The following is a 40,859-nucleotide window of genomic DNA, read 5'->3' as shown; positions in this document are numbered from 1 at the left end:
CATGATCACGCCAAGGCCGTCTCCATGTCCCGCGAACGCCCCAAACCTCCACCCAGCTCAACGACCGGCCGGTGGGAGAGGTTAAAGATCAAGCTAAGGGTCTGATGCTCGTCACGGATGTCGGTTTCTTGGTCTATTTCGCCATCACCGGTCTCGGGCTGATCCCGCTGGAATGGGCATTCGCTGACTACGCCAACCCGTTGATGATCGACTGGAACTGGTCGTTCCTCTGGATCGATCTGCTGGCCAGCACCACCGGGCTGACCAGCCTGTGGCTCCTGCGCCGCGGCAGGGTGAGCGGTCCGCCGCTGATGCTGGTCTCGCTGGTGCTGACCATGGCCTCCGGGCTGATGGCGATCGCGTTCTGGACGTTGCGGGGAGACTTCTCACTCACCTGGTGGATACCGAACCTCTACCTCATGCTCTTCCCCGTTCCCGGGATCATCTGTCTGACGAGTCGACCCGTTGGGAGCCGCGCATGATCTTCAACAGGCTCCTGACGAAAGGTCTGGCAGACAAGACCGGGGACTGCGACATGATCAGCGTGGCGCGGCTTGTCGACGGTGGTCCGGGGTGGGTCGGCGGGCTCAAGGGTTGGGGTCGGGCATCAGGGTGACCTGGTGTTCGGCCAGTTCGGTGATGAGGGCGGATCGGCGCCGACGTCGTCACCCTCACCGGCGCCGCCCATGGGTGGATGTTCGGGGCTTCCGGCCAGGCGGCCGACGCGCTCGTGTCCTTCTGGGCGAAACACGCGCCCCGTTGACCTCTTGCGCGTCAGTCCGGCAGCCAGTGCAACTCGCGCGCCAGAGTTTTGGCGACGGAACGGATGCGGCGGTGAAGCGGCAACGGCTCGCGTGGGAGGACCAGATGGATCGTCAGGCTGGGCGCGCCACGCAGCGGTCGCCAGGTGAGACCGGCCGGTTGTGTCGTGACCGCGGCTTCTCCGGCCGGGGCGAGGGTGACCCCGTCGCGCAGGTCGCGCTGAGACATGTCGAAGGAGACCGCGGGCGTACGGAATCGAGGGTGTGGCCGGGTGTCTCGGAACAGTGCGGACAGCTGATCGTGGATCACGGGGTTGGCCGCACGGTCCGGGAGTCGCAGCGGGTACGCGGCCGCGTCGGCGATCTCGATCTCCGGGTGTTCGGCCAGTGGATGGTGCTGCGCCAGCTGGACCCCGACGCGCATACGCCGCAGCAGGAACCGGCGCACGCCACGGCCCGGCTGTTCACCGCGGGTGACCCCGGCATCGATGCGGCCGTCGGCGACCGCGGGGGAGATCTCCGGTGTCGCCATCGGAACCGCGCTCACCTCGAGTCCGCTGTTGCCGCGAGTCAGCCTGTCGACCAGAGCCGGTACGGTCTCGGCCCCGGCGCTGAGGCTGTGTCCGATGCGCAGCGTGCCCAGTTCGCCGGCCGCCGCGCTCCGGGCGGTGTCCCATGCCCGGTCCAGCGCCGCCAGTGCGGGCGGCGCGGACTCCGCCAGAGCCGCACCGGCCGTGGTCAGTACGACGCTACGCGTGTTGCGGACCAGCAGGGCCGTACCGAGTTCCGCCTCCAACCGGCGCATCCGGGCGCTGAGTGCGGGCTGTGCGATCCCGATCCGTGCGGCCGCGCGGGTGAAGTTCAGCTCTTGCGCCAGCACCAGGAAGTACCGCAGGCTCACCGTGTCCGGCGCCACGTGCCCTCCCTGCCGATTGATAACGATCCGTTCTGAGTCTAGCCCGAACCGGTCTTTCCCTCGGCCGCACATCAAGCCCTAACCTGCGCATATGACGACTCGACCGGCCGCAGTACCGGTCGCCGGGATCGATCGATCTGAGCGTCCATTCGAAGCCGGACGTGTCCGGCCCGACACAGGAGGTTTCCATGGCCAAGGGCTACTGGGTCAGTGTCTACCCCGCCAATTCCGACCCTGAGAGGCTGACCGCCTACGACAAGCTCGCCGGTCCGGCTGTCCAGGCCGGGGGCGGGCGCACCCTGTCTCTCCTCCCGTCCCGTGGCGGTCGGGTCGTCGCCCACGAGGCCGGAAGCACGCAACGCGTCGTTCTGATCGAGTTCGACAGCTTTGACCAGGCCGTCGCGGCATACGAGAGCGAGGCGTACCAGAAGGCGCTGGTGGCCCTCCCCGACGGCGTCCAGCGTGACTTCCGCATCGTCGAAGGCATCGACTGACGGCCTCGGTGAAAGGCGGTGCGGGTGCGGCCGCCGAGCCCATCAGCCCAGCCCTGATCCGGCGGGAGTCCGAGTTCGGCCCACGTCCGGCTACATGCCGGAGGCGGGCAGGCCATGAAGGCGCAGGGCGAGGCGGGTCCGGTCACGGACGTCGAACTTGCGCAGCAGAGCGGACACGTGGTTGCGCACCGTGCCCTCACTGATGAGCAGCCGAGCCGCGATCTCCCGGTTCGTGGCGCCTGCGGCGACCATCCTGGCCACCTCGTACTCCCTGACGGACAGACGCCCGGGTCCTTGCTCCGGGCTCGGCGTGGCGGGAGTCCGCCGGATCTCGGCGACCAGGCGTTCGGCGATGGGAGAGGCCAGCACCGTCTCTCCGCGCCCCGCCCGGTGGATGGCGTCGACGAGTTGCTCCGGGGTGCAGTCCTTGAGCAGGTAGCCGACAGCTCCGCCACGCAGCGCACCGAAGATGTAGTCGTCCTCGTCAAAGGTGCTGAGCACGATCGCGGCGACCCCGGGATGAAGGACCGACAGCCGTGAGATGAGCTCGACGCCGTCCATCCTGGGCATCCTCGCGTCCACCAGCGCCACGTCCGGCCGGCACTCCCCCGTCGCGCGCAGAGCCTCCTCGCCGTCGCACGCCTCGCCGACCACCTCGATTCCGTCCTCGATCTCCAGCATCCTGCGCAGCCCCTGCCGGATCAGCTCCTGGTCATCGGCCAGCAGGACCCTGACCGTCCTCATGACGCCACCCCCACCCGTACGGGGAGCTCCGCGCGTACTTCGAAGCCGCCGCCCTGCCGGTCGCCCGCGATGAGGGTGCCGCCCACGGCACGGGCACGTTCGGCCAGTGAGCGCAGCCCGAAGCCGCCGGCCGCGCCGTCGTCGCGGCCCCTGCCGTCGTCGGTGATCACCAGCTTCACGTGCCCGCCGTCGAAGGTCAGCCTTCCGCGTACGTGGCGGGCGCCGGCGTGCCGGACGGCGTTGGTCAGCCCCTCTTGCAGGACGCGGTAGAGCACCAGCTCCACATCGGGCTCCAGGTGCACCTCACCGCCCACCACCTCGAAAGACACCGCCAGCCCCGTACCGTCGAACGACGCCGCCAGCCGCTGCAGCGCCGCGCTGCCGACGCGGCCCTCGAGCGCGAGCGGGCGCAGCGCGCGGACCCATCGGCGGGCGTCGGCCAGCGCCTCCACGGTCAGCTCCTTCGCCTGCCGCACGTCGTCCCAGGCGGCCTCGGGCCGGCGGGTGCGGAACCGTTCGGCGTTCTCCAGGCTCATTTTGATCACCGTCAGGTGGTGGCCGATGGAGTCGTGCATCTCCGCGCCCATCCGCGCCCGCTCCTGAGCCACCGTGAGCTCCCTGACGCGGGCCAGCAGCCGCTGCGCGTCCGCCCGCGCGCTCCGCGCCTCCAGCACCGCCGACGTCATGCCGAGCACGAACGCGGAGAACACGACGAACGCGGCCGTCTGCGCGACGGCTTCGGCCACCCCGCGCCCGAACCACATCACGACGGAGACGAACAGGGCGGCGCTCGTCCACCCGATGATGACGAAGGCGGTCCGCATGCCGTAGACGAAGGCGATGTTGGCGATGGCGATGAGCGTCAGGAGCTGGTGGACCTCCGCCGAGCCTGCGGGCCCCAGCGTGAGCGTCGCGAGCAGGAACACCACCGCCACGTGCCGCCGCCATCCGCCGTCCCGCCGCCACGGCAGCACGAGCCACAACGCGGTCACGAGAGCCAGGTTGACGCCGAACGCCACGGCCATGCCGCTCGTCTCCCGGTGGGACACGTGCGCGATCCCCGTGGCCGCGAGCATCGCCCAGAACACGACGCTGAACAGGACAGGCCGGTCGGCATCGCGCAGCCAGAGCGGGCGTGACAGCAGCATGCCTCCGAGCGTAGTGATCCGCGCAGGAGGAGGGATCCTCCTGGCGACCCATGATCCTGGTCATGCCCGGAATCAGCCCACGGTTCGATGCGCGGCCGGCCCCGGCTTCCTAGCGTGGGCTTCCATGAGAATCACCCACCCCGTCTGGGTCGTGCTGGTCGCGGTCGCCGTCATGTTCGCCCAGGTGATCGGCGGTTCCGCACCCGTGACTCTGCTGCTGGACCCCGGTCACCCCCTCTACCGGCCGCTCGGCACGGCCGGGATCACGCTGGCCTCGCTCGGGCTGATCTATCTGGTACGCCGCTTCCTCTACCACCGCCCGTGGCGCGATGTGGGGCTCGCGCGATCGCGGCAGGCGGTGCCGCACCTTCTGGCGGGCCTCCTGGCAGGCGCGGCCGCGGTGGCCGCTTCCAGTGCGGTATCGGTGATGCTCGGCGTGGCCACCTGGGTGCCGTGGGATCAACTGGGCCCTGGGCTGCCCTATCTGCCGCTCGCGATCGCCTTGGCCCTGCTCGGCCAGGCGTTTCCGGAAGAGCTGCTGTGGCGGGGGCACCTGTTCGACACGCTGGCGGATCGGTTGTCGCCGAGGGCCGTGCTGCTGGTGACGTCCGTGGTGTTCGGCGCGTTGCACATCATCTCGCAGAGCGCGGCGGACACTCTCGCCGAACGCCTGCTCTACGTGGTCCAGGCGATCGCGCTCGGCTTCGCCTGCGGGGCGGCGCGGGTCCGTACGGGGACGGTGTGGATGGCGGTCGGCGTGCATGTCGGACTCCACACCGGCAACATGCTGCTGCCGACCCAGGACATCCGCTACGGCCTCCAGCTCGTCACCCTCGTCTGCACGCTCTCCGTCACCGCGCTGCTCTTGCTGAGAGGGCGTAGGAAGAGCGAGGTTCGCGGCGCCGATCATGCCAGGGGGATGCGGTGAGTCTCAGGGAGGGTTCGGGGAGATGCCGGAGGTGAGATGGCGCATGCGCGGTCGTCATGATCATGCACGATCCGGAGGCGGCGGCCCAGGCCGACAGCGTACGGTGAGCTCATGGAGGTCTTCTCCGTCGTCCGCGCCACCGTCTACCGGATGCTGAAGCGGACTCGGGGCACGAGCAGATGAGCTTCGGCAACTTCGCCCGCAAGGTGCGTGATCCCGCCCTGCCCCACCGGCGGCGGATATCTGCGCTGCGCTCGTGCGTACAGCTCTATCGGCCGATCGGCTTCGAGGCGACCCTGAGTTTCCTGCACGCCGAAGCCGGGCCGTTCCGCACCGATGAGGCCGCCCTGCTGCGGGCCCTGGCGATGCTGGAGGACAGCCGCTCGGCCTGGCAGGAGGCCAAGCGTGCCTACGCGGCCGCCCGACGAGAGGCCAAGCGGCGCGGTCAGCGAAGCCCCCACCCCTGCGACGTCAATCCGTACACCCCGACGCACTGGTACGGAGCGCGCCGGGAGGCGGCGCTGCATGCCGTGCTCTTCTGGCACCGGCGACGGCTGCCGAGCCTGCTCACCGACGATGACAAGCCCGCACACGACCTCCGTGCATGCGTGCAGACCTGCCTCGAAACGGACGGTCATCCACCCCCTGGGCAGCGACGGCTGCTGGCCGGCTGCATCGACCAGCTCGATGCCCGTCTTCAACCCGCGCTCCACCACGACGACCCGGTGGAATACTTCCGCACTCGCGACCTGCTGACCGTGGCCCGGCACCTTCAGGTAGCCACGACGTCGCCTCTGTTAGGAAGCTTATGAGCCACGAACCCGACCCGGCCGTCCTCTATCCGGACGTGGCCGCCCACGGCAGCCTCGCCGCGGCGCTCCACGCCGCAGCCGCCGACCAGGGCCTGTTCCTGCCCCTGGCCGTCACTTCCTCTGATCCGCTCCGCCATGCCACGATCGCCGGCGTCGTCCCGCATCGCCACTCGTCCTACGTCACGGCGTGGCATCACGAACGGCGCTGGACCATCTGGGGTTCGTCCAACGGCAGACTCATGATCTGCGGTGACACCGAGGACATGCGTGAGCTTCCCGAAGTGATTCGTGGCTGGGCCGAAGGAGCCGGTCTCGACGAGATCGACCAGGCTGCGCCCTTCGACCTCCTGACCGGACGTTTCGAGGTCCCCGACAACAACCCCGCCGCCGTCATCGCCTCAGAGTGGCAGTACCTGCTCAAACACTCCCGCGACGCCGACTGGCCCGCGTACCGAGCACTCATCGAGGCCGCCTACGCCGAACCCGCGCTGCGACGGCTCTACCCCTACACCAGCCACTGGACACTGGGCTTCTCCAGCACCCCCGACTACCCGTTCTCCCGGCCCTTCGCCTGGATCGACGCACCACGAGGAGCCGGTGGCTACACCATCCGCGGCGAGCGCGACGACTCCGACCCGATGCAGATCCCCACACCCGCCGAAGCGGTCTCCATCGCCGTCGGCAGAATCCCCGCGGACCTCCTGCAGACCTCCCTTGAAGACCCCGCGCAGGACTCCTGACATCAACCGGCACCGACACGTCATCGCGTCCCAACGGTTCACCGCTCCGGCTGGCGCGCGAGATGCTCCTGCAGTTCGACGTGCCGGAACTGGTAGTACGGTCCCTCGGTACGCAGCAGGCCGAGGCGGTGGGCGTCGTCGAGGAAGTCCATGGCCCGCAGAGGCAGCCGGCCCTTGGTGGCCAGGCGGGGAATCGTCAGTATGTAGGCCAGCCAGGCGTGGTGCTTGCCGAGCAGGAGCCCGATCAGGAGGCCCAGCACCAGCCCTGCTGCGATCACCAGACTCCAGAGCTGTTTTGCCATCAGCCCGACGACGCTGAGCGCGAGCCCCGCACCGAGGCCGGCGAGGATCCGGATGAAGGTCAGGTTCCGGTCGGCCCGCCAGGTCGATTGCGGAGACCTGGCGGTCGTGCCGGTGGTGGGGCGTTCGACCCAGCGGATCAGACCGTACACGAGGAGGTAGCCGACCCCGGCCAGCACAGCGTATGCCCACGCTCCCATCAGCGCGGCTTTCAGATCGGGCCTTATCGCGAAGGTCGTCAGAGCGCTGACCAGGCCCGCGAGGGTCGCGATGATCAGCGCGTCCCTGCCGATGCTGAGCAGCTCCGGGAGCCTGCCGCGGAGGTGGAAGTCCGCATGACCCGGCGGCTCGGTGAACCAGGATCCGATCCAGATGGCGACCCCGAGCGCGAACAGCACTCCGATCGACGCGCCGGCGTGGAGCAGCTTGGTCAGCAGCAGGGCGCCCGTCCCGGCCAGGATCCCGATCACGACGCCGGCTCCCACCTGAACGGGTCGGCTCGAGGTGTAGCGGGCCACGTGCCACCAGGCCATGTCCCGCTGGTCGCTGGGATCGCGGCTGAGCTGGCGGGACAGGTAGGTCAGCCAGTGGCCGACCTGCTCCGGGGACCAGGCGTGCTGCGGGCGGAAGGGCTGGACCGGGCCGTCGGCCGGCGGCAGCGTGCTCACCAGGGCGGGGATGAGCTGATCGCAGAGGTGGTCGTAGAGCTCTGCTGTGCCGCCGCGCCCGAGCTCCAGCAGCCGCGACGGGTCCACTCCGGGTGCGATGTAGGTGGCCCGCACCAGCCACAGTCCCAGCGGTGTGGAGGTGATCTGCGCCAGGGCGGGGGCAGTGCCGGAACGCAACGCCTCCAGGATCGGCGGCCAGGCGGGACGTGGCACCGGTGGAAGGCATGCTTCCAGATAGTCGGCCGCCACAGCGGGCGACATGACGTGAGGTTCGATCACGGCCGCCGCCGTGAGCACGTCCCCGATCTTGTCTACCGCGGCGGCGAACTGCGTCGTACGGCAGGTGAGGATGAGCTGGTGCTTGTCGCACATCGACCGGTTCAGCGCGGTCAGCATGTCCGCGCGGGCCTGGTCGGGCAGTTCGTCCAAACCGTCGAGGACGGGCAGCACCTCGCCGCGGGCCACGAGCGTCTCCGGAATGTCCGGGCCCAGGCCTTCGGCGAGCAGCGCGGGATAGTTCATGGCCAGGCTGGCGGTCAGCCACTCCTGCAGCCGCGGGTGCCTCTGGCTGTCCCAGCGGGCGGCCGACAGCAGCACGGGCACGGGCTCATCCGGTCGCCGGGTGCGCAGCAGCTCGAGCATCATCTGCACGGCCAGGGTCGTCTTGCCGGTGCCCGGATCGCCGAGGATGACCAGGCGGCGGCAGCGCAGGGCACGGAAGTTGCGTGCCAGGTCCGCGATGTGCACCGCCAACCCCGGAAAGGCCACGGTTCCCCTGGCGATGATCTCGGGGTGGTCGGCCAGTTCGCGCCGCTCGGTCGAGCTCCAGGGCACGGGCATCGGGGCGGGATCGCCCAGCGAACGCAGCGCCATTTCCTCGAACCACTGCTGGGCCACCAGCCCGGCCAGGATGTCCTTGGCGGTTCTTACCTCGTCGGACGTCGGCCCGCGAGACGGCGCCCCACGTTTACGCCACCAGACGAACAGCGGCCACAGTTTCTCGCCCGCCATCCAGGCACCGCCTATCAAGGCCACGATAACGCCACCTGCGGCCTCCTTGCTGAGATCGGCCTGCTTTACCTGATACGCGCCGACGCCTGCCAGGACCAGGAGAACAACGCCCCATCTCAGTGCGCGATGACTGGCATTGGGATGTCGCCAATAACGTGCTGCCATAACTCCAGTATGGGGATTTTCGACGACGGAGTGGGGCTGATAATGCCACACCCGAGGTCGATAAAATCCGAAAAACCGGCCCCGCCGTAAAGGAATTGCAAATCGATCGGCGATTATTCGGAAATCCGATCGGGCGGCCGGAAAAGCATTCGCCCCCTTCCGACGCTCGCCGCACACACCGGCGCCGGGACGCTCTGCCGTTGCACGCCATGGCCACCCTCGTCAGCATCGGGTTAGAGGTCTGATGGCCGCGAGTGGGAACCGTCCCGGTCGGCGATGCTGGCGCCATGAGCACAGCGGACATGACAACGGATCAGGCCGGCGGACCGAGGGCAGATGAGCGGTCGCCGGCCGATGCTTGGGCGGTGATGCGGAAGTTCTACGAGGCCGAGGCCGCGTATGTGGCCGCAGGCGGATTCGGCAAGGCGAGCTACGACCAGGTCGCCGCTCACCTGGACCCAGAGGTGATCTTGCATCAGGCCCCCGGACTGCCTTTCACCGGCACCGGTACCTGGCGCGGTCACGACGGCATGGAGCGCTTTCTGGCCCGGTTCAGTGAGGTGTGGGAGTCGATGGAGTTCTTGGAGCAGGAGCATTGGGGTGACGAGGACACCGTGGTCGTGCGGAACCGGGTGCGCTTTCGCGCCCGTGCCACCGGCCAGGAAGTCGACACGTTGATCGTGCAACTGATCACGGTAAGGAACGGATGCATGCTCGAATGCCGCCCCTTCTATTGGGACCCCCACGGCATCGCCGACGCCTGCCGACCACGTGACGCTGATACGCGTGCTCCCGGTCGCGAGTGATGACCTGTTCGTAGCGCTCCTGGCCTGATGTGCCGATCATGGTCGGCATGGACGTTTCCCTCAGCGCCTACGAACGGTCGCAACACCTGTTCCCCGGCCACGGCTGCCTGACCTGGATCAGGACCGGTGCGACGGACGACGCCTTCGCCGGCCTGGTCCGCGGTATCGGCGGCGGCCCGGCCACCGCCCGTCCTGCCACGTGGGAGGACGCCGAAGGTGAGGCTTACGACGACCTGGCCGACGACATCCTGCTGGCTGGGCGGCACGGGTTCGGCGCGGCGCCGGCCGTCGGCGGGGAACTGTCCGGAGTGCGGGTGGACGGCTCCTGGCTGCGGCGGGAGCACTTGTGCGTCCAGCTGCGTCCGCTGCCGCCCCGTCCCGTGACGCCTGAGGACCTGCTGGACGCCGACATGCGCGCCGTCGCCGGCCGCGATCCCCGCATCGCGGCGATCGCCGCCGACCCGGTCCCCGGCAGGCTGCCAGCCGGGCCCGAACCGGCGGGTGGTGGCCCATCCCGCCATCAGCCTGCTGGCTGACGCCGACGGCGTCCGCCTGCACCAAGCTGCGCCTGTTTCCGCACCAGCACGGGCAGGCCTACGTGCTGCGCATGCGTTCCTCCTTACAGAACCCTTGTTGACAGCCGCTCCAAGCCCTTGACTTTCCGGCATTGGCGTTAGCCCTCGTCATCGCATGCAGTGTGGCAGACGTACCTCGATGCGGGTCCCCTGCCCGTCTGGGCTGTCGATGTGGACGCGGCCGCGGTGCGCATCGGCGATGGCCGCCACGATGGCCAAGCCGAGCCCGCTGCCGCCGCTCGCCCGGCTGCGGCTCTTGTCGGCCCGGTAGAAGCGGTCGAACACGTGCGGCAGGGCTTCATCAGGAATGCCCGGCCCTTGATCGGTCACTCGTAGCACCACCTCATCGCCTTCCAGGGCCAGGTCGAGGTGGCAGGAGACGCCGGGGGGCGTGTGCATGCGTACGTTGCCGAGCAGGTTGCCGACGAGTTGGCTGAGCTGCTCCTCGTCGCCTACGAGTGTGATGCGTTCGTGGATGTCCCAGGTCAGCGGCCGCCCGGGCTCGACCGCGGCGGCGTCGCGACAGCAGTCCAGGACGACGCTGGTCAGGTCGAAGGCCTGGAAGTCGGTCTCGTGCTCTTGGTCGAAGCGGGCGAGTTGTAGCAGCGACTGCACCAGCCTGGCCATGCGCCGCGCCTCGGCGTGCATCCGCTCGACCGCCTCACGCTCGGCGGCGGCGTCCGGCAGAGCGTCGCTGAGGTAGAGCTCTGCGTAGGCGCGAATGGACTGGAGCGGAGTGCGCAGTTCGTGGGAGGCGTCGGCGACGAACTGCCGCAGCCTGCCTTCGGAGGTGTCGCGCGCCTCGAAAGCGGCCTGGATCTGGTCGAGCATACGGTCCAGGGCGGCGGCCAGGCGGCCGACCTCGGTGCGGGTGCTCAGCGGTGGTTCGCCGGACCGGCTCAGACGATGGGTGAGGTCTCCGGCGGCGATGAGGTCCGCCGTACGCGCCGAGCTCTCCAGCGGACGCAGCTCGCGGCGCACGATCCAGGCGCTGAGCAGGCCCAGGATCGCGACTCCGAGCACTTCGACGATGACGACGACGGCGACCATGGCATGGACGGCGTCCTCGGTCTCGTCCAGGCTCAGCCCGATCACCCCCACGTGCCCGCCGGCGAGCAGGGTGGTCATCACCCGGTAGCTGCGCGCCGCGCCCGGACCGGTGCCTGGCACGGTCACCAGTTCTCCCGGGACGGGAAGCGGCAGGGCGAGCGCCGGGCCGGGGCCGCGGGGAGTTCTGCCCGGCTCCAGGACGGCGAGGTAGAGACTGCCGAAGGAGGTGCGCTCGGGAGGGATCAGCCGGCCGGGAAGGTCGTGCTCGATGGTGGCCAGCGCGCGCAGGCCGGAGACGGTGGTGGCAAGCTGGGCGTCCACCCGCTGGTGCAGTGAGCCGATCAGGACGACGAGTGTGGCCGATCCGGTCACCGCGAGCACCAGCACGCACAGGCCGACCACGAGTACGGTCAGGCGGAGCCGCAACGGTTGCCGGGCAGGACGGCTCATGACGCGGCGGACCGCAGGCAGTAGCCGACGCCTCTCCGCGTGTGGATCAGCGGCGGCCCCAACGTGTCGATCTTGCGGCGTAGATAGCTGATGTAGGTGGCCACCACGGTGTCGTCGCCGCCGAAGTCGTAACTCCAGACGTGCTCCAGGAGTTGTGCCCGGGTCAGTACCCGTCCGGCGTGCAGCATCAGGTAGCGCAGCAGCCGGTATTCGGTGGGCGACAGCTCGATCGGCACATCGCCGCGCCGCACCGTGTAGCTCCTGGTGTCCAGCGTCAGGTCGTCCACCCGGAGCACGTGGTCGTCGGGCTGCCGTCCCCGCGTGCGGCGCAGCACCGCGTCCACCCGGGCGGTGACCTCGTCCAGGCCGAACGGCTTGGCGATGTAGTCGTCACCGCCCGCGGCCAGCCCGGCGACCACGTCCTTGCGGCTGCCCCGGGCGGTCAGGAACACCACCGCGACCTCGAGTTCGTCGGCGCGGATACGGCGCAGCACTTCGAAGCCGTCCAGGTCGGGCAGCATCACGTCGAGCAGGATCAGCTCCGGCATGAACGTGCGGGCCGCGGTGAGCGCCTGCAGCGCGGTGGTGGCGGTGCGCACCTCGTGCCCGATGTGGCGGAGGTAGCGGGAGACGGCGTCCAGGATGGCGGGTTCGTCGTCCGCCACGAGCAGCTTGGCCGCTCTGACCGGCGGGTTGGCTGGTTCGAGAATGATGCTTCTCCTCGCAGTTGGGGGATCCTCGCGCAGCGGCGTGCCTTCATGGGAGTTGCGTGTGAAAGGTCCGCCGCGAAGGCCGCCGGGCGCCGGGCGGCCTCATGCTTGGAACGGGCGCGGCCCCAGCCCGGCCGCCTGCCTCTGATCCAGTCTTTCGCCTTGGAGCTTATCTTGTCCACGTTGCTGTCGCCTGGGGCGGTTCGCCTGCTGGCGCGTACGGCGCATCTCCGGCGCCTGGGTACTCGTCCTGGGCAGGTGCCGCAGATCGCCCGGGCGCTGACAGGAGATCACAGATGACCAGCCGCGCCGACGCGCAATCCTTCGACCGGGTCGCTCAGGAGTACGAGCGTCTGCACGAGCTTCAGGGCGACAACCTGAGGAAGTGGCTGCCGGAAGTCCTGCCGGCCGGCGGCCGGCGGGCGCTGGACCTGGGCTGCGGCACCGGCAAGCACACGGTGGGTCTCGCTGAGCGGTTCGCGCACGTCGACGCCGTCGACCTTTCCGGTCCGACGATCGACCTGGCCCAGGCCAAACGCGCCCGGGACAACATCACTTACCGGCAAGCAGATCTTCTCGACGTCGGGGGCATGGGCCGTTACGACCTCGTGCTCAGTGTCGCGACCTTGCACCATGTTCCTGACCTACGGGCCGCCTTGCACCACATCAAAACGCTGGTCGCACCCGGCGGGCGGGCCGTGCTCGTCGACACCGTCTCGCCGCGACCCGCCAACCCGCGTTGGTGGCTCTACGGAGGCGCGGTACGCAAGCTCCTCCGCAACCTCGTCCGGCGGGACCCGGCGCAGGCGTGGGAGATCTTCCTGCTGTCCACCGGAGCATGGCTGGATCATCGGGTCAGCGACCGCTACCTCAGCCGGGAACAGTTCGAGCGGATCTACCGGGAGGTCTTCCCCACCGCCCGCTTCCGTAATGTGGGCCCGCACGCCATGATCTGGGACGCGCCCGCGACCGCGGATCCGCCTCCACGTTCATGATCACGTGAGAGGTCGCCGGGCGGACAGGCCCGCCACGCGACCACCTGGAATGGGTGCGTGGGCGCAACGGTTACCGGCCGTTGATCACTTTGGAGGTGCAAGTGGATATGCGGGTTCTATGCGTGCATGCGCATCCGGACGACGAGGCGATCTGGACCGGTGGAACCCTGGCCAAGTACGCCGACGAGGGCGCCAGGACCGCCGTCGTCACGTGTACGTGGACCCAGGGAACCCAGCGGGCCGCAGAGCTGGAGCGTTCTCTGGACATCCTCGGCGCCGGCAGACCGAGGTTGCTCGGCTACGCCGACGCCCGCAAGCCGGAATCCGCGCCCGGCAGCCCACGTTTTCTGGACGTGCCATTCGACGAGGCGGTCAGACGGGTCGTCGAGCACATCAGGGAGTTCAGGCCCGATGTCGTGCTCACCTATGACGGCTACGGCTCGTACGGAAATCCGGATCATGTGCAGGTACACCGGGTGACCATGGCCGCGGTCGAAGCGGCGGGGTATGACCAGCTCTACCCGGACGTGGGCGATCCCTGGAGGCCACGCGCCCTCTACCTGGCGACCATCCCGCGGTCCGTCGTGGTGTCACAATGGCAGGCAGTGTTCGGAACGCTTCCTGAACCGGAGCAGAAGCTGCCAGGCGTCCCCGACGAGCAGGTCACCACCCACCTCGATGTCGGGCAGTGGGCCGAGCGCAAGTGGTCGGCGATGCATGCGCACGAGTCCGAGGTCGGGCGTGGTGCGTCGATGACCTTGCTCACGTCACTGCCGGAGCAGGCCCGCGCTCAGATGCTGGCGAACGAGTGGTATCGACGCGTCTCCTACACCGGCACCTCGCAGACCACCCTTTCAGAACCTTGATCTTGAGCGCTTGAGGCGACCACACCCGAACACGGAACTCACCCGAACACCGGACAGTCCTCAGGCACGCCTGCTCAGGCCGCGGGGGCGTAATCCTGGCTGCAGACGAGCTTGACGAAGGCTTCTCGCTGTTCGAGCCTGGACATCCAGGCCCAGTTCTCGTCGACCACCTCCGCGGCGACCCGTTCCTGGTGAGCGAACGCGGAGCGCAGGCTCGTCTCGAAGTCCGCGCGGCGCATCAGCTTCACCACGGCCTCCCCCACCACCGGCACGCCGAACACCGCCGTCTGCGAGGCGAGTTCCTTGTTCAGGCCGGGCGAGTCCAGGAGCACGAGCTTGTCGACCCGCTCCGGGTGGCGCTCGGCGAAGGAGAGGGTCCAGGCGTCGCCCCACGAGTGACCGACCAGCGACGCCTTCGTCAAGCCCATCGCGTCGAGGAAGGCTCTGATGGCCTCCGCCATGGCCGGGATCGTGTACGTGAAGTTCCGCGCCGCGCGGGTGGAGCCCTGGCTCGGCAGGTCGACGGCGTAGACCGTGTGGTTCCTGGCCAGGGCGGGGATGGCATCGCGATAGGAGTACTGCCACTGGGCGCCGCCCGCGATCAGCACCACCGGTGCGCCTCGTCCGGTTCTGGTGTAGTGGAAGCGAGCCACGGAGGTGTCGGCGTACAGGGAGTGGACGCGGCTCAGGTACGGCGAGCGGTATCCCCGTACGGCGGGCGGCTGCCACACGTACGCGATCACCTGAACCCCGGCCACCAGCAGCGCGACCAGGCCCGCGAGCCATCGCGGCCAGCGCCGCCGGCGGGATGAGGGATCCATGGGCGTCAGTCCTCGGCGCCGTGGCCCCGCTGAGGAAGCAGAGCCGCCGCGGCCGCCCAGGCTCGGGCGAGCCCGAACTCCGCCACGCCGCGGATCAGGTCACGGAAGGTCTCCTCGGTGGCCCGTCCGCCCGCGCCAAGGCGGCGTGCAGGCGCATCGACCGGCCCAGCGTCTGGTAGAAGACGTCCACGGTCAGGCAGGCGATCGCCCGTTCGCGAAGGCCGAGGTGCGGATCCTGGTCGTCGACGAGTTCGACAGCATGAGCCTGGAGACGATCAAAGAGCTCCTCGACCCCGGTGATCCGGTCGGCAGCCTGCTCCAGGCCATCCGCGCGTACGAAGCCATGTCAGAGGGCGCATCCGAGCCCTCTGTACAGAACGGCCCCTGGCGCAGGGTTCCTTACTTCTTCGCCGAGCCGTCGGTGCGCATGGCCGTCTGCGCCACGCTCGACCGGGCGGGCGGGCGGATCGCACCGCTGCTCGCCGAGACCTGCGGTCTGAGCCCGACGCAGGCCCGGGTGCTCGCGAACGCCCTCGCCTTCGGCTACTTCGCCGCGCTCGAGCAGTGGCATCTCGACGGCGGCACCGGCTCCATCGCCGACTACGTCGAGGAGGGCATGCGACCGCTACGCGATGTCTGGAGCGCGACGCGTCCGCCCTCGGCTCACGGCCCGGCGGACCTGAGTTGAGTACGCCCTACTCAAGCGGCGCCGCCGGTGATCCCTGACGCTGTTGACCATGACAAAGCTCGTGGCACTGTTTCTAGTGTTCTGGGGTCCTCTGTACCACCCGACCTACCTCGCCTCGATGTCAGGGACGTACGAGAACGGCGTGGTCAGCGGGGAGATCTGGGCCTACGCCGGCCAGTGCGCCAGGGCCTTCATCGAGACCAGCTACCAGCCTGCGGGCGCCGGGTATTACATCACGCAGTGGTCGTACTCGGAGCCTGCCTGCTCGCCGGCGGCGTTGGAGACTACGACACCGTTCCGGACGTACCTTGACAGGCCGGTCGAGGAGATCACTCACATCGGCGCGTCTGTCTGCCGGTGGACGGCGTGGGAGTCCATGACCTGCGGCCCTGCCCAGACCATCTTCGCTCGCTGACTCCGCCTGCCCCGTGCCCGCTTCTCTGCCGTACCCCAGAAGCGTCATCACCCCGGCGGACTGCCGACGCCGCACACGCGACAATAGTGCGAGAGGACGACAGTTCGCGGCGAGTCACGCGGTGCCGGCAGCGTCCGGCGCCATCAGCGGCCCGATCGACGTACCCGCCCGCGCCCGTGCGGCCTCTGAGCGGGCGCTGGGCGCCGGCCACCCCGGCGCCCTCCTGGCCGCCATCCCGCTAGCCGACCCTGCTGACGTGCCAGCTCTGGTTCTCCCCGCCCCAGCACCGGGCCTGGACCACCCTGGCGCCGTCGGCGGGGTCCACGTTGGCCACGTCCAGGCACAGACCGCTGTGCTTGGCGATGACCCGCTTGGTGCCGTCGGCGTTGGTCTTGATCCGCCACCGCTGGTTGTTCGTGAAGCGGCAGGTCGCCTGGACCACGGCTGCCGCGTTCGCGGTGCTCGCATAGGCGACGTCCAGGCACTTGCCGCTGTGCCTGGCGATGAACACGTACGCCCCGTCGTCGAACCTGCGGGCCTCCCACTGCTGGCTGAGCACTTGGCCCAGGCACCGCCACTGATGTGTCGGGCTGGCGTGCCGGGTGCTCCCCCCCCAGTACATCGAGGCACTTGCCGCTGTGCTCCGCGACGAACTTGTAGTACGCGGGTGCGGCGTGAGCGGGGACCGCCGTCGCCGCGAGGGCTCCGGTCATCGCGCACAGCACGGTCAGCGAGGCGGTCAGGCGGATTCTGCGCATGGGAGTGTCCTTCCGGGGTTGTGGCCGCCGGCTGGCGGGTGCTCTCAGAGTCGCGATCCCGGCGTCCCAGCGCCCAGAGGCGAGATGTCCCTTCCGCAACCAGGGACGAATGCCCCTCATGGGACATGACGTCCCTGATCCCGCTGGGACCTGACGTCTCTGGAACCAGGGACGGCGGGAACGCGACATTGAGGCTCCCGCCGGAACAAGGGAGAGCCCTATGGAAACCCTCGCCCCCTCACGAACCACTCGATCGAGCCGCACCGGCGTCGTCGCCGTGCTGCTCTGCGCCGGCGCCGTCACGGCCGCGGCCGATCTCCTCCTGCGCCCGGTCCCGGCGCTCGACTTCGGCACGTTCGCCACGATGCGGGCCGAGCGCGACGCCGTGTGGCTGTTCAGCCTGCTGGGAGGGGTGGGAACGGCCGTCGCCCACATCGCCGCCGGCCTCGCCGCCTGCCTGCTCGTCCGTCACAGGGGCGCGGCCCTCGCAACGGTCGCCGCCGTGCTCACCGGCCTGGCCGGGGTGCTGTTCTGCGCCGGTTTCTTCGCCATCGGCGCCGTCGACTGGTATCTGACGTCCGACGCGACCGCCGGCCGTGCGCTGTTCGACGCCTTCCAGTCCGACTCGGGACGGGTCTTCGGCATCCAGGCGATCGGATTCCTGCTGTCCGTGGTGGGCTTCGCCGTGCTCGGGGCCGCTCTGTGGCGCTCTCGCGCGGTGCCTCGGTGGCTGGCGGCCGCGGTGCCGCTGAGCCAGATCGCGATGATCGCCGCCGGCGCGGGTGTCGTTTACGATGTCGTCCACGCGGTCTTCATGGCGACACTGGTCACGATCGCCTGGTTCGCCTGGCGTGGCCGCATCGAGTAAGGGGCTGCACCGGTGTATGGCAGGTGCCTTGCGGCCGACGCGCGACGTGTCGGCCGCGCCGTCGTGCTCATGCTCACGGGCCTCGTGCTCGTCATGTACGCCGCCGGGCTGGTGATGTGGATCGTCGAGGCGGCCCGGCTGCCGGAGGTCGCATTCGCACCGTGGTCCACACCGCGGGGGCGCGCGGTCCTCGACGCGTGGGGCATGCCGATCGAGTCGTGGGCCGCCCTGGTGGCCCTGCCCGGGGTCATCGTGACGGCCGCCGCCGTGACGTCCGCGACGTTGATCCTGCGCCACGGGACGTCGTGGTTCGGCCTCTATCTGGGCTTCACGCTCGTCCTGTTCGCGACGGGGGGCAGCGAGGCGCCGCTGGTCGTGGCCGCTTTACATCCCGAACTCGATGGTGTGGCCCGTGGCGTGCAGGGCCTGGCCTGGATCGCGTTGTTCCCTGTGGCGTACGTCTTCCCCGACGGTCGCTTCGTCCCCGCCTGGAGCCGCTGGCCGGCTGCGGCGTGGGCCGTCTACCTGGCGCTGGGTCTGGCCGGGGTCGGAGGAGGATCGCAGGCGGTGGACGCCTTCATCGTCCTGGTCCTGGTCGGGACCTGCGTCGCCGCCCAGCTCCACCGCTATCTCCGGGTTTCCGGACCGGTCGAGAGACAGCAGGCCAAGTGGCTGATGATGGCGATCGCCCTGTGGTTCCTGTTCGCGCTCACGCTCAACGTGAGTCCCCTGGGCGCCCTGTACTACGAGGCCAGCGCCCGCGGGCTGATCGCGTTCGTCCTCATCGGTCTGCTCACGGCCGCGCTGATGGCGCTGATCCCCACGGCGGTGGCGATCGCGGTGCTGCGTCACCGGCTGTTCGACCTGGACGTCTGGATCAATCGGGCGCTGGTCTACGGCGTCCTGACCGCCTTTGTGGTGGCCGCTTACGCGGCGGTCGTCGGCGGCATCGGCGCGCTGTGGGCCGATGGCACCGGCGGGTTGCTGACGGTCGTCGCGGCAGCCGCGGTGGCGCTGGCCTTCAGTCCCCTGCGCGAGCGGGTCCAGCGGCACGTCAACCGCTTGGTGTACGGCGAGCGCGGCGATCCGTACGTCGTGCTCAGCAGGCTGGGGCAGCAGCTCGGCAGCCTTGCCCGGCCCGAGGAGATCGCCCCCGCCATCGTCGAGACCGTCGCCCGCACGCTCAAGGCCCCCTACACGGCCCTCGAACTCGACCACGAGATCGTCGCCAGCACCGGGAGACCCGCGGGCGCCACGGAGAGTTTCGAGATCGGCCACCGGGGCGCATCGTTCGGCCGGCTCGTCGTCGCCACCCCCGGCGACAACCTGTCCGCCAGGGACCTGCGGCTGCTCGCCGACCTCGCCCGCCACTGCGGCGCGGCGGTGTTCGCCGCCCAGGAATCCCTGCGCATCCGCCGGCTCGCCACCGACCTGCAGAAGACCCGCGAGAACCTCGTCCTCGCGCGAGAGGAGGAGCGCCGCAGGATCCGCCGCGACCTGCACGACTCCCTCGGCCCCGCGTTGAGCGGTCTCGCGCTGACCGTCGACGCCGCCCACGCCGTCATGGCCACCGACGCCGCCGCCGCGGACAAACTGATGCGCGCGTTGAAGGATCAGAGCAGGCAGACATTGGAGGAGGTACGCCGCCTGGCGCGCATGCTCCGTCCCCCCGCCCTGGACGAGCTCGGCCTCGCCGGCGCCCTGGCCCACCTGGCGGAGGGTGCCGAGCAGGCGGGCCTGGCCACCACCGTGCGCGTCCCGGAACCGCCGGCGATGCCCGCCGCCGTCGAGGTCGCCGTCTACCGGATCGCGCAGGAAGCCGTCACCAACGTCATCCGGCACTCCGGCGCCGGCTCGTGCCTGATCGAACTGAACGCCGCCGAGCACGCCGCCGAACTCCTGGTGGCCGACGACGGCACCGGCATCAACCCCTCCAGCCGCCCCGGTGTCGGCACCGCGTCGATGCGCGAACGCGCCGAAGAACTCGGCGGCGTCATCACCGTCACCAGCGACGCCGGCGGCACCCGGGTCGCCGCTCGCCTGCCGCTGGCCGAGGAGAGCACATGATCCGGATCCTGCTCGCCGACGATCACCCGATCTTCCGGTACGGACTACGCGCCGTCCTCGCCTCCGACCCGGAGACCGAGCTGGTCGGCGAGGCCGGCTCCGGGGAGGAGGCCGTCGAACTGACCCGCCGGCTGCGACCCGACGTGGTTCTCATGGACATCACCATGCCCGGCCTGAACGGCGTCGAGGCGACCCGCCGCATCCTCGCCGAACTTCCCGGCACCAACATCCTCATCGTCACGATGTACGACGACAGCGCCTCGGTGCTCGCGGCGCTCAGAGCCGGAGCCCGCGGCTACCTCATCAAGGGCACGGATCGCGAGGAGCTGCTGCGCGCCGTACGAGCCGCCGCCGCCGGCCACGCCATCCTCAGCCCTGTGGCGGCCCAGTACCTGACCAGCCAGATCGCCCGCCCGCGATCCGGGCGGCAGCCCTTCCCCGAACTGACCCCACGCGAACACGACATCCTGGAGCTTGTGGCGGCGGGGTACACCAATCCCGCCATCGCCGAGCGCGCCGGACTGACCGCCAAGACCGTGCGCAACTACATCTCCACCATCCTCGCCAAGCTCAACGCCACCTCCCGCGCCGAAGCCATCGACCGCGCCCGCGCCGCCGGTCTGGGTGACTCGCAACGGTGACGACGAACCGGCCCAGCTCCTCGGTGATCACTTCACCCGCCCGGAAGGCGATGCCTCGGGCCGGCAGGGAGGTCTTCACCGTGACCAAGTTCGCCCGGTTCGCCCGCCATATGGCCGAGGCCAACCGGATCTTACATGCAGCGCAGGTCCAGCCCGCCGTTCAGCGTGCCGTCCAGGTCGATGATCAAGGAGGACGGGGCGGAGTCCTCCGCTGCCTCACCGCCCGGCTCGTTCACCAGGGCCCAGGCCGAGACCTCGTAGTCGCCGAGTCTTCCGTCGGGGTCCTCGATCTTCGCCTGGCGGTAGTGGTTCAGCACCTGCTCCACCGGCAGGTCCACGTCGAGGCCGAAGCGGATGGTGTACCGGCAGTCGCCGGAGTCGCCGCCGCGTACCTTCGTCTGCGGGCCGAAGTCGCCGAGGGTCGTTCCGGGCGGCCGCGGGTACGCCTTGACACGGTCGGCCATCCGGGCGAGTTCGAAGTCGTTGATCCACTCGGGCGTCTTGGCCAGCGCCCAGAGCAGCACGAACGGCATCAGCAGCCAGGCCAGGCAACCGAGCCTTCGGGTGATGCGCGATCGTCCGGATGAGGTGGACGCGGGGGGCGGCATGAGGTCCATGATCGCCTATCGCGGCGCATGGCCGTCGCCCCTCGTGCGGAGACCAGGGTCGCGGATCCGGGGTGGCCCCGGCGCGGACGCCGGGGCCGCGGTGAAGGTCAGTTCGTGCCTGGGGCGGTGGGCTTGTCGTTCGTCCAGCCGGCCTTGATCGTCTGTACGCCGGACTTGCCGAGCATCGGCTTGCCGCCGTGCTTGAGGTCGGTGTACTCGGCCAGCAGGATCATGGTCTTGGTGTCCACGACGTACTGCTGCTTGAGCACCGACTTCTCGTTGACCGGGACGGGCAGGGCGAACTTCTGGCCGGGGCGGCCCAGCGGGTCCTTGGCCCGGCCGAGGTCGGTGACGCCTTGGTGGTCTTGAGCACCTGGTACGCGGCGGCCCTGGCCTTGTCGGGCACCGGGACCGTGTACAGGAGATCGATCGCCCTCCCGGCGACATACCGGTCGAAGTTGACCAGCCACTCGTTCTTCGTGGCCTTCGGAGTGGTGGTCTTGGCCTCTTCTGCGGCTTCGTCGATCCAGGCGCTGACCTCGGCGGCCAGCTGCTTCCTGAGCGCCTCGGCATCCGTCTGCAGCGTCTGGAGCTGCTCGTACGTGACGTTCTTCTCGCCCAGCCGGAACGCGGGCACATCCTCCTCCACCGGGTGCAGAGTGCCCTTGCCCGGACGGGTGGACAGGCGGATCTTCATGCCTTCCGTGCGGTAGGCCCACGTGGCCGGAGAGCCGTCGGCACGCCAGGCCGCCTCGTCCTTCAGGGCGCGGGCCTGGACGGCACCGTCCCGGTGACGCTGGAGCTGTCGGTGGAGGGCCAGGGCGAGGCGCGGCCGTTCACGGTGAGTCCGGCGACGGTGACGGCGCCCGCGGGCGGACAGGCCGTCGTCTCGGTCACCGCCGCCACCGCGGCGGCGGCGGGCTACCTCGGCGGGCACCTCGTCGCCGCCGGTGGCGACGTCCGGGTGAGCACGCCGCTGGCGGTGGAGAACGAGCGGGAGGCGTACGCGCTGACCCTCATGCACACCGGCCGCGACGGCCGCCCGAGCGCCGGCCACCTCACCACGCTGCACCGGACGGACTCCGCAGGCCTGATCACGGAGCTCACCGCGTACGACCCCGTCGACCCGCGCCTCGACCGCCTGGACGTTCCGCTCCGAGCGCACCGGGGACGGCCGGCCGCTGCTGGTCTCCGTCGTCCGCTTCTCCCCCGCGCTGGACGCCCGCAACACCGCGCCCAGCGGCGAGACGTACGCGGTTCCGGTGTGCGTGGAGCGGCAGCGGGGCTCGGCCGCCGGCGCGGTACGCGACCTGGCCGCAGAGATCTCCTTCGACGACGGCGCCACCTGGAGACCGGCCCCGATCCGCAAGGGCCAGGTCGTGGTGAACCATCCGGCCATGGAGGGATTCGTCTCGTTGCGCGCCAAGGCCGTCGACACCGCGGGCAACACCGTCGAGCAGACCGTCATCCGGGCGTACCGCATCGCACCCCGGACCTGATCGCGGGGCCGGCCGATCAGGGCCGCTTCCTCTCGTGGCGAACTCATGCCGGCACGTCCGGCACCGGCCGTCCCGCGCCGGTACGGCCGCAGGTTGCGGGTCACCGGCCGATGGTTGTCTCCCGGTGTGGGGGCCGGCCGGTCGCCAGGGCGGCTCGTACGAGGCCCCGCGCGAGAGCGGTGCTTTCTGGGAGGGTGTCGAGAGGGAGCGGCTGGGTCGCGAGCGCGCCTTCGTGCAGCACGAGCAGCCGGGTGGCGAGCACGGCCGGGTCCTGGCAGCCCGCCGCGGCGGCGAGTTCCTCGAAGAGGTGCAGCAGCCAGAGCTTCTGCTCCGCGGCGACGCGGTGGGCGGGATGCGCGGGGTCCGGCAGTTCGGCCAGGGCATTCATGAACGCGCAGCCGCGGTCGTTGCTCTCGCTCCAGCTCCGCAGCGCGTCGAAGGGCGCGGTGACCGCCTCGACCGGATCGGCGCACGCGCCGACGGCCGAGGAGACGAGGGATCGCCAGCGCCGGTCGCGCCCGGCGAGGTAGGCCGCGACGAGGTCGTCCTTCGAGCCGAACTGGTTGTAGAGGGTCCGCTTGGTCACGTCGGCCCGCTCAGCGATCAGGTCCACTCCCACGGGCGTGATCCCGTTGTTGTAGAAGAGCTCCTCGGCCGCGGCCACGATGCGCCGGCCGTATCACGGCCGTCGGGCCGCGGGCGGACGAGGCGCTGATCGGCCGCCGCGTCGTCGTCGACCCGGCCATCTACGACGCCGAAACCCGGGACGCCAACCCCGTGGGCCTGATGGGCAGCGAACGCGACGGCGGCTACGCCGAGTACGTGGTCGCCCCGGCGCCACGCGTGCACGACGTGACCGGCTCACCCCTCACCGACGACCAGCTCGCGGCCCTGCCCACCGCCTACGGGACCGCGCTCGGGATGATCGAGAGGGGCCGGCCTCCAGCGGGGGCAGACCGTCCTGGTCTCGGGGGCCTCAGGAGGCGTGGGGCTGGCCGCGGTGCAGCTCGCCCGTGCGCCGCGGCCCAGCGGGAACTTTCACGGCGCCGGCACGTCGGCAAGATCGTCCTGCACCCGCCGGCGGCCTGACGCGCCGGCCTCGTCCACGCCGTCCCCTCACACCGTCGCCAGGCGCAGGCCGGGCGGAGCCGAAATTGGCGCGCGCGGGCTCGCGGCCGGAGGTTAGCCTGATCGTGCGGCCGGCTGGGAGCCATCGTGCGGCCGATGGGGGCCTGGGCGCCCGCGAGCACCGCGGGCTTTCGTCCTGGGAGGAAAGCGGTGCCGTCCGTCTCCGTTCTTCAGCTCGACGACGTGCCGGTGCGCGAGCGGTTCGACTTCTGGTGGCAGGCCGTCGCGGAGTCGGTGGTGTCGGTGGACGCCACCAGCGATCGGGCCGAGGACTTCTGGGCCGAGATGCGCGGCCTCGATCTCGGCCTGGCCCAGCTGTCCCAGGTGCGCTGCGTGTCCTTCGACGCGCGCAGGGGCGCGAGCCACATCCGGCGCTCCGACGCCGACCTCTACCAGCTGGCCGTGACCGTACGGGGCCGGTCGGGCGTGTGGCAGAACCGGCGCGACACCCGCCTGGAGCCCGGCGAGCTGGTGCTCTACGACACCTCCCGCAGCTTTCTCGCCTGGACGGTGAGCCAAGGCCCCGCCCCGTCGCACGAGCATCGCGGCGAGGTGGCCGAGGGGATGATCCTGCGCTTTCCGCACCAGGCGCTGCCACTGCCCGCCGCCATGGTCGAACCCCTGCTCGCGGTGCCTTTACCGGGGCACGAGGGCGTCGGCCCGCTGCTCGCCGGGCTGCTGCGCCGCCTCATCGCCCAGCCCGAGTGGCCGGCCCGCGACCTGGCCCGGCTCTCGTCCATCGTGCTGGACCTGGTCGCGGCCCTGCTGGGCCAGCGGCTCGGCCGGGACGCCTCCGCCTACCAGGCCGACCCCGGCGAGGTGCTCCTGCTGCGCGTCAAGTCCTTCGTCGAGGAGCGGCTGGGCGACCCCGGGCTGACGCCCTCGGTCATCGCCGCCGGCCACTACATCTCGGTGCGTCACCTGCACAAGCTCTTCCAGAACGCGGGGCTCACCGTCGGCGGCTGGATCCGCGAACGCCGGCTCGAACGCTGCCGCCGCGACCTGGCCGACCCCCTCCTGCGGCACCTTGCCGTCCAGGCCGTCGCCGCCCGCTGGGGATTCACCAGCCCGTCCCACTTCAACCGCGTCTTCCAGCGCGCCTACGACGTCTCCCCCGCGGCCTACCGGCGGCTGGTCCGCGAGCATGAGGCCGTGGCGCGCTGAGTGCTGCGCTCTGAGGCAAGGCCCGTGCGCTCGCGGGCAAGTGCGCGCCGGCCGCTCCTGCGAAGGTCGAGCCATGAATCTCCGTGAAACCCTCAAGATCGCCGGGGTCGGCGCGCTGATGGCCGCGGCGCTGATCGCGCCCGCGAGCGCCGCGCACGCGGCCCCCTCGGGCTGCAGCGACCTGTATCGGGACAACGCCTACTGGTACAACTGCACCAAGGGATCGGGATCGTTCCGGGCCGTGGTGCGCTGCTACCGGATCGGCCATTCGACGTACGTGACCAGATACGGCGTCTGGGAGCGGGTCGGCGAGGGCCCGTCCCGAGCCCAGTGCCTGTCCAGCGAGGAGACCTCGGACGGCCGCGGGGAGCACAGGAACTAGCCCGCGGCGTCACAGGGCCGTGGCCATGGCCAGGTCCGCCTCCAGCCGGCGGGCGGCGGCCTGGAGGGTCGCCACGAGGGCGGGCAGGTCGGTGTGCTGGTAGCGGACGCTCGGCATCGAGATCGACAGGCCCGCCACCGCCACCCCCTGATCGTCGCGCACGGGGACGCCGACGGCGACGACGCCGTGCTCGGAGCGGCCCTGGTTGACCACGAACCCGGCCCGCCTGATGCGGGTGAGCTCGCTCTTGAGCCGGGTCAGGTCGGGGCGGGCGGACGGCTGCTCGGCGTACCGGTCGGGGGCGTAGACGGCGTCGACCTCCTCGGCGCCGAGCTCGGCCAGCAGCAGCAGGCCCGCCGTGGTCTGGTGGGCGGGGAAGACCATGCCCTCCCGGTTGCCGACGCGCAGCGCCTGATCGCATTCGACGCTGGCGATGAACCGGGCCGTGTCGCCGGTGCGGATGGTCAGGTTGGCCGACTCCCGCACGGCGTCGACCAGGCGGCGCAGGTGCGGCAGGGCGGTCGCGCGCAGCTGCGAGGTGCGCGAGCGCGAGTGCTCGGCGAGCTGGAGCACGGGGCCGGCGTGGTAGCGGTGCCGTTCGTCCTGGACGGCGAAGTCGCGGTAGACGAGCATCTGCAGCAGCCGGTGCGCGGTCGAGCGGGCCACGCCGAGCCGCCCGGCCGCCTCCGAGACGGTCAGGGCGCCTTCGAGCTGCAGCATCGTCGCGATTCTCAGCGCGTGGTCGACGCTGGCGACCGCGTACGCCGGTGGGGTCTTCAGCGGCTTGTCCACCGGATCTCCGTTCTGCACAGAAGAATATGTTGTTCTATATGGTGGGATATCCAGCACTCTCTCACATATGAGCACGATACGAACCCCGGTCCGGCTGCAGGCCGTCTCGGCCCCCGACCAGCCCGACGTCACGCCCGCCCTGCAAGAGCTCTACCGCGGTTTCGAGGAGGAACTGCTGGTCCCGCTGTGGACGGAGATCGGCGACCTGATGCCGGCCCACCCGCGCTCGCGGGCGGTGGCGCACCTGTGGCACTGGGACACCCTGCTCAAGCTCGCGGCCCGCGCCGGCGAGATCGTGCCGGTCGGCCGCGGCGGCGAGCGCCGCGCGATCGCCCTGGCCAACCCGTCGCTGGGAGGCCGCCCGTTCGCCACGCCGACGCTGTGGGCCGCGATCCAGTACCTGATGCCCGGCGAGGACGCCCCCGAGCACCGCCACACCCAGCACGCCTTCCGGTTCGTGGTCGAGGGCTCGGGCGTGTGGACGGTGGTCGACGGCGACCCCGTGCCGATGAACCGGGGCGACTTCCTGCCGCAGGCGGGCTGGAACTGGCACGCCCACCACAACGCCACCACCGAGCCCATGGCCTGGCTCGACGGCCTGGACATCCCGTTCCAGTACGTCACCGAGGCGCAGTTCTTCGAGTTCGGCCGCGACGAGCTGCCCGGCGCCGAACGCACCACCCCCGAGCGGAGCCGTTCTGAGCGCCTGTGGGGCCACCCCGGCCTGCGCCCGCTCTCGGCGACGCCGGCCCCCGCCGGGGACTCGCCGCTGCTGGCCTACAAGTGGGAGTTCACCGACGCCGCGCTCGCCGACCAGCTCACTCTTGAGGCCGAGGGGTACGGCGGGACGGTCGAGCCGGGCCACGCCGCGGTCCGCTTCGCCAACCCCGCGACGGGCGGCGACGTGCTGTCCACCATCCGCGCCGAGATGCACCGCGTCGTGCGCGGCGCCGAGACCGCCCCGGTCCGGGAGACCGGATCGAGCGTCTACCAGGTCTTCAACGGAGCGGGAACGGTCACCGTCGGCGAGACGACCTGGTCGGTCACCCGCGGCGACCTGTTCGTGGTGCCCTCCTGGGAGCCGTTCTCCGTACGGTCGGAGGCGGGGTCCGCCGATTCGGACTCCGGCGCGATGGACCTGTTCCGCTTCTCCGACTCGCCCGTCTTCGAGGCGCTGCGGCTCGACCGGAGGGGGAACGCCTGATGAGGCTGGCCACCATCCGCACCCCCGGCGGCACCCGCGCCGTGAAGCTCGACGGCGGCACGCTGGTCGACCTCGGCGCCGAGGATCTCGGCGCCTTCCTGGCCGCTCCCGGCTGGGAGCGGGCCGCCGCGGCCGCGACCGGCCTCGCCTACGACGCCGAAGGCGCCGACTTCGCGCCCGTGGTGCCGCGCCCGTCGAAGGTGATCTGCGTCGGCCACAACTACACCGGGCACATCAAGGAGATGGGCCGCGAGCTGCCGGCGTACCCGACGCTGTTCCCCAAGTTCGCCGACTCCCTGATCGGCGCGCGCGACGACATCGTCAAGCCTCCCGAGACCGACGCGCTCGACTGGGAGGTCGAGCTCGCCGTGGTGATCGGCCGGCCCGTGCGCCGCGCCGGCGAGCAGGAGGCCGCCGCGGCCATCGCCGGATTCACCGTCATGAACGACGTGTCGGTACGCGACTGGCAGTTCCGCACCGTCGAGTGGACCCAGGGCAAGATCTGGGACTCCTCCACCCCGGTGGGCCCGTACGTCGTGACCCCCGACGAGCTCCCCGGCGGCGTCCGCCCGGCACTGACGGTGCGCACCACCGTCGGCGGCCGCCTCATGCAGGAGGACGACACCGCCACGCTGCTCTTCGACCCCGTGCACCTGGTGCGTTACGTCTCCACCGTCGTACGGCTCAACCCCGGCGACCTGATCGCCACCGGCACCCCCGCCGGCGTCGGCCATGCCCGCGACCCGAAGGTGTACCTCACCGGAGGCGAGAGCGTCGTGACGGAGGTCGAGGGCATCGGCGCCTGCGTCAACCAGGTGGTGGTGCGGCCGTGAGGCGGAGTTTCGCCGACGCCCGGCGCTGGGCGGACGACGGCACCAAGCTGCTCCTCGGCACGGTGGCCGGGCTGGACGAGGCACAGTACGCGCGACCCAGCCTGCTGCCGGGCTGGACCCGCGGGCACGTGCTCGCCCACGTCGCCGCCAACGCCGACGCCCTCCGCAACCTCGTGCGCTGGGCGGCCACCGGCGAGCCCACGCCGATGTACGCCTCCCCCGCCGAGCGCGCCGCCGGGATCGAACGCGGCGTGCGGATGCCGGCCGCCGGCCTGGAGACCTGGCTGCGCCGCTCCGCGACCGCCCTGGCCGAGGCGTCGGCGGCGCTGAGCGAGCGGCAGTGGGCGGCCGAGGTCGTCACCGCGCAGGGCCGTACCGTGCCGGCCACCGAAGTGCCGTGGCTGCGCGCCCGCGAGGTCTACGTGCACACCGTCGATCTCGGTCTCGGCGTCGCCTTCGCCGACCTGCCGCCCGCCTACCTGGAGGCGCTGTGCGCCGACGTCGCCGCCCAGCGCGGCGGCGTGCCGCCCGTCGAAGGACCTCTGGCCGAACGCGCCGCCTGGCTGACCGGACGCCCGCACCGGCTGACCGGCGCGCCCGAGCTGGGAGCGTGGCTGTGAGCAGCGACCCGGCCGGTATCGGGGCCGGTGAGGTGGATGTGCTGGTCGTCGGCGGCGGCATCGGCGGGCTGTCCACGGCCTACGCCCTGACCCGCAAGGGCCTCAAGGTCCGCGTGCTGGAGCAGGCGAAGGAGTTCGGCGAGGTCGGCGCGGGCATCCAGATCGCGCCCAACTGCACCCGGATCCTGGCCGAGTACGGCCTGCTGGAGGAGGCCAAGTCACTCGGCCTCCTGCCGACCGGCATGGTCATGCGCGACGCCCTGGACGGCAGCGAGCTCACCCGGCTCGACCTGACCGACCTCGAACGCGCCTACGGCTCCCCGTACATGGTGATCCACCGCAGCGACCTGCACGGCCTGTTCCTGCGCGCCTGCCGGCGCGCCGGCGTGGACCTGCTCACCGACCACCGCGTCGACGGCTACGCCAACACCACCGCACCCTGCGGAAGGCAGGGCGCGGAGGTGAAACTCGCCGACGGCCGCGTCATGCGGGCGCCGGTCGTGATCGCCGCCGACGGCCTGCACTCGGTCGCCCGCAAACTGCTCGTCGACGACGAACCGGTCAGCTCCGCCTACGTCGCCTACCGCGCCACCGTCCCGATGGAGGAGATGTCGCCCGGCGACGTCAACCTGTCCGAGGTCGTCGTGTACGTCGGTCCCGGCTGCCACTTCGTCCGCTACGGGCTGCGCGGCGGCGACCTGCTCAACCAGGTCGCCGTCTTCCGCTCACCCAAAGCGCTGGCCGGCGAACAGGAGTGGGGCACGCCGGACGAACTGGACGCCGCGTTCGCCGCCACCGCCCCCGTGGTGCGCTCGGGGATCCCGCTGATGTGGCGGGACCGCTGGTGGCGCATGTACGACCGCGACCCGATCATGACCTGGGTTCACGGCCGCATCGCGCTGCTCGGCGACGCGGCCCACCCGCCGCTGCAGTACATGGCACAGGGCGCGATCATGGCGATCGAGGACGGCTGGGTGCTCGCCGAGCACGTCGCCCGCCAACGGGACGCGACGGGCCGGGTCGACTGGGCCGCCGCGCTGGCCGCCTACGAGGCCGTACGGCCCGAGCACTGCCGCCGCGTCGTGCTCACCGCGCGCGCCTGGGGCGACCTGTGGCACCTCGACGGCGAGCCCCGCCTGCGCCGCAACACGATCCTGCGGGCCCGCCGGCCGCACGACTACACCTACACCGACTGGATCTACGGGCCGACCGCGCTCGTCCCCGAGGAGGAACCGCCGATGTACCCGGTGATCCCGCTGTCGTCCGTGACACTCGCGCAGACCTGACGGGAGGCCGGCGGCGAGCTGAGCCGGCGCTCTGACGGGCGTTTGCGCCCCCGTTCACCGGGCCGGTAGCGTTCGTCCACATGACGGGAGCGGACAGGGAACGGCCCGCACCGCCGTATCCCATCGCATCGGTGGACCGCGCGCTCAGCCTCATCCAGATGCTCGCCGAGAGCCCCGAGGTGAAGCTGTCGGAGGTCAGGGCCCGGCTCGACGTCGGCCAGTCCACCGCCCACCGCCTGCTCGCGATGTTCGTCTACCGCGGGTTCGCGGTGCAAGACCCCCGCACCCGCAGCTACCGGGCCGGCCCCTACCTCCTCGACCTGCGCCGCGACACCGGCATCCGCTTCGACGTCGCCCGCGAGATCCGCCCCACCCTCGCCCACCTGGCCAAGGAGAGCGGCGAGACGGCGCACTTCGCCGTCCTCGACGGCACCGACGTGCGCTACATCGACGTCGTGGAGAGCACCCGCGCGCTGCGGGTCACCGGCCGGCAGGGCCGCACCATGCCCGCCCGCGACACCAGCATCGGCCGCGCCATGCTCGCCGCCGAGAGCGACGAGTGGGTCAGCGCCCGCTACGGCGCCCCCGCCCAGCTCGGCGACCACGACGCGACCGCCCACGAAACCCTCCTGCGCGAGCTGGCCAGGACCCGGGCCCGCGGCTACGCCCGCAACCGGGGCGAGGTCGAGCTGGGCGTCTGCTCCGTCGGCGTCGCCGTCGTCGACCCCGGCGGCGACCTGCTCGGCGGCCTGAGCATCGCCGCACCCGACTCCCGCTGGAGCCCGGCCCTGGAGAAGGCCCACGTCCAGCGGCTGCACGCCGCCGCCGCCCGCCTGGCCGGACGCGGATAACCACACCACACCCGCACCGCCCCCGCCGGGCGGACGTGTGCCACGCCCGAAATACCCTGGAAACTTTCTGCTATGCAGAACGCGGAGTATCGACAGCAGACTGCACCGGCGCCTACAGTCCAGTGACCGGGCCGGGCGACCGCTGGACGCGAGACATCTGCCGGGCTCAAGCCGCGGGAGCAGCCCGGTCGTCGGGGGGCGAAATCCCGAGGGCTGGAATCCTCAACCAGCCGTGATGAACGGATCCAACTCATGCAAGTCCATCTGCTCGCCATCGGAGTGCTCGCACTCGCGTTCCTCCTCGGCGCACTGCGCGGCATCAACCTCGGCGCCGTCGCCCTCGTCGGCGGCGGGGCCATGGTCCTGCTCGTCACCGGAAAAGGCGTCGACGAGCTCTACGCCGCCTTCCCCGCCGACCTGTTCGTGCTGCTGATCGGGGTCACGTTCCTGTTCGGCATCGCCGCCGTCAACGGCACCATCGAATGGGTCGTCGACGTCCTCAGCCGATCCGTACGCGGCCGCGCGTCCGTCATGCCCTGGCTGCTGTTCCTCATCGCCGGAGTCGTCACCAGCCTGGGCGCGCTCGCCCCCGTCGTCGTCGGCCTGGTCGCCCCCATCGGGATGCGGCTGGCCAAAAAACACGGGATCAGCCCCAGTCTGGCCGGCCTGATGATCCTGCACGGCGCCTGCTGCGGCAACTTCTCACCCGTCAACCTGCTCGGCGCCACCGTCAACACCACCATCGAACGGGCCGGGCTCGACCCCAACCCCATCGCGCTGTTCCTGGCCAACATCGGCTACAACGTCATGCTCGGCGTCGTCATCTACTGCTTCTTCGGCGGCCTGAAGCTGTGGCGCGCCGAACGCGGCACCGCCGCCCTCCCCGTCACCGCTCTCGCCGAGCCGGTCACCGCCGGCGTCACCGCGGCCGCGACCTCGGCGCGGGTGGCCCCCACACCCCCAGCGGCATCCGGAACGCCGGCGGCCGACCCGGCCGACACGCCCGACGCGCAGCCCCTGACCTTCGACCGGATCAAGGGCCTGACCCTCGCCGTCATCGTCGCCGTCGGCGTGATCGCCATGGTCGGCAAGGTCGACCTCGGCATCCTGGCCCTGTCCGCATCCGTGCTCCTCATGGTCGTCGCCCCGAAGAGCTCGACCGGCGCCGCCAAGCGCATCGCCTGGGACGTCGTCCTGCTCATCTGCGGCGTCGTCACCTACGTCGGCCTGCTCAACGAGATCGGCACCATCAAGTTCGTCGGCGACGCCGCCAACAGCCTCGGCTCGCCGCTCGCCACCGCGTTCCTCATCTGCCTGATCGGCGCGGTCGTCTCGGCCTTCGCCTCCAGCGCCGGCATCATCGCCGTCCTCATCCCGCTCGCGATGCCGTTCCTGCTCAGCGGCCAGATCTCGGTGACCGGCATGGCCATCGCCGTCGCGATCAGCGCCACCGTCGTCGACTCCACCCCGTTCTCGACGATCGGCGCGGTCGTGCTGTCCAACGCCGACTCCGAGGACCGCGACTACACCTACCGCGGCTTCCTGTCCTGGGGCGCCCTCATGGTGGTGACCGCGCCGGTCCTCACCATGGCCTTCGTCCTTCCCGGACTGCTCTGATGGAAGCCACGCGCACCACTCCGAAAGTCTGAAAGGCGATCGATGACCACCACCGACGACGTACGCGCGGACGCCGCACCACCGACCGGCCACACCCCGCAATGGGGCAGCGACGCCATCGTCGACCTGCTGCAGCACGCCGGCATCCGGCACATCGCGCTCAACCCGGGCGCCAGCTTCCGCGGCCTGCACGACAGCCTCGTCAACTACGCCGGCGACGCGGGCCCGCACCTGCTGCTGTGCCTGCACGAGGAGCACGCCGTCGCCATCGCCCACGGCTGGGCCAAGGTCACCGGCGAGCCGATGGCCGTGGCCCTGCACAGCAACGTCGGCCTCATGCACGCCACCATGGCCCTCTACAACGCCTGGTGCGACCGCGTCCCCATGCTCGTCATCGGCGCCACCGGACCCCTCGACGCGGCCAAACGCCGGCCCTGGATCGACTGGATCCACACCTCCGCCGACCAACCGGCACTCGTCCGCAACTTCGTCAAATGGGACGACACCCCGACCTCGGTCCCCGCCTCGCTGGAGTCCCTCGCCCGCGCCTGGGACATCACCCGCACCGCACCGACCGCGCCCACGTACGTCGTCCTCGACAGCGCGGTCCAGGAGCAGCAGCTCACCAACCCGCCCCAACCCCCCACCATCAGCAAGGGACGCGCCGCCGACCAGCCGACCGCGTCGGCGGACTCGATCGCCAGAGCCGCGGCCGTCCTGGCCGGGGCCACCTCGCCCGTCATCCTCCTCGGCCCCGGCCGGCGCGACGAAACCGCCTGGACCAACCGCATCAAACTGGCCGAAGCGCTCGGCGCCCGCGTCATCACCGACCTCAAAGCCGGCTCCACTTTCCCCAGCCGCCACGCCGCCCACGTCCCAGGACCCGGCTTCTTCCTCGGCCGGCCCGCCCAGGAAGCCCTGCGCGGCGCCGACGCCGTCCTCGCCCTGGGCTGGATCGACCTCGCCGGCACCCTGGCCCAGGCCGCCGTGCCCGGCTCCACCGCCGTCGTCTCCGCGACCCTGGAACCGCTGCTGGCCAACGGCTGGAGCAAAGACCACCAAGGCCGCGCTTCCATCGACGTGTGGCTCCCCGCCGAACCCGACACGGCCGTGGCCGACCTGCTCACCCACCTGACCCCCGGCCCCAGCACGTCGTGGACCCCCCGCCCGGCACCCGTACCGGACGCCGGCACCGGACCCATCGACCTGCCACGCCTCAGCGCCACCCTGCGCTCCGTCCTGGACGGCGCCGACACGACCCTCGTCCGCCTCCCCCTCGGATGGGACGGAGACAGCTGGGACTTCGAGCACCCGCTCGACTACCTCGGCTACGACGGCGGCGGCGGAATCGGCTCAGGACCGGGCATGACCGTCGGCGCCGCCCTCGCCCTGCGCGACAGCGGACGACTGCCCGTCGCCGTCCTCGGCGACGGCGACTATCTCATGGGAGTCCAGGCCATCTGGACCGCCGTCAACCAGCACATTCCCGCCCTCATCATCGTCGCCAACAACCGCTCCTACTTCAACGACGAAGTCCACCAGGAGAAGGTCGCCCTCGTACGCGACCGCGACGTCACCCGCAAATGGGTCGGCCAGCGCATCGCCGACCCCGCCCCCGACCTCGCCGCACTCGCCCGCGCCCAGGGCGCCACCGGCTACGGGCCCATCACCGACCAGACGGACCTCGCCGACACCCTGCGCACCGCCGTCCAGGACGCCCGCGCCGGCGCCACCGTCATCGTGGACGTGGTCGTCGAAACCGGCTACGCCCCCGCCATGGCCGCCGCACTCACCCGCGAAGACCAAGCCGACGAGGCTGGAAGGACACCATGACCCACCCGCACCCGACCGGCGCCGACCTGCGCGACGCCCTCACCGCCGCCAACCACATCCTGGTACGCGAAGGAGTCCTCGACGCCTTCGGCCACGTCAGCGCCCGCACCGCACCCGGCGCCGACACCTTCCTGCTCTCACGCAACCTCGCACCGGGATCCGTGACACCGTCCGACCTGCTCGTCCACCACCTCGACGGCCAGAGCGAAGACCCCCGCACCCCCTACCTCGAACGCTTCATCCACGCCGAGATCTACCGGCACCGCCCCGACGTCCTCGCCGTCGTGCACAGCCACTCACCCTCGGTCATCCCGTTCGGCGTCAGCGACACCCCCCTGCGCCCGCTCGTCCACATGGCCGGATTCCTCGCCGCAGAACGCACCCCCATCTACGAGATCAGCGACCACGCCGGCGACGCCAGCGACCTCCTCATCACCTCACCCCGACTCGGCGCCTCCCTCGCGACCACCCTCGGCGGCGGCGCCGTCGCCCTGATGCGCGGCCACGGCTCCGTGACCGCAGGCCCCACCCTCATGGACGTCGTCTACCGCGCCGTCTACACCGAGGTCAACGCCCGCATCCAGCTCCAGGCCCTGACCCTGGGCACCCCGCGCTACCTCAGCGCCGGCGAGGCCAAGGCCGCCGACCAGACCGTCGGCGCCCAGGCCCGCCGCGCCTGGGACGTCTGGTACCGCCAGGTCACACAGGACGGGAACCACACCCGATGACCACCCAGCACATCACCGGACGCCGGCAGGAACGCCGCCACGAGATCGACCGCCTGCTCCGGCGGCCCTTCCTCATGCTGATCGGCGGCCGGCTGACCGCCGCCACAGGCGGGGCCACGTTCACCACCACCGACCCCTACACCGGCAACGCGCTCACCACGGTCCCCGACGCCCAGCCGGCCGACGTGGACGCCGCCGCCGAAGCCGCCGAACAGGCACGCGCCGGCTGGCGCTCCACCCCGGTCGCCGAACGCGCCCGCCGCATCCTCGCCCTCGCCGACGCCGTCGAGGAGCACGCCGAAGAACTCGCGCTCCTGGACACTCTCGACGTCGGCTCCCCCATCACCAACGCCCGCACCGACGTCCGCATCGCCGTCGAGCAGATGCGCATGTACGCCGGGCTCGCCCTGGAGCTGAAAGGCCAGACCATCCCCGGCTCCGGAGCCGTGCACCTGACCCTGCGCGAACCCGTCGGCGTCGTGGCCAAGATCTTCCCGTTCAACCACCCGCTGATGTTCGCCTGCCGCGTCGCGGCACCCCTCATCGCCGGAAACCCGTGCGTCATCAAGCCGCCCGAAGCAGGACCCCTGTCGACGCTGCGGCTCGGCGAACTGGCCCGCGACCTCCTCCCGCCAGGCGTGCTCAACATCGTCGTCGGCGACGGACCCGCCGTCCCCGACCGGATCGTGCGCCACCCCGCCGTCCGCCGCATCGGATTCATCGGATCCGAGCCCACCGGCCGCGCCATCCAGCGCGCCGCGGCCGAATCCGGCGTCAAACACGTCACCCTGGAACTGGGCGGCAAGAACGCGATGATCGTCTTCGACGACGCCCCCGTCACCGAAGCCGCGCGCAGCGCCGTCGCGGGCATGAACTTCATGTGGGCCGGCCAGTCCTGCGGCTCCACCTCGCGCCTGCTCATCCACGACAGCGTGTACGACGACGTCCTCGCCGAAGTCACCCGCGCCGTCGACGAGATCCGCCTCGGCGACCCCCTCGACCCCACCACCACCCAGGGCACCATGGTCGACCGGCGCGCCCAGGCCAAAGCCCTCGACCACGTCAAGATCGCCCTCGACGACGGCGCCCGGCTCATCCGCGGCGGCACAGCCCCACCAGCCGCCGAACCGGCCGCCTTCGTCGCACCGACCATCCTGGCCGACGTCACCCCCGCCGCCCGCGTCGCCCAGGAAGAGATCTTCGGCCCCGTCCTGTCCGTCCTGCGCTTCCACACCGAACAGGAAGCCGTCCAGATCGCCAACGACGTCCGCTACGGCCTCACCGGAGCGGTCTGGACCAACGACCTCGACCGCGCCTTCCGCGTCGCCGAAGCGATGGAAGCCGGCTTCACCTGGATCAACGGATCCGGAGCACACTTCCCCAACGTGCCCTACGGCGGCGTCAAAGCCTCCGGCGTCGGCGCCAAGGAAGAATGCCTCGAAGAACTCCTCTCCTACACCACGGAGAAAGTCATCAACATCATGATCCGACGCTAGGACGTGACAGCACACCGACCGGCTCACTCCACTGGGCGAGCAACCGCAACGCCATCTCCGACGGGCTCCCCGGCTCGACGTCATAGACGAACAATGTCTGATCGGGATCATCGGCCAGAATCAACGCCTGATACGTGACCGTGAGATCACCGACCAGGGGATGGTGATACTCCTTGCTCCCCGTGGTGCGCTGATACACCTTGTTGTCCGACCAGTAACGCCGGAACGCCTCACTCCGGACGGACAGATCACCGACCAGCGCACTCAGCGCCGGGTCCTCCGGATGACGGCCGGCATCACGGCGGAGCATGGCGGCCGTGTCGGCCGCGACGGCCGCCCAGTTCGCGTACAACTCCCGCGCGTGCGGATCAAGAAAGACGAAACGCGCCTGATTCCGCTCAGCCGCCGGCAACGCCCGGAAATCGGCGATCAGCCGCCCGGCCAGCCGGTTGTGCGCCAGCACATCCAACCGGCGCCCCAGAACGAAAGCCGGCCGCCGCGCCCCCTCGAAAACCTCCAGCAACCGCCAGGTAGCGGGATGAACCCGCTGCGGACGCGGACGCCGACGACGCCGCGCAGGCGCAGGACGCGCGAGAACATGCAGATGCTCACGCTCGGCGTCGTCCAGGCGCAGCGCCGTGGCCAGCGCGTCCAGCACCTCAGGCGAAGCACTCCGGCTACGACCCTGCTCCAGACGGGTGTAGTAATCCACGCTCACCCCGGCAAGCCGCGCCAGCTCCTCACGACGCAACCCCGACACCCGGCGCCGCCCCAGCACCGGCTCCTCGATCCCCGCCTCCTCCGGGCCGAGCCGGGAACGGGCCGAACGCAGGAACTGGGCGAGCGGGCTGTGGTCACGGTCCATACCCCCAGTGTCACCCCTTCGCGCGAGCCGGCGCTCCGCCAGGGTGGCCCAAACTGTCCCCCGATCCCCTGGGCCAGGATGAGGACCGTTTTCGCAGCTCAGGGCTGGTTCAGTGGAAGCCGGGCAGGAGACGGGAAACGACCCGCCCCAGCCCGTTCCACTCATCGGCACGAAGGAGCCACGCACATGTCCACCTGGTTCATCACCGGCGCCTCCCGAGGCCTCGGCCTGCACCTCGCCCGCACCGCCCTCACCCACGGCGACACCGTGGTGGCCGCCGTCCGCGACCCCGCCCGCCTGCCCGACGACCTCCAGCAGTCCGACCGGGTGCTCGGCGTCCGCCTCGACGTCACCCGCGACGACGAGATCACCCAAGCCGTCAAAACGGCCGTCCAGCGCTACGGCACCATCGACGTCCTCGTCAACAACGCCGGCCGCGGCCTGCTCGGCGCACTGGAGGAGATCACCGACGCCGAAGCCCGCTCCCTGTTCGACCTCAACGTCTTCGCCCTCATCAACCTCACCCGCGCCGTCCTGCCCGGCATGCGCGCCGCGGGCGGCGGAAAGATCGTCAACATCGGATCCCGGTCCGGCTTCGAAGGCGAACCAGGCGTGAGCATGTACTCCGCCTCGAAATTCGCCGTCGCCGGCCTCAGCGAAGCACTCTCAGCCGAACTGGCGCCGTTCGGCATCCAGTGCATGGTCGTCGAACCCGGCGTCCTGCGTACCGACTTCCTCGACACCAACTCCCTGTCCACCGCCGCACACCGCATCGACGCCTACGACGGCACCCCCGCCCACGTCACCCTCGACTGGGCCGGCACCGCCAACCACACCCAGCTCGGCGACCCGATCAAAAGCGCCGCCCTGATCTACGAGGTCACCAGCCACGACGAACTCCCAGGACACCTGTACCTCGGACCCGACACCCTCGAACGACTCCAGGTCACCCTCGACCGGATCGACCAGGACGTGGCCCCTTGGCGTGACAAGTCCGCCGCCACCGCGTACGACGCCGCCTGACCCGCACTTTCGAGACGACGCGCCCGGCTCCCGTACAGCCGGACGCGCAGCCTCAGGAAATGCTCAACGTGCCGTCCGCGTTACGGGCACACCCGACCACCGCACGCGGCGCCGCGGCGAAAGCACCGGCCAGACACTGACCGAGCACCGCATGACCCGCGGCGTTAGGGTGCCACGACTCCTGACACGTCTGGAAATAGGTGACACATGTATTCGCCGCCCGCTGGATACCGATCTTGTCCCAGCCGGACAGACTCGTGATGAACGAACCGGACGGCCCATCCTGCACCCGCACCGGCGTCGCCAGCGCACCCCCCGGACTACCCGGATTCTCACACAACCTGGCCCCGTCGAAAGCCCGCTGAACATCCAGCACCCGCACATCAGCCGCCGGACGCTCAGCCACCAGCACGGCCTGCGCATTCCGTACCAGAGACCCCAGACTCTCCGAGAACACCTGCCCAGGACCAAGACTCGCCCGATGAATCGGACACCCAGCCGCATACCGCTCCGCACCCAGAGCACGGAACTTGTCACGAGTATCGGAACGGTTGTCCTCCTCGTGATACTGCGCGGCGAGCTCCGGCGGCAACGGATTCGTATACGTCTGCAGAATCACCTGATGACTGCCATCAGCATCAACCTGCGCCAGAGTATCCAGAATCAACCGCAAAGCCGCCGTCGTCTCAGCCGTAGCGGCATCGACCTCAGCGCCGGTGGCCAGATCCGCAGCCGTACAGGGCCGCTGCGGCACCTCACCCTTCAGATAGGCCCAGAACTCCCACCACCCCGTCCAGGCATCCGCGATGAACCGATTGGCACACAACGTGGCCACATCACCAAAGGTGAACTGCGTGTTGTTCGACCCGAGACCGACCAGAACCACATCGACATCATGCGTCCGCGCGACGGCACGCAACTGATCGAGCTGCGAAGCAACCGCCCGCCCCTCAGCCCGAGCACTCGACGGAGCCGCGATGTCAGCCGGCTGAGCACCGGAGCACGCCAGGTTGAAACGCTGCTGAATCCCAGGAAGCGCCGCCGCGAACACCGACGCGTTCGCCGACCGATGACAGAAATAGGCGTTGCCGTTGGCCGCCGACCACCCAGGGAAACCCTGCGCCGTACCCGAGGCATCGACGACGGGCTGATAGCTCCCCGCACCCTCGCCACTGACGAAACTGTCGCCGAGCGCGACAGCGGCGGTAGGCAGAGCCGCCTGCGCCGGCCCGCCCTGCACCACCTGGACACCCGCCACACTCACCAGCAGCGCGACAACCGCGGCGGCACGCTGAAATAACCCCATAACCACCCTATTTCCTACTAAACGAGTACGAAATACGCATGAGTGGATCACAACACGCCACACCCACCCCGTCAACACACCACCCCCACCTCACTGATCGTCGAAAAAAACCTCCTCGATCCTCAGCGCGAACACCCTGGCGAGACGGAAAGCCACAGGAAGACTCGGATCGAACTTCTCCGTCTCGATGGCATTGATCGTCTGCCTCGACACACTGATCCGCCGAGCCAGATCAGCCTGCGTCCAGCCACGCTCGGCCCGCAGCTCCGTAATACGATTCTTCATCGGTACCTGATCTTGCCCACGACGAAGGCGACCATGTAAACGGCCCCCAGAAGCGCGGGAAAGACCGCGATATCGACGTCATACGCAACGAGACCGGCGGCGTCCGCGACGACGTACGAGAACCCGCCGACCCACCCCACCCCAAGAGTGATCACCAACGCGTCCTGCACGATCTTCCGCTGCAACTCATCGATCCCCCGGAAGAAGCGTGCGAAGGCGACGATCCATCCGATGCCGACGACCAGGTTGACCGCGACCGCGGCCCAGCTCGCCACCGGCCGCCCCGAGCCCCACGCGAGTCCGGGACCGAATTTCGACAAGGCCAGGGTCGCCGCCCAGGCGAACGTCCAGAGCACGAGTCGAACGGACGCCCTGGCCGACTCCCTGTAGCCCCCGGCCGCGTTGTGTGCTTGCACGAATGGCCCTCCCGCCGGCGAGATGTCAAGTACACTTGACACGGTAGGAGGCGCTCGTTCCGATGTCAAGCGTACTTGACATCGGAACGAGCCGACCCGGCATCCTGTTTGTGGGAGGCGGACGGGCGTAGCCCGTGCCCTTGTGGGGTGTATGTGAGGTTTTTGCTCTAGCCCAGCGCCTTTACAATGTAGATTTCTAACGACTCTCGCCGTCGAGACCGCCGAACTGGTCGAACGCGCCCTCCCCGAGACCGGCAGCACGCTGTCGGCCACCGAATGCGCCACCCAGGTGGGCATCCCCCGGGTCAGCGCCCGCCGCTACCTCGAACGCCTCACCGCCATCGGCGCCGCCGAGGTCTCCCTGCGCTACGGCGGCACCGGCCGCCCGGAACGCCGCTACCGGTGGCATCACCCCTCCTAGACTGCCGGCCTCCGCTCAGCTCTTCCGCTCACCCAGGACGCAGAACTCGTTGCCCTCCGGGTCGAGGAGGGTCACCCAGTGCTGCTCGTCCTGCACGGTGTCGAC

General features: G+C 70.4%; 44 protein-coding genes and 1 pseudogene. 28 read left to right on the top strand and 17 right to left on the bottom strand.

The window, feature by feature from the left end; all coding sequences use genetic code 11:
• Positions 1 to 104 precede the first annotated feature (104 nt).
• Positions 105 to 482, top strand: a complete 378-nt coding sequence (locus AB0C28_RS54795) for a DUF5360 family protein (RefSeq protein ID WP_358085218.1) — start codon at positions 105 to 107, stop codon at positions 480 to 482.
• Between the two features lie 292 nt (positions 483 to 774).
• Here the strand turns inward: AB0C28_RS54795 and AB0C28_RS54790 are convergent, their stop codons facing one another.
• Positions 775 to 1,677 (bottom strand): LysR family transcriptional regulator, encoded by a 903-nt coding sequence (locus AB0C28_RS54790; protein WP_358085215.1) that lies wholly within the window; start codon positions 1,675 to 1,677, stop codon positions 775 to 777.
• A gap of 188 nt (positions 1,678 to 1,865) precedes the next feature.
• On the opposite strand from AB0C28_RS54790, the gene AB0C28_RS54785 reads away from it, so the two are divergent.
• Positions 1,866 to 2,171: a DUF1330 domain-containing protein gene (locus AB0C28_RS54785; protein ID WP_358085212.1), complete on the top strand. Its 306-nt coding sequence runs from the start codon at positions 1,866 to 1,868 to the stop codon at positions 2,169 to 2,171.
• A gap of 90 nt (positions 2,172 to 2,261) precedes the next feature.
• On the opposite strand, the gene AB0C28_RS54780 is transcribed toward AB0C28_RS54785, so the two are convergent.
• Both AB0C28_RS54780 and AB0C28_RS54775 read right to left on the bottom strand, forming a co-directional pair.
• Positions 2,262 to 2,915: a response regulator transcription factor gene (locus AB0C28_RS54780; protein WP_358085209.1), complete on the bottom strand. Its 654-nt coding sequence runs from the start codon at positions 2,913 to 2,915 to the stop codon at positions 2,262 to 2,264.
• Entirely contained in the window at positions 2,912 to 4,063 is a 1,152-nt protein-coding gene (locus AB0C28_RS54775) for a sensor histidine kinase (protein ID WP_358085207.1), read from the bottom strand. Before AB0C28_RS54775 ends, AB0C28_RS54780 begins: the two co-directional genes overlap by 4 nt.
• Positions 4,064 to 4,187: 124 nt before the next feature.
• Between AB0C28_RS54775 and AB0C28_RS54770 the strand changes: the two genes are divergently transcribed.
• The 3 genes from AB0C28_RS54770 (at position 4,188) to AB0C28_RS54760 (ending at position 6,543) form a co-directional block, all read left to right on the top strand.
• Positions 4,188 to 4,991 carry a CPBP family intramembrane glutamic endopeptidase gene (locus tag AB0C28_RS54770; protein WP_358085205.1) on the top strand — a complete coding sequence of 268 codons (804 nt, stop codon included), beginning with the start codon at positions 4,188 to 4,190 and terminating at the stop codon, positions 4,989 to 4,991.
• A 179-nt stretch (positions 4,992 to 5,170) separates the two neighbouring features.
• Positions 5,171 to 5,803, top strand: coding sequence for a hypothetical protein (locus AB0C28_RS54765; protein ID WP_358085203.1), 633 nt, complete (start codon positions 5,171 to 5,173; stop codon positions 5,801 to 5,803).
• Positions 5,800 to 6,543, top strand: coding sequence for a DUF6193 family natural product biosynthesis protein (locus tag AB0C28_RS54760; RefSeq protein WP_358085200.1), 744 nt, complete (start codon positions 5,800 to 5,802; stop codon positions 6,541 to 6,543). The genes AB0C28_RS54765 and AB0C28_RS54760 overlap by 4 nt, the downstream gene beginning before the upstream one ends.
• A gap of 38 nt (positions 6,544 to 6,581) precedes the next feature.
• Here the strand turns inward: AB0C28_RS54760 and AB0C28_RS54755 are convergent, their stop codons facing one another.
• On the bottom strand, positions 6,582 to 8,522 hold the full coding sequence (locus tag AB0C28_RS54755; RefSeq protein WP_358085197.1) for an NACHT domain-containing protein: 1,941 nt from the start codon (positions 8,520 to 8,522) through the stop codon (positions 6,582 to 6,584).
• A gap of 452 nt (positions 8,523 to 8,974) precedes the next feature.
• Between AB0C28_RS54755 and AB0C28_RS54750 the strand changes: the two genes are divergently transcribed.
• Positions 8,975 to 9,493 carry a nuclear transport factor 2 family protein gene (locus AB0C28_RS54750; protein WP_358085194.1) on the top strand — a complete coding sequence of 173 codons (519 nt, stop codon included), beginning with the start codon at positions 8,975 to 8,977 and terminating at the stop codon, positions 9,491 to 9,493.
• A gap of 47 nt (positions 9,494 to 9,540) precedes the next feature.
• Positions 9,541 to 10,029, top strand: coding sequence for a hypothetical protein (locus AB0C28_RS54745; protein ID WP_358085191.1), 489 nt, complete (start codon positions 9,541 to 9,543; stop codon positions 10,027 to 10,029).
• 147 nt (positions 10,030 to 10,176) lie between these two features.
• Here AB0C28_RS54745 and AB0C28_RS54740 read toward each other — a convergent pair whose 3' ends face one another.
• Entirely contained in the window at positions 10,177 to 11,568 is a 1,392-nt protein-coding gene (locus tag AB0C28_RS54740; protein ID WP_357856836.1) for a HAMP domain-containing sensor histidine kinase, read from the bottom strand.
• Positions 11,565 to 12,233, bottom strand: a complete 669-nt coding sequence (locus tag AB0C28_RS54735; RefSeq protein WP_357856834.1) for a response regulator transcription factor — start codon at positions 12,231 to 12,233, stop codon at positions 11,565 to 11,567. The genes AB0C28_RS54740 and AB0C28_RS54735 overlap by 4 nt, the downstream gene beginning before the upstream one ends.
• Positions 12,234 to 12,574: 341 nt before the next feature.
• Between AB0C28_RS54735 and AB0C28_RS54730 the strand changes: the two genes are divergently transcribed.
• Both AB0C28_RS54730 and AB0C28_RS54725 read left to right on the top strand, forming a co-directional pair.
• A complete protein-coding gene (locus AB0C28_RS54730) occupies positions 12,575 to 13,273 on the top strand; it encodes a methyltransferase domain-containing protein (protein WP_358085188.1) in 699 nt (232 codons plus the stop codon).
• An 80-nt stretch (positions 13,274 to 13,353) separates the two neighbouring features.
• A complete protein-coding gene (locus AB0C28_RS54725; RefSeq protein ID WP_358085185.1) occupies positions 13,354 to 14,139 on the top strand; it encodes a PIG-L family deacetylase in 786 nt (261 codons plus the stop codon).
• Between the two features lie 74 nt (positions 14,140 to 14,213).
• Here the strand turns inward: AB0C28_RS54725 and AB0C28_RS54720 are convergent, their stop codons facing one another.
• Positions 14,214 to 14,960, bottom strand: a complete 747-nt coding sequence (locus AB0C28_RS54720; RefSeq protein WP_357856827.1) for an alpha/beta fold hydrolase — start codon at positions 14,958 to 14,960, stop codon at positions 14,214 to 14,216.
• Between the two features lie 145 nt (positions 14,961 to 15,105).
• On the opposite strand from AB0C28_RS54720, the gene AB0C28_RS54715 reads away from it, so the two are divergent.
• A complete protein-coding gene (locus AB0C28_RS54715; RefSeq protein WP_357856824.1) occupies positions 15,106 to 15,648 on the top strand; it encodes a hypothetical protein in 543 nt (180 codons plus the stop codon).
• Between the two features lie 49 nt (positions 15,649 to 15,697).
• Positions 15,698 to 16,063, top strand: coding sequence for a hypothetical protein (locus AB0C28_RS54710; RefSeq protein WP_358085182.1), 366 nt, complete (start codon positions 15,698 to 15,700; stop codon positions 16,061 to 16,063).
• Between the two features lie 238 nt (positions 16,064 to 16,301).
• Here AB0C28_RS54710 and AB0C28_RS54705 read toward each other — a convergent pair whose 3' ends face one another.
• Positions 16,302 to 16,685, bottom strand: a complete 384-nt coding sequence (locus AB0C28_RS54705) for an RICIN domain-containing protein (protein ID WP_358085179.1) — start codon at positions 16,683 to 16,685, stop codon at positions 16,302 to 16,304.
• Positions 16,686 to 17,041: 356 nt separating this feature from the next.
• Here AB0C28_RS54705 and AB0C28_RS54700 point away from each other — a divergent pair, with 356 nt between their 5' ends.
• The 3 genes from AB0C28_RS54700 (at position 17,042) to AB0C28_RS54690 (ending at position 20,397) form a co-directional block, all read left to right on the top strand.
• Complete coding sequence (locus AB0C28_RS54700; protein ID WP_357856816.1) at positions 17,042 to 17,689, top strand: hypothetical protein; 648 nt, start codon at positions 17,042 to 17,044, stop codon at positions 17,687 to 17,689.
• 69 nt (positions 17,690 to 17,758) lie between these two features.
• Positions 17,759 to 19,756 carry a histidine kinase gene (locus AB0C28_RS54695; protein ID WP_358085176.1) on the top strand — a complete coding sequence of 666 codons (1,998 nt, stop codon included), beginning with the start codon at positions 17,759 to 17,761 and terminating at the stop codon, positions 19,754 to 19,756.
• Positions 19,753 to 20,397 carry a response regulator transcription factor gene (locus AB0C28_RS54690; RefSeq protein ID WP_358085173.1) on the top strand — a complete coding sequence of 215 codons (645 nt, stop codon included), beginning with the start codon at positions 19,753 to 19,755 and terminating at the stop codon, positions 20,395 to 20,397. The genes AB0C28_RS54695 and AB0C28_RS54690 overlap by 4 nt, the downstream gene beginning before the upstream one ends.
• A gap of 131 nt (positions 20,398 to 20,528) precedes the next feature.
• On the opposite strand, the gene AB0C28_RS54685 is transcribed toward AB0C28_RS54690, so the two are convergent.
• The 4 genes from AB0C28_RS54685 to AB0C28_RS54670 form a co-directional block, all read right to left on the bottom strand.
• Positions 20,529 to 21,005: a hypothetical protein gene (locus AB0C28_RS54685; protein ID WP_358085170.1), complete on the bottom strand. Its 477-nt coding sequence runs from the start codon at positions 21,003 to 21,005 to the stop codon at positions 20,529 to 20,531.
• 107 nt (positions 21,006 to 21,112) lie between these two features.
• Positions 21,113 to 21,274, bottom strand: coding sequence for a hypothetical protein (locus AB0C28_RS54680; protein ID WP_358085167.1), 162 nt, complete (start codon positions 21,272 to 21,274; stop codon positions 21,113 to 21,115).
• Entirely contained in the window at positions 21,235 to 22,404 is a 1,170-nt protein-coding gene (locus AB0C28_RS54675; protein WP_358085164.1) for a hypothetical protein, read from the bottom strand. Before AB0C28_RS54675 ends, AB0C28_RS54680 begins: the two co-directional genes overlap by 40 nt.
• A gap of 200 nt (positions 22,405 to 22,604) precedes the next feature.
• Positions 22,605 to 23,168 carry a TetR/AcrR family transcriptional regulator gene (locus tag AB0C28_RS54670; RefSeq protein ID WP_358085161.1) on the bottom strand — a complete coding sequence of 188 codons (564 nt, stop codon included), beginning with the start codon at positions 23,166 to 23,168 and terminating at the stop codon, positions 22,605 to 22,607.
• 5 nt (positions 23,169 to 23,173) lie between these two features.
• Between AB0C28_RS54670 and AB0C28_RS54665 the strand changes: the two are divergent.
• The 3 genes and pseudogenes from AB0C28_RS54665 to AB0C28_RS54655 all read left to right on the top strand — a co-directional run.
• Positions 23,174 to 23,522: pseudogene (locus AB0C28_RS54665) on the top strand (alcohol dehydrogenase catalytic domain-containing protein); the annotation flags it as partial.
• Between the two features lie 260 nt (positions 23,523 to 23,782).
• Positions 23,783 to 24,796 carry a helix-turn-helix domain-containing protein gene (locus AB0C28_RS54660; protein WP_357856794.1) on the top strand — a complete coding sequence of 338 codons (1,014 nt, stop codon included), beginning with the start codon at positions 23,783 to 23,785 and terminating at the stop codon, positions 24,794 to 24,796.
• Between the two features lie 73 nt (positions 24,797 to 24,869).
• Complete coding sequence (locus AB0C28_RS54655; RefSeq protein ID WP_357856791.1) at positions 24,870 to 25,178, top strand: hypothetical protein; 309 nt, start codon at positions 24,870 to 24,872, stop codon at positions 25,176 to 25,178.
• A gap of 9 nt (positions 25,179 to 25,187) precedes the next feature.
• On the opposite strand, the gene AB0C28_RS54650 is transcribed toward AB0C28_RS54655, so the two are convergent.
• Positions 25,188 to 25,970, bottom strand: a complete 783-nt coding sequence (locus AB0C28_RS54650; RefSeq protein WP_358085158.1) for an IclR family transcriptional regulator — start codon at positions 25,968 to 25,970, stop codon at positions 25,188 to 25,190.
• Positions 25,971 to 26,037: 67 nt separating this feature from the next.
• On the opposite strand from AB0C28_RS54650, the gene AB0C28_RS54645 reads away from it, so the two are divergent.
• From AB0C28_RS54645 to AB0C28_RS54605, 9 genes are all read left to right on the top strand, one after another.
• Positions 26,038 to 27,174 (top strand): cupin domain-containing protein, encoded by a 1,137-nt coding sequence (locus AB0C28_RS54645; RefSeq protein ID WP_357856785.1) that lies wholly within the window; start codon positions 26,038 to 26,040, stop codon positions 27,172 to 27,174.
• Positions 27,174 to 28,007, top strand: coding sequence for a fumarylacetoacetate hydrolase family protein (locus AB0C28_RS54640; RefSeq protein ID WP_358085157.1), 834 nt, complete (start codon positions 27,174 to 27,176; stop codon positions 28,005 to 28,007). The genes AB0C28_RS54645 and AB0C28_RS54640 overlap by 1 nt, the downstream gene beginning before the upstream one ends.
• A complete protein-coding gene (locus AB0C28_RS54635; protein ID WP_358085155.1) occupies positions 28,004 to 28,627 on the top strand; it encodes a maleylpyruvate isomerase N-terminal domain-containing protein in 624 nt (207 codons plus the stop codon). The genes AB0C28_RS54640 and AB0C28_RS54635 overlap by 4 nt, the downstream gene beginning before the upstream one ends.
• A complete protein-coding gene (locus AB0C28_RS54630; RefSeq protein WP_358085153.1) occupies positions 28,624 to 29,913 on the top strand; it encodes an FAD-dependent oxidoreductase in 1,290 nt (429 codons plus the stop codon). Before AB0C28_RS54635 ends, AB0C28_RS54630 begins: the two co-directional genes overlap by 4 nt.
• A gap of 80 nt (positions 29,914 to 29,993) precedes the next feature.
• Positions 29,994 to 30,764, top strand: a complete 771-nt coding sequence (locus tag AB0C28_RS54625; RefSeq protein ID WP_357856772.1) for an IclR family transcriptional regulator — start codon at positions 29,994 to 29,996, stop codon at positions 30,762 to 30,764.
• A gap of 252 nt (positions 30,765 to 31,016) precedes the next feature.
• Positions 31,017 to 32,381 carry an SLC13 family permease gene (locus AB0C28_RS54620; protein ID WP_358085151.1) on the top strand — a complete coding sequence of 455 codons (1,365 nt, stop codon included), beginning with the start codon at positions 31,017 to 31,019 and terminating at the stop codon, positions 32,379 to 32,381.
• Between the two features lie 42 nt (positions 32,382 to 32,423).
• Positions 32,424 to 34,214: a thiamine pyrophosphate-binding protein gene (locus tag AB0C28_RS54615; RefSeq protein WP_358085148.1), complete on the top strand. Its 1,791-nt coding sequence runs from the start codon at positions 32,424 to 32,426 to the stop codon at positions 34,212 to 34,214.
• Positions 34,211 to 34,942, top strand: coding sequence for a class II aldolase/adducin family protein (locus AB0C28_RS54610; protein WP_357856763.1), 732 nt, complete (start codon positions 34,211 to 34,213; stop codon positions 34,940 to 34,942). The genes AB0C28_RS54615 and AB0C28_RS54610 overlap by 4 nt, the downstream gene beginning before the upstream one ends.
• Complete coding sequence (locus AB0C28_RS54605; protein WP_358085145.1) at positions 34,939 to 36,438, top strand: aldehyde dehydrogenase family protein; 1,500 nt, start codon at positions 34,939 to 34,941, stop codon at positions 36,436 to 36,438. Before AB0C28_RS54610 ends, AB0C28_RS54605 begins: the two co-directional genes overlap by 4 nt.
• Here AB0C28_RS54605 and AB0C28_RS54600 read toward each other — a convergent pair.
• Complete coding sequence (locus tag AB0C28_RS54600) at positions 36,422 to 37,303, bottom strand: helix-turn-helix transcriptional regulator (protein WP_358085142.1); 882 nt, start codon at positions 37,301 to 37,303, stop codon at positions 36,422 to 36,424. The genes AB0C28_RS54605 and AB0C28_RS54600 overlap by 17 nt on opposite strands.
• A gap of 186 nt (positions 37,304 to 37,489) precedes the next feature.
• Here AB0C28_RS54600 and AB0C28_RS54595 point away from each other — a divergent pair, with 186 nt between their 5' ends.
• Positions 37,490 to 38,326: an SDR family oxidoreductase gene (locus AB0C28_RS54595; protein ID WP_358085140.1), complete on the top strand. Its 837-nt coding sequence runs from the start codon at positions 37,490 to 37,492 to the stop codon at positions 38,324 to 38,326.
• Between the two features lie 52 nt (positions 38,327 to 38,378).
• Here the strand turns inward: AB0C28_RS54595 and AB0C28_RS54590 are convergent, their stop codons facing one another.
• The 3 genes from AB0C28_RS54590 to AB0C28_RS54580 all read right to left on the bottom strand — a co-directional run bounded on the left by AB0C28_RS54590 (position 38,379) and on the right by AB0C28_RS54580 (position 40,273).
• The gene (locus tag AB0C28_RS54590; protein WP_357856750.1) at positions 38,379 to 39,632 is read right to left on the bottom strand and encodes a hypothetical protein; all 1,254 of its coding nucleotides are present in this window, start codon (positions 39,630 to 39,632) and stop codon (positions 38,379 to 38,381) included.
• A 90-nt stretch (positions 39,633 to 39,722) separates the two neighbouring features.
• Positions 39,723 to 39,917, bottom strand: a complete 195-nt coding sequence (locus AB0C28_RS54585; protein WP_357856747.1) for a helix-turn-helix transcriptional regulator — start codon at positions 39,915 to 39,917, stop codon at positions 39,723 to 39,725.
• Positions 39,914 to 40,273 (bottom strand): hypothetical protein, encoded by a 360-nt coding sequence (locus AB0C28_RS54580; RefSeq protein ID WP_357856744.1) that lies wholly within the window; start codon positions 40,271 to 40,273, stop codon positions 39,914 to 39,916. The genes AB0C28_RS54585 and AB0C28_RS54580 overlap by 4 nt, the downstream gene beginning before the upstream one ends.
• Positions 40,274 to 40,622: 349 nt before the next feature.
• On the opposite strand from AB0C28_RS54580, the gene AB0C28_RS54575 reads away from it, so the two are divergent.
• Positions 40,623 to 40,754 carry a hypothetical protein gene (locus tag AB0C28_RS54575; protein ID WP_358085137.1) on the top strand — a complete coding sequence of 44 codons (132 nt, stop codon included), beginning with the start codon at positions 40,623 to 40,625 and terminating at the stop codon, positions 40,752 to 40,754.
• Positions 40,755 to 40,859 lie beyond the last annotated feature (105 nt).

Origin of the sequence: Nonomuraea sp. NPDC048892, assembly GCF_040649735.1 — a bacterium.
In the GTDB taxonomy this organism is placed as follows: Bacteria; Actinomycetota; Actinomycetes; order Streptosporangiales; family Streptosporangiaceae; genus Nonomuraea; species Nonomuraea maheshkhaliensis.
This window is presented reverse-complemented; position numbering and strand designations above follow the sequence as displayed.

What these genes read in the sequence shown, in the direction of transcription:
- AB0C28_RS54795 (WP_358085218.1), top strand. Translation starts at nt 105, where the DNA reads ATGCTCGTCACGGATGTCGGTTTCTTGGTCTATTTCGCCATCACCGGT.
- AB0C28_RS54785 (WP_358085212.1), top strand. Translation starts at nt 1,866, where the DNA reads ATGGCCAAGGGCTACTGGGTCAGTGTCTACCCCGCCAATTCCGACCCT.
- AB0C28_RS54780 (WP_358085209.1), bottom strand. Translation starts at nt 2,915, where the DNA reads ATGAGGACGGTCAGGGTCCTGCTGGCCGATGACCAGGAGCTGATCCGG.
- AB0C28_RS54775 (WP_358085207.1), bottom strand. Translation starts at nt 4,063, where the DNA reads ATGCTGCTGTCACGCCCGCTCTGGCTGCGCGATGCCGACCGGCCTGTC.
- AB0C28_RS54770 (WP_358085205.1), top strand. Translation starts at nt 4,188, where the DNA reads ATGAGAATCACCCACCCCGTCTGGGTCGTGCTGGTCGCGGTCGCCGTC.
- AB0C28_RS54765 (WP_358085203.1), top strand. Translation starts at nt 5,171, where the DNA reads ATGAGCTTCGGCAACTTCGCCCGCAAGGTGCGTGATCCCGCCCTGCCC.
- AB0C28_RS54760 (WP_358085200.1), top strand. Translation starts at nt 5,800, where the DNA reads ATGAGCCACGAACCCGACCCGGCCGTCCTCTATCCGGACGTGGCCGCC.
- AB0C28_RS54755 (WP_358085197.1), bottom strand. Translation starts at nt 8,522, where the DNA reads ATGGCGGGCGAGAAACTGTGGCCGCTGTTCGTCTGGTGGCGTAAACGT.
- AB0C28_RS54750 (WP_358085194.1), top strand. Translation starts at nt 8,975, where the DNA reads ATGAGCACAGCGGACATGACAACGGATCAGGCCGGCGGACCGAGGGCA.
- AB0C28_RS54745 (WP_358085191.1), top strand. Translation starts at nt 9,541, where the DNA reads ATGGACGTTTCCCTCAGCGCCTACGAACGGTCGCAACACCTGTTCCCC.
- AB0C28_RS54740 (WP_357856836.1), bottom strand. Translation starts at nt 11,568, where the DNA reads ATGAGCCGTCCTGCCCGGCAACCGTTGCGGCTCCGCCTGACCGTACTC.
- AB0C28_RS54730 (WP_358085188.1), top strand. Translation starts at nt 12,575, where the DNA reads ATGACCAGCCGCGCCGACGCGCAATCCTTCGACCGGGTCGCTCAGGAG.
- AB0C28_RS54720 (WP_357856827.1), bottom strand. Translation starts at nt 14,960, where the DNA reads ATGGATCCCTCATCCCGCCGGCGGCGCTGGCCGCGATGGCTCGCGGGC.
- AB0C28_RS54710 (WP_358085182.1), top strand. Translation starts at nt 15,698, where the DNA reads ATGACAAAGCTCGTGGCACTGTTTCTAGTGTTCTGGGGTCCTCTGTAC.
- AB0C28_RS54705 (WP_358085179.1), bottom strand. Translation starts at nt 16,685, where the DNA reads ATGTACTGGGGGGGGAGCACCCGGCACGCCAGCCCGACACATCAGTGG.
- AB0C28_RS54700 (WP_357856816.1), top strand. Translation starts at nt 17,042, where the DNA reads ATGGAAACCCTCGCCCCCTCACGAACCACTCGATCGAGCCGCACCGGC.
- AB0C28_RS54695 (WP_358085176.1), top strand. Translation starts at nt 17,759, where the DNA reads ATGCTCACGGGCCTCGTGCTCGTCATGTACGCCGCCGGGCTGGTGATG.
- AB0C28_RS54690 (WP_358085173.1), top strand. Translation starts at nt 19,753, where the DNA reads ATGATCCGGATCCTGCTCGCCGACGATCACCCGATCTTCCGGTACGGA.
- AB0C28_RS54685 (WP_358085170.1), bottom strand. Translation starts at nt 21,005, where the DNA reads ATGCCGCCCCCCGCGTCCACCTCATCCGGACGATCGCGCATCACCCGA.
- AB0C28_RS54675 (WP_358085164.1), bottom strand. Translation starts at nt 22,404, where the DNA reads ATGGCCGGATGGTTCACCACGACCTGGCCCTTGCGGATCGGGGCCGGT.
- AB0C28_RS54655 (WP_357856791.1), top strand. Translation starts at nt 24,870, where the DNA reads ATGAATCTCCGTGAAACCCTCAAGATCGCCGGGGTCGGCGCGCTGATG.
- AB0C28_RS54645 (WP_357856785.1), top strand. Translation starts at nt 26,038, where the DNA reads ATGAGCACGATACGAACCCCGGTCCGGCTGCAGGCCGTCTCGGCCCCC.
- AB0C28_RS54640 (WP_358085157.1), top strand. Translation starts at nt 27,174, where the DNA reads ATGAGGCTGGCCACCATCCGCACCCCCGGCGGCACCCGCGCCGTGAAG.
- AB0C28_RS54625 (WP_357856772.1), top strand. Translation starts at nt 29,994, where the DNA reads ATGACGGGAGCGGACAGGGAACGGCCCGCACCGCCGTATCCCATCGCA.
- AB0C28_RS54620 (WP_358085151.1), top strand. Translation starts at nt 31,017, where the DNA reads ATGCAAGTCCATCTGCTCGCCATCGGAGTGCTCGCACTCGCGTTCCTC.
- AB0C28_RS54615 (WP_358085148.1), top strand. Translation starts at nt 32,424, where the DNA reads ATGACCACCACCGACGACGTACGCGCGGACGCCGCACCACCGACCGGC.
- AB0C28_RS54610 (WP_357856763.1), top strand. Translation starts at nt 34,211, where the DNA reads ATGACCCACCCGCACCCGACCGGCGCCGACCTGCGCGACGCCCTCACC.
- AB0C28_RS54605 (WP_358085145.1), top strand. Translation starts at nt 34,939, where the DNA reads ATGACCACCCAGCACATCACCGGACGCCGGCAGGAACGCCGCCACGAG.
- AB0C28_RS54600 (WP_358085142.1), bottom strand. Translation starts at nt 37,303, where the DNA reads ATGGACCGTGACCACAGCCCGCTCGCCCAGTTCCTGCGTTCGGCCCGT.
- AB0C28_RS54595 (WP_358085140.1), top strand. Translation starts at nt 37,490, where the DNA reads ATGTCCACCTGGTTCATCACCGGCGCCTCCCGAGGCCTCGGCCTGCAC.
- AB0C28_RS54590 (WP_357856750.1), bottom strand. Translation starts at nt 39,632, where the DNA reads ATGGGGTTATTTCAGCGTGCCGCCGCGGTTGTCGCGCTGCTGGTGAGT.
- AB0C28_RS54585 (WP_357856747.1), bottom strand. Translation starts at nt 39,917, where the DNA reads ATGAAGAATCGTATTACGGAGCTGCGGGCCGAGCGTGGCTGGACGCAG.